Annotated in this window: 53 protein-coding genes and 2 tRNA genes (2 of these 55 running past the window's edge); 30 read left to right on the top strand and 25 right to left on the bottom strand. The window is 61.0% G+C overall.

Features of this window, described 5'->3' with window-relative positions; translation table 11 throughout:
- From ftsH to yedF, 18 genes are all read left to right on the top strand, one after another.
- Positions 1 to 557: the end of an ATP-dependent zinc metalloprotease FtsH gene (ftsH, locus tag ACJ8HB_RS12020; protein WP_004933529.1), read on the top strand. 1,375 nt of this gene lie to the left of the window's left edge; only the last 557 of its 1,932 coding nucleotides appear in the window; the start codon falls outside the window, past its left edge; its stop codon occupies positions 555 to 557.
- 91 nt (positions 558 to 648) lie between these two features.
- Entirely contained in the window at positions 649 to 1,485 is an 837-nt protein-coding gene (gene folP / locus ACJ8HB_RS12015) for a dihydropteroate synthase (protein WP_033648673.1), read from the top strand.
- Positions 1,486 to 1,489: 4 nt separating this feature from the next.
- Positions 1,490 to 2,827 carry a phosphoglucosamine mutase gene (gene glmM, locus ACJ8HB_RS12010; RefSeq protein ID WP_033636821.1) on the top strand — a complete coding sequence of 446 codons (1,338 nt, stop codon included), beginning with the start codon at positions 1,490 to 1,492 and terminating at the stop codon, positions 2,825 to 2,827.
- Between the two features lie 220 nt (positions 2,828 to 3,047).
- On the top strand, positions 3,048 to 3,383 hold the full coding sequence (gene secG / locus ACJ8HB_RS12005) for a preprotein translocase subunit SecG (RefSeq protein ID WP_004933519.1): 336 nt from the start codon (positions 3,048 to 3,050) through the stop codon (positions 3,381 to 3,383).
- A gap of 68 nt (positions 3,384 to 3,451) precedes the next feature.
- A tRNA-Leu gene (locus ACJ8HB_RS12000) sits at positions 3,452 to 3,538 on the top strand.
- A gap of 60 nt (positions 3,539 to 3,598) precedes the next feature.
- Positions 3,599 to 3,675 (top strand) — tRNA-Met (locus ACJ8HB_RS11995).
- 218 nt (positions 3,676 to 3,893) lie between these two features.
- Entirely contained in the window at positions 3,894 to 4,346 is a 453-nt protein-coding gene (gene rimP / locus ACJ8HB_RS11990) for a ribosome maturation factor RimP (protein WP_072021593.1), read from the top strand.
- A gap of 21 nt (positions 4,347 to 4,367) precedes the next feature.
- Positions 4,368 to 5,876 carry a transcription termination factor NusA gene (gene nusA, locus ACJ8HB_RS11985; protein ID WP_019453340.1) on the top strand — a complete coding sequence of 503 codons (1,509 nt, stop codon included), beginning with the start codon at positions 4,368 to 4,370 and terminating at the stop codon, positions 5,874 to 5,876.
- Positions 5,877 to 5,899: 23 nt separating this feature from the next.
- Entirely contained in the window at positions 5,900 to 8,587 is a 2,688-nt protein-coding gene (infB, locus tag ACJ8HB_RS11980) for a translation initiation factor IF-2 (protein ID WP_033652759.1), read from the top strand.
- A gap of 70 nt (positions 8,588 to 8,657) precedes the next feature.
- The gene (gene rbfA / locus ACJ8HB_RS11975) at positions 8,658 to 9,068 is read left to right on the top strand and encodes a 30S ribosome-binding factor RbfA (protein ID WP_004933508.1); all 411 of its coding nucleotides are present in this window, start codon (positions 8,658 to 8,660) and stop codon (positions 9,066 to 9,068) included.
- Complete coding sequence (gene truB / locus ACJ8HB_RS11970; RefSeq protein WP_047569620.1) at positions 9,068 to 10,012, top strand: tRNA pseudouridine(55) synthase TruB; 945 nt, start codon at positions 9,068 to 9,070, stop codon at positions 10,010 to 10,012. Before rbfA ends, truB begins: the two co-directional genes overlap by 1 nt.
- Positions 10,013 to 10,136: 124 nt before the next feature.
- Positions 10,137 to 10,406 carry a 30S ribosomal protein S15 gene (gene rpsO, locus ACJ8HB_RS11965; protein WP_004933502.1) on the top strand — a complete coding sequence of 90 codons (270 nt, stop codon included), beginning with the start codon at positions 10,137 to 10,139 and terminating at the stop codon, positions 10,404 to 10,406.
- Positions 10,407 to 10,662: 256 nt separating this feature from the next.
- On the top strand, positions 10,663 to 12,780 hold the full coding sequence (pnp, locus tag ACJ8HB_RS11960) for a polyribonucleotide nucleotidyltransferase (protein WP_033636825.1): 2,118 nt from the start codon (positions 10,663 to 10,665) through the stop codon (positions 12,778 to 12,780).
- A 128-nt stretch (positions 12,781 to 12,908) separates the two neighbouring features.
- Positions 12,909 to 13,793 (top strand): lipoprotein NlpI, encoded by an 885-nt coding sequence (gene nlpI, locus ACJ8HB_RS11955; protein ID WP_033636826.1) that lies wholly within the window; start codon positions 12,909 to 12,911, stop codon positions 13,791 to 13,793.
- A gap of 116 nt (positions 13,794 to 13,909) precedes the next feature.
- Positions 13,910 to 13,990: a protein YrbN gene (yrbN, locus tag ACJ8HB_RS11950; protein WP_099032700.1), complete on the top strand. Its 81-nt coding sequence runs from the start codon at positions 13,910 to 13,912 to the stop codon at positions 13,988 to 13,990.
- Entirely contained in the window at positions 13,980 to 15,902 is a 1,923-nt protein-coding gene (locus tag ACJ8HB_RS11945) for a DEAD/DEAH family ATP-dependent RNA helicase (protein WP_004933492.1), read from the top strand. Before yrbN ends, ACJ8HB_RS11945 begins: the two co-directional genes overlap by 11 nt.
- Positions 15,903 to 16,048: 146 nt before the next feature.
- Positions 16,049 to 17,263, top strand: coding sequence for a selenium metabolism membrane protein YedE/FdhT (yedE, locus tag ACJ8HB_RS11940; RefSeq protein WP_016929320.1), 1,215 nt, complete (start codon positions 16,049 to 16,051; stop codon positions 17,261 to 17,263).
- Positions 17,260 to 17,499, top strand: coding sequence for a sulfurtransferase-like selenium metabolism protein YedF (gene yedF / locus ACJ8HB_RS11935; RefSeq protein ID WP_004933486.1), 240 nt, complete (start codon positions 17,260 to 17,262; stop codon positions 17,497 to 17,499). The genes yedE and yedF overlap by 4 nt, the downstream gene beginning before the upstream one ends.
- A gap of 38 nt (positions 17,500 to 17,537) precedes the next feature.
- On the opposite strand, the gene ACJ8HB_RS11930 is transcribed toward yedF, so the two are convergent.
- Positions 17,538 to 18,551, bottom strand: coding sequence for a luciferase-like monooxygenase (locus tag ACJ8HB_RS11930; protein WP_049288409.1), 1,014 nt, complete (start codon positions 18,549 to 18,551; stop codon positions 17,538 to 17,540).
- Between the two features lie 230 nt (positions 18,552 to 18,781).
- Between ACJ8HB_RS11930 and ACJ8HB_RS11925 the strand changes: the two genes are divergently transcribed.
- Genes ACJ8HB_RS11925 through ACJ8HB_RS11915 form a run of 3 tightly spaced genes read left to right on the top strand, consistent with a single transcriptional unit; the run spans position 18,782 to position 22,025 of the window.
- Positions 18,782 to 19,753 carry an HlyD family secretion protein gene (locus ACJ8HB_RS11925; protein ID WP_047569616.1) on the top strand — a complete coding sequence of 324 codons (972 nt, stop codon included), beginning with the start codon at positions 18,782 to 18,784 and terminating at the stop codon, positions 19,751 to 19,753.
- Positions 19,735 to 20,889: an ABC transporter permease gene (locus ACJ8HB_RS11920; RefSeq protein ID WP_033636832.1), complete on the top strand. Its 1,155-nt coding sequence runs from the start codon at positions 19,735 to 19,737 to the stop codon at positions 20,887 to 20,889. The genes ACJ8HB_RS11925 and ACJ8HB_RS11920 overlap by 19 nt, the downstream gene beginning before the upstream one ends.
- Positions 20,886 to 22,025 carry an ABC transporter permease gene (locus ACJ8HB_RS11915; RefSeq protein WP_047569614.1) on the top strand — a complete coding sequence of 380 codons (1,140 nt, stop codon included), beginning with the start codon at positions 20,886 to 20,888 and terminating at the stop codon, positions 22,023 to 22,025. Before ACJ8HB_RS11920 ends, ACJ8HB_RS11915 begins: the two co-directional genes overlap by 4 nt.
- A gap of 691 nt (positions 22,026 to 22,716) precedes the next feature.
- Here the strand turns inward: ACJ8HB_RS11915 and ACJ8HB_RS11910 are convergent.
- Both ACJ8HB_RS11910 and ubiU read right to left on the bottom strand, forming a co-directional pair.
- Positions 22,717 to 23,595 carry a U32 family peptidase gene (locus ACJ8HB_RS11910; RefSeq protein ID WP_033636834.1) on the bottom strand — a complete coding sequence of 293 codons (879 nt, stop codon included), beginning with the start codon at positions 23,593 to 23,595 and terminating at the stop codon, positions 22,717 to 22,719.
- A gap of 11 nt (positions 23,596 to 23,606) precedes the next feature.
- Positions 23,607 to 24,602: a ubiquinone anaerobic biosynthesis protein UbiU gene (gene ubiU / locus ACJ8HB_RS11905; protein WP_047569612.1), complete on the bottom strand. Its 996-nt coding sequence runs from the start codon at positions 24,600 to 24,602 to the stop codon at positions 23,607 to 23,609.
- A 258-nt stretch (positions 24,603 to 24,860) separates the two neighbouring features.
- Between ubiU and ubiT the strand changes: the two genes are divergently transcribed.
- Together ubiT and ACJ8HB_RS11895 are read left to right on the top strand one after the other, a co-directional pair.
- Positions 24,861 to 25,382: a ubiquinone anaerobic biosynthesis accessory factor UbiT gene (gene ubiT / locus ACJ8HB_RS11900; RefSeq protein ID WP_039567957.1), complete on the top strand. Its 522-nt coding sequence runs from the start codon at positions 24,861 to 24,863 to the stop codon at positions 25,380 to 25,382.
- A complete protein-coding gene (locus tag ACJ8HB_RS11895; protein ID WP_047569609.1) occupies positions 25,376 to 25,879 on the top strand; it encodes a GNAT family N-acetyltransferase in 504 nt (167 codons plus the stop codon). The genes ubiT and ACJ8HB_RS11895 overlap by 7 nt, the downstream gene beginning before the upstream one ends.
- Here ACJ8HB_RS11895 and ACJ8HB_RS11890 read toward each other — a convergent pair.
- The 4 genes from ACJ8HB_RS11890 to speFL form a co-directional block, all read right to left on the bottom strand.
- Positions 25,866 to 26,171 (bottom strand): GIY-YIG nuclease family protein, encoded by a 306-nt coding sequence (locus ACJ8HB_RS11890; RefSeq protein WP_141240913.1) that lies wholly within the window; start codon positions 26,169 to 26,171, stop codon positions 25,866 to 25,868. The genes ACJ8HB_RS11895 and ACJ8HB_RS11890 overlap by 14 nt on opposite strands.
- Positions 26,172 to 26,265: 94 nt before the next feature.
- Positions 26,266 to 27,582 (bottom strand): putrescine-ornithine antiporter, encoded by a 1,317-nt coding sequence (potE, locus tag ACJ8HB_RS11885; protein WP_047571695.1) that lies wholly within the window; start codon positions 27,580 to 27,582, stop codon positions 26,266 to 26,268.
- Positions 27,583 to 27,644: 62 nt separating this feature from the next.
- A complete protein-coding gene (gene speF / locus ACJ8HB_RS11880; RefSeq protein WP_033648654.1) occupies positions 27,645 to 29,807 on the bottom strand; it encodes an ornithine decarboxylase SpeF in 2,163 nt (720 codons plus the stop codon).
- Between the two features lie 274 nt (positions 29,808 to 30,081).
- On the bottom strand, positions 30,082 to 30,186 hold the full coding sequence (speFL, locus tag ACJ8HB_RS11875) for a leader peptide SpeFL (RefSeq protein WP_004933443.1): 105 nt from the start codon (positions 30,184 to 30,186) through the stop codon (positions 30,082 to 30,084).
- 433 nt (positions 30,187 to 30,619) lie between these two features.
- Here speFL and ACJ8HB_RS11870 point away from each other — a divergent pair, with 433 nt between their 5' ends.
- Entirely contained in the window at positions 30,620 to 31,060 is a 441-nt protein-coding gene (locus ACJ8HB_RS11870; RefSeq protein WP_033652767.1) for a YhbP family protein, read from the top strand.
- Between the two features lie 30 nt (positions 31,061 to 31,090).
- A complete protein-coding gene (locus ACJ8HB_RS11865; protein ID WP_047569605.1) occupies positions 31,091 to 31,723 on the top strand; it encodes an NAD(P)H-binding protein in 633 nt (210 codons plus the stop codon).
- Here ACJ8HB_RS11865 and phnP read toward each other — a convergent pair.
- The 11 genes from phnP to phnF are packed head-to-tail and all read right to left on the bottom strand — an operon-like array spanning position 31,680 to position 39,983.
- Positions 31,680 to 32,462: a phosphonate metabolism protein PhnP gene (gene phnP, locus ACJ8HB_RS11860; RefSeq protein WP_047569604.1), complete on the bottom strand. Its 783-nt coding sequence runs from the start codon at positions 32,460 to 32,462 to the stop codon at positions 31,680 to 31,682. The genes ACJ8HB_RS11865 and phnP overlap by 44 nt on opposite strands.
- Before the next feature lie 12 nt (positions 32,463 to 32,474).
- Positions 32,475 to 33,077, bottom strand: coding sequence for a DapH/DapD/GlmU-related protein (locus ACJ8HB_RS11855; RefSeq protein WP_047569602.1), 603 nt, complete (start codon positions 33,075 to 33,077; stop codon positions 32,475 to 32,477).
- Positions 33,074 to 33,643 (bottom strand): ribose 1,5-bisphosphokinase, encoded by a 570-nt coding sequence (gene phnN, locus ACJ8HB_RS11850; protein WP_094859884.1) that lies wholly within the window; start codon positions 33,641 to 33,643, stop codon positions 33,074 to 33,076. The genes ACJ8HB_RS11855 and phnN overlap by 4 nt, the downstream gene beginning before the upstream one ends.
- Positions 33,643 to 34,779, bottom strand: a complete 1,137-nt coding sequence (phnM, locus tag ACJ8HB_RS11845) for an alpha-D-ribose 1-methylphosphonate 5-triphosphate diphosphatase (protein WP_004933428.1) — start codon at positions 34,777 to 34,779, stop codon at positions 33,643 to 33,645. Before phnM ends, phnN begins: the two co-directional genes overlap by 1 nt.
- Positions 34,779 to 35,483, bottom strand: coding sequence for a phosphonate C-P lyase system protein PhnL (gene phnL, locus ACJ8HB_RS11840; protein ID WP_047569598.1), 705 nt, complete (start codon positions 35,481 to 35,483; stop codon positions 34,779 to 34,781). The genes phnM and phnL overlap by 1 nt, the downstream gene beginning before the upstream one ends.
- A 16-nt stretch (positions 35,484 to 35,499) precedes the next feature.
- Positions 35,500 to 36,288, bottom strand: a complete 789-nt coding sequence (phnK, locus tag ACJ8HB_RS11835) for a phosphonate C-P lyase system protein PhnK (RefSeq protein WP_033636845.1) — start codon at positions 36,286 to 36,288, stop codon at positions 35,500 to 35,502.
- Complete coding sequence (locus ACJ8HB_RS11830) at positions 36,288 to 37,148, bottom strand: alpha-D-ribose 1-methylphosphonate 5-phosphate C-P-lyase PhnJ (protein WP_047569596.1); 861 nt, start codon at positions 37,146 to 37,148, stop codon at positions 36,288 to 36,290. The genes phnK and ACJ8HB_RS11830 overlap by 1 nt, the downstream gene beginning before the upstream one ends.
- Positions 37,141 to 38,226, bottom strand: coding sequence for a carbon-phosphorus lyase complex subunit PhnI (locus ACJ8HB_RS11825; protein WP_041037630.1), 1,086 nt, complete (start codon positions 38,224 to 38,226; stop codon positions 37,141 to 37,143). Before ACJ8HB_RS11825 ends, ACJ8HB_RS11830 begins: the two co-directional genes overlap by 8 nt.
- Positions 38,226 to 38,807: a phosphonate C-P lyase system protein PhnH gene (gene phnH / locus ACJ8HB_RS11820; protein WP_047569593.1), complete on the bottom strand. Its 582-nt coding sequence runs from the start codon at positions 38,805 to 38,807 to the stop codon at positions 38,226 to 38,228. Before phnH ends, ACJ8HB_RS11825 begins: the two co-directional genes overlap by 1 nt.
- A gap of 3 nt (positions 38,808 to 38,810) precedes the next feature.
- Positions 38,811 to 39,254 (bottom strand): phosphonate C-P lyase system protein PhnG, encoded by a 444-nt coding sequence (phnG, locus tag ACJ8HB_RS11815; protein WP_019453314.1) that lies wholly within the window; start codon positions 39,252 to 39,254, stop codon positions 38,811 to 38,813.
- Entirely contained in the window at positions 39,255 to 39,983 is a 729-nt protein-coding gene (gene phnF / locus ACJ8HB_RS11810) for a phosphonate metabolism transcriptional regulator PhnF (RefSeq protein ID WP_015376439.1), read from the bottom strand. It lies immediately after the preceding gene.
- Positions 39,984 to 40,210: 227 nt separating this feature from the next.
- Here phnF and ACJ8HB_RS11805 point away from each other — a divergent pair, with 227 nt between their 5' ends.
- Positions 40,211 to 41,266: a permease gene (locus ACJ8HB_RS11805; protein ID WP_094859883.1), complete on the top strand. Its 1,056-nt coding sequence runs from the start codon at positions 40,211 to 40,213 to the stop codon at positions 41,264 to 41,266.
- Positions 41,267 to 41,307: 41 nt separating this feature from the next.
- The gene (locus ACJ8HB_RS11800; protein WP_094859888.1) at positions 41,308 to 41,499 is read left to right on the top strand and encodes a hypothetical protein; all 192 of its coding nucleotides are present in this window, start codon (positions 41,308 to 41,310) and stop codon (positions 41,497 to 41,499) included.
- A 131-nt stretch (positions 41,500 to 41,630) separates the two neighbouring features.
- Here the strand turns inward: ACJ8HB_RS11800 and ACJ8HB_RS11795 are convergent, their stop codons facing one another.
- The 4 genes from ACJ8HB_RS11795 to ACJ8HB_RS11780 form a co-directional block, all read right to left on the bottom strand.
- On the bottom strand, positions 41,631 to 42,404 hold the full coding sequence (locus tag ACJ8HB_RS11795; RefSeq protein ID WP_033652779.1) for an LEM-3-like GIY-YIG domain-containing protein: 774 nt from the start codon (positions 42,402 to 42,404) through the stop codon (positions 41,631 to 41,633).
- Between the two features lie 215 nt (positions 42,405 to 42,619).
- The gene (gene nrdG, locus ACJ8HB_RS11790) at positions 42,620 to 43,084 is read right to left on the bottom strand and encodes an anaerobic ribonucleoside-triphosphate reductase-activating protein (RefSeq protein ID WP_060422977.1); all 465 of its coding nucleotides are present in this window, start codon (positions 43,082 to 43,084) and stop codon (positions 42,620 to 42,622) included.
- A gap of 168 nt (positions 43,085 to 43,252) precedes the next feature.
- Positions 43,253 to 45,391, bottom strand: coding sequence for an anaerobic ribonucleoside-triphosphate reductase (gene nrdD, locus ACJ8HB_RS11785; RefSeq protein WP_004933403.1), 2,139 nt, complete (start codon positions 45,389 to 45,391; stop codon positions 43,253 to 43,255).
- A gap of 244 nt (positions 45,392 to 45,635) precedes the next feature.
- A complete protein-coding gene (locus tag ACJ8HB_RS11780; protein ID WP_094859881.1) occupies positions 45,636 to 46,550 on the bottom strand; it encodes a LysR family transcriptional regulator in 915 nt (304 codons plus the stop codon).
- A 106-nt stretch (positions 46,551 to 46,656) separates the two neighbouring features.
- On the opposite strand from ACJ8HB_RS11780, the gene ACJ8HB_RS11775 reads away from it, so the two are divergent.
- Positions 46,657 to 47,181: an NAD(P)H-dependent oxidoreductase gene (locus tag ACJ8HB_RS11775; RefSeq protein WP_094859880.1), complete on the top strand. Its 525-nt coding sequence runs from the start codon at positions 46,657 to 46,659 to the stop codon at positions 47,179 to 47,181.
- A 29-nt stretch (positions 47,182 to 47,210) separates the two neighbouring features.
- Here ACJ8HB_RS11775 and treC read toward each other — a convergent pair whose 3' ends face one another.
- From treC to treR, 3 genes are all read right to left on the bottom strand, one after another.
- On the bottom strand, positions 47,211 to 48,875 hold the full coding sequence (gene treC, locus ACJ8HB_RS11770) for an alpha,alpha-phosphotrehalase (RefSeq protein ID WP_094859879.1): 1,665 nt from the start codon (positions 48,873 to 48,875) through the stop codon (positions 47,211 to 47,213).
- Between the two features lie 197 nt (positions 48,876 to 49,072).
- Positions 49,073 to 50,488: a PTS trehalose transporter subunit IIBC gene (gene treB / locus ACJ8HB_RS11765; protein ID WP_094859878.1), complete on the bottom strand. Its 1,416-nt coding sequence runs from the start codon at positions 50,486 to 50,488 to the stop codon at positions 49,073 to 49,075.
- A gap of 129 nt (positions 50,489 to 50,617) precedes the next feature.
- A complete protein-coding gene (treR, locus tag ACJ8HB_RS11760) occupies positions 50,618 to 51,565 on the bottom strand; it encodes a trehalose operon repressor TreR (RefSeq protein WP_033652784.1) in 948 nt (315 codons plus the stop codon).
- A gap of 423 nt (positions 51,566 to 51,988) precedes the next feature.
- Between treR and mgtA the strand changes: the two genes are divergently transcribed.
- A complete protein-coding gene (mgtA, locus tag ACJ8HB_RS11755; protein WP_094859877.1) occupies positions 51,989 to 54,697 on the top strand; it encodes a magnesium-translocating P-type ATPase in 2,709 nt (902 codons plus the stop codon).
- A gap of 211 nt (positions 54,698 to 54,908) precedes the next feature.
- On the top strand, positions 54,909 to 56,400 hold the 5' portion of the coding sequence (locus ACJ8HB_RS11750) for a beta-N-acetylhexosaminidase (RefSeq protein WP_094859876.1). It continues 899 nt past the right edge of the window; the window shows 1,492 of its 2,391 coding nt (coding positions 1-1,492); its start codon is at positions 54,909 to 54,911; its stop codon lies beyond the right edge, outside the window.

The raw sequence follows: 56,400 nt of genomic DNA, 5'->3' as shown, positions 1-56,400 counted from the left end.
GTCAGAAGCTGGAGAGCCAAATCTCTACCCTGTACGGCGGCCGTCTGGCGGAAGAGATCATCTACGGGCCGGAGAAAGTCTCTACCGGTGCGTCGAACGACATCAAAGTGGCGACCTCCATCGCCCGCAACATGGTGACCCAGTGGGGCTTCTCCGAGAAGCTGGGGCCGCTGCTGTATGCGGAAGAAGAGGGCGAAGTGTTCCTGGGCCGTTCCGTGGCCAAGGCGAAGCACATGTCGGATGAAACCGCGCGCATCATCGACCAGGAAGTGAAGTCGCTGATCGAGCGTAACTACACGCGTGCTCGCTCGCTGCTGATGGAAAACATGGACATCCTGCATTCGATGAAGGATGCGCTGATGAAGTATGAAACCATCGATGCGCCGCAGATCGACGATCTGATGAACCGCAAAGACGTGCGTCCGCCTGCGGGCTGGGACGATGCGAACAAAGGCAACAGCTCCGACAACGGCGGCACCCCGAAAGCCCCGACGCCGGTAGATGAGCCGCGCACCCCAACGCCGGGCAACACCATGTCCGAACAGCTCGACAAGTAATTGCGGCTGTGTAATAACATCAAACCCCGGCATGCCGGGGTTTTTTTTGCCCGGCGGGCAGTGAACCAGGCAACAGTAAGGTGGACCAACCATGCAGTTAACCGTGCGCGACATGACGCTCAATCTCTCCCATCCGCAGGTGATGGGCATCCTCAACGTGACGCCGGATTCATTTTCCGACGGCGGCCGCCACAACACCCTGAACCAGGCATTGCTGCACGCGCATGCGCTGATTTCGGCCGGCGCCACGATGATCGATATCGGCGGCGAGTCGACAAGGCCGGGGGCGGCAGAGGTGAGTGAAGAGGAAGAATTGGAACGGGTCGTGCCGGTGGTGGAAGCGCTGGCGCAGCGTTTTGAAGTCTTTATCTCTGTCGATACCTCGAAAGCGGGCGTGATCCGCGAATCGGCGCACGCCGGCGCACACCTGATCAACGACATTCGCTCACTTCAGGAGCCGGGTGCCCTGGCGGCGGCGGCGGAAAGCGGGCTGCCGGTCTGTCTGATGCATATGCAAGGGCAGCCGCGCACCATGCAGCAGGCGCCGCACTACGACGATCTGATCGCCGACGTTCAGGCGTTTTTCGAGCACCATATCCGGCGCTGTAACGAGGCGGGGATAACAAATCAGAAATTGCTGCTCGACCCAGGCTTCGGTTTCGGTAAAAATTTGGCGCACAACTATCAGCTTCTGGCGCGGTTGTCGGAGTTTCATCGTTTCGGTTTGCCGCTATTGGTCGGCATGTCGCGTAAATCGATGATTGGGCAACTGCTGAACGTGCCGCCGGATCAACGGGTGATCGGCAGCGTTGCCTGCGCGGTGATCGCGGCGATGCAGGGCGCGCAGATTGTCAGAGTGCATGACGTTAAAGAAACCGTCGAGGCGATGCGTGTCGTCGAGGCAACACTTTCAGCTAAGGGACAGTAGAGACATGAGCGAGCGCAAATATTTTGGCACCGACGGCATCCGTGGCAAGGTCGGGGACAGCCCCATCACGCCGGACTTCGTGCTGAAGCTCGGCTGGGCGGCCGGTAAAGTGCTGGCGCGTCACGGTTCCCGCAAGATCATCATCGGTAAGGATACGCGCATCTCCGGCTATATGCTGGAGTCCGCGCTGGAAGCCGGCCTGGCGGCCGCAGGGCTGTCCGCCTCCTTCACCGGGCCGATGCCCACCCCGGCGGTGGCCTATCTGACGCGCACCTTCCGCGCAGAAGCGGGCATCGTCATTTCCGCTTCTCATAACCCGTTCTATGACAACGGCATCAAGTTCTTCTCGATCGACGGCGCCAAGCTGCCGGACAACGTCGAAGAAGCTATCGAAGCCGAGATGGAAAAGCCGCTGACCTGCGTGGAGTCCGCCGAGCTGGGTAAAGCCAGCCGCATCATCGACGCCGCCGGCCGCTATATCGAATTCTGCAAAGGCACCTTCCCAAGCGAGCTGAGCCTGAAGGGGCTGAAAATCGTGGTTGACTGCGCCAACGGGGCGACCTACCACATCGCGCCGAGCGTGCTGCGCGAGCTGGGCGCCACGGTGATCGCCATCGGCGTTGAACCGGACGGCATGAACATCAACGAGAAGTGCGGCGCTACCGACGTGCGTCAACTGCAGGAGCGCGTGCTGCAGGAAAAAGCGCACGTAGGCCTGGCGTTTGACGGCGACGGCGACCGCGTGATGATGGTGGATCACCTGGGCAACAAGGTGGACGGCGATCAGATCTTGTACATCATCGCCCGCGAAGGCCTGCGTCAGGGCCAGCTGCGCGGTGGTGCGGTCGGCACCCTGATGAGCAATATGGGGCTGGAGCTGGCGCTGAAACAGCTGGGTATTCCGTTCGCTCGCGCCAAAGTGGGCGACCGCTACGTGCTGGAAAAACTGCAGGAACTGGGCTGGCGCATCGGTGCGGAAAACTCCGGCCATGTGATCCTGCTGGACAAAACCACCACCGGTGACGGCATCGTGGCCGGGCTGCAGGTGCTGACCGCCATGGTGCGCAACCACATGAGCCTGCATGACCTGTGCAGCGGCATGAAGCTGCTGCCGCAGATCCTGGTCAACGTGCGCTTCGCCGGCGATCACAATCCGCTGGAGTCCGACGCGGTGCGCAAGGTCACCGAGCAGGTAGAGGCCGAGTTGGCCGGCCGCGGCCGGGTGCTGCTGCGCAAATCGGGCACCGAGCCGCTGATCCGCGTAATGGTGGAAGGCGAGGACGAGCAGCAGGTGACCGCGCTGGCGCATCGCATTGCCGATGCGGTGAAATCCGCCGGTTAAAACAGACAGTTAGCCATCGGGCTCGGCACAGCTGAGCCCGAATAGGCGATTGTTGGCGTTTTTTTCCGCAAACGCGCCGGCGGCTGCAAATTGCCCTTGCGCGGGTTGGCGGCTTTGGTTAGTATTCACACCCGCTTCAGTAGGCAGTTTATAAAAACGCCTGCTTGATGAGTGTGAAGCATTTGGCATGCGGTGAGGCCGCAAGGATACGGGTACTACTATGTACGAAGCTCTTCTGGTAATTTTCCTGCTGATTTCAATCGGGCTGGTTGCTCTGATTATGTTGCAGCAAGGTAAAGGCGCTGATATGGGAGCCTCTTTCGGAGCAGGTGCATCAGGCACATTGTTCGGTTCGAGTGGTTCCGGTAACTTTATGACCCGCATGACTGCTGTGCTGGCGACGCTGTTCTTCGTCATCAGCCTGATTCTGGGCAACCTCAGCAGCAACCAAAGCAAGAAAGGCAGTGAGTGGGAAAACCTGGGTCAGCCAGTGAAAACTGAGCAGACAACCGCGCCGGCAGCACCTGCCAAGCCGAGCAGCGATATCCCGCAGTAAGCCGAAAAAGTTTGTAAACGGTGGTTGTGAACTCGAAAGAACAACGGCCGTTAGCAGTAAGAATCAGTACCGAGGTGGTGGAATTGGTAGACACGCTACCTTGAGGTGGTAGTGCCCTAACGGGCTTGTGGGTTCGAGTCCCATCCTCGGTACCAAATCCCAGAGATAACTTGCAATTTTGCGATTATCGGCGTAGTATTTGCCACGTTTTCGGACGCGGGGTGGAGCAGCCTGGTAGCTCGTCGGGCTCATAACCCGAAGGTCGTCGGTTCAAATCCGGCCCCCGCAACCACTTTCCTTTAAGTGTTTATTTTCAAATACACTTTTCGATTGAAATCCGCTTTTCTCGATCAACATTTGAAAATGACACTTGCTCGAAAGTTGTACCGAGGCCGCCTAGCGGCAAACAGGGTCCAGTTGCATAAAGCCCCGATTTTTTCGGGGTTTTTTGTTATTTGGCAACAGAATCACTGGGCTATTTAGCCCTTTTTTTATGTCTTGGGGGTGGGCTTGTCCACATTAGAGCAACAGTTAACAGAGATGCTTTCGGCACCCGTAGAAGCGTTGGGCTTTGAGCTTGTAGGCATCGAATTCATTCGTGCGCGCCAATCGACGCTCCGCATCTATATTGATAGTGATAACGGCATCAATGTTGATGATTGCGCTGATGTCAGCCACCAGGTCAGCGCTGTATTGGACGTCGAAGATCCAATCACGGTCGCTTACAACTTGGAAGTCTCCTCTCCTGGCCTTGATCGCCCGATGTTCACCGCAGAGCACTATACGCGTTTCCTCGGTGAAGAAGTCGGCCTGGTCCTGCGCATGGCGGTACAGAACCGTCGCAAGTGGCAGGGTATTATCAAGTCTGTCGAAGGCGAGATGATCACGGTTACTGTGGAAGGGAAAGATGAAGTGTTCGCGCTGAGCAACATCCAGAAAGCGAACCTGGTACCCCACTTTTAAAGTTTGGAAGAGGCAACTAGGATGAACAAAGAGATTCTGGCTGTTGTTGAAGCAGTTTCCAATGAAAAATCCCTTCCGCGCGAGAAGATTTTCGAAGCGCTGGAAACTGCATTAGCCACCGCAACCAAGAAAAAATACGAGCAGGAAATCGACGTGCGCGTCAGCATTGATCGCAGAACCGGCGATTTCGATACCTTCCGCCGTTGGGTCGCCGTAGACGAAGTGACGCAGCCAACGCGTGAAATCACGCTGGAAGCTGCTCAGTTTGAGGATCCGAGCATCGAGCTCGGCGGCTACGTCGAAGATCAGATCGAATCCGTGACCTTCGACCGTATCACCACCCAAACCGCCAAGCAGGTTATCGTGCAGAAAGTGCGTGAAGCCGAGCGTGCGATGGTGGTTGACGCTTTCCGTGAACACGAAGGTGAGATCGTCACCGGCGTGGTGAAGAAAGTGAACCGTGACAGCATCGCGCTGGATCTGGGCAACAACGCCGAAGCGGTGATTGGCCGTGAAGACATGCTGCCGCGCGAAAACTTCCGTCCGGGCGACCGCATTCGCGGCGTACTGTACGCCGTGCGTCCTGAAGCTCGCGGCGCGCAGCTGTTCGTCAGCCGTTCCAGCTCGGAAATGCTGAAAGAACTGTTCCGCATCGAAGTGCCGGAAATCGGCGAAGAAGTGATCGAAATTAAAGCGGCAGCCCGCGATCCAGGCTCCCGCGCGAAAATTGCAGTGAAAACCAACGACAAGCGCATCGACCCGGTCGGCGCCTGCGTAGGCATGCGCGGTGCGCGCGTTCAGGCCGTGTCGAGCGAGCTCGGCGGCGAACGCATCGACATCATCCTGTGGGATGATAACCCAGCGCAATTCGTCATCAACGCCATGGCGCCGGCCGACGTCGCGTCGATCGTGGTAGACGAAGATAACTGCACCATGGATATCGCCGTTGAAGCCAGCAACCTGGCGCAGGCGATCGGCCGTAACGGCCAAAACGTGCGTTTGGCTTCCCAACTGCTGAAACAACACCGCGGCGACGATCGTTGGGAACTGAACGTGATGACGGCGGACGACCTGCAGGCCAAGCACCAGGCCGAGGCTCATGCCGCTATTGATACCTTCACCAAGTATCTTGATATCGACGAAGATTTCGCCACCGTACTGGTTGAAGAAGGCTTCTCCACGCTGGAAGAGCTGGCCTACGTGCCGATCAAAGAGCTGTTGGAAATCGACGGTCTGGATGAAGATACGGTTGAAGCATTGCGCGAACGCGCCAAAGCTGCATTGACCACGCTGGCCCTGGCACAAGAAGAAAGCCTGGGCGACAACAAACCGGCCGACGATTTGCTCAACCTGCCGGGTCTTGAGCGCAGCATGGCCTTTAAACTGGCCGCGCGTGGGGTTTGTACGCTGGAAGATCTTGCCGAGCAGGGTGTTGACGATCTGGCTGATATTGAAGGGCTTAGCGATGAGCAAGCCGGTGAGCTGATCATGGCTGCACGCAATATCTGTTGGTTTGGCGACAACGCGTAATAACTGTAGCAGGAAGGAACAGCATGACGACAGATGTAACCGTAAAATCGCTGGCAGCAGAGATTCAGACTCCGGTTGATCGCCTGGTACAGCAGTTTGCTGATGCAGGGATCAACAAGTCCGAGTCGGACTCTGTTACCCAGCAAGAAAAAGAAACATTGCTGGCGCACCTGAACCGTGAACACGGCAGCGCGCCGGGTAAACTCACTTTGCAGCGCAAAACGCGCAGCACCTTGAATATCCCGAGCACCGGCGGTAAAAGTAAATCGGTGCAAATTGAGGTCCGCAAGAAACGCACTTATGTAAATCGCGATACGCAGGAAGCCCAGTTGGCTGAAGCGGCAGAGCAGGCACAGCGTGAAGCGGAAGAGCAGGCACGGCGCGAAGCGGAAGAGCTCGCAAAACGCGAAGCGGAAGCGAAGCGCGCAGCCGAAGAGCAAGCCAAACGTGAGGCCGCGGAGATTGCTAAGCGTAATTCAGCGGAAAAAGAAAAAGTGACCAATCAACATACCGACGAAATGACCAAGCCAGCTCAGGCGGAAAAAGCACGCCGTGAAGCCGAAGCCGCTGAACTGAAACGCAAAGCGGAAGAGGAAGTGCGCCGCAAGGTTGAAGAGGAAGCCAAGCGCGTGGCGGAAGAAGCCCGTCGCATGGCCGAAGAGAACGGCGAGAAGTGGGCCCAGGCAGACGCGGCAAGCGCCGCGGTTGAAAGCGCCGACTATCACGTGACCACCTCTCAGCACGCCCGCGCCGCGGAAGATGAAAACGACGCCAAAGTTGAAGGCGATCGTCGCAGCCGCACCCGCGGCGGCAAAGCCACCAAGCAGAAGAAAGGCAACAAGCTGTCCGAATCCAAAGCGGATCGTGAAGAGGCGCGTGCCGTTACCCGTGGCGGTAAAGGCAAACGCAAGCCTAGCGCTCTGCAGCAGGGCTTCAACAAGCCGGCGCAGGTGGTTAACCGTGACGTGGTGATTGGCGAAACCATCACCGTGGCCGAGCTGGCCAACAAGATGGCGGTAAAAGGTTCTCAGGTCATCAAAGTGATGATGAAGCTGGGCGCCATGGCCACCATCAACCAGGTTATCGACCAGGAAACCGCACAGCTGGTTGCCGAAGAGATGGGCCACAAAGTTATCCTGCGTCGTGAAAACGAGCTGGAAGAAGCGCTGATGAGCGACCGTGATACGGGCGCTGCGGCCGAGCCGCGCGCGCCGGTCGTGACCATCATGGGCCACGTTGACCACGGTAAAACCTCTCTGCTGGACTACATCCGCTCCACCAAAGTGGCGGCGGGCGAAGCCGGCGGCATTACCCAGCACATCGGTGCCTACCACGTAGAAACCGAGAACGGCATGATCACCTTCCTGGATACCCCGGGCCACGCCGCGTTTACCTCGATGCGTGCTCGCGGTGCTCAGGCAACTGACATCGTGGTGCTGGTAGTGGCGGCCGACGACGGCGTGATGCCACAGACCATCGAAGCTATCCAGCACGCGAAAGCGGCGCAGGTGCCGTTGGTGGTTGCGGTGAACAAAATCGACAAGCCGGAAGCCGATCCGGACCGCGTTAAGCAGGAGCTGTCTCAGTACGGCGTTATGCCGGAAGAGTGGGGCGGCGAAGCGCAGTTCGTCCACGTGTCCGCGAAAGCCGGTACCGGTATCGACGAGCTGCTGCAGGCTATCCTGCTGCAGGCCGAAGTTCTGGAACTGAAAGCAGTTCGCAGCGGCATGGCGAGCGGCGTGGTGATCGAGTCCTTCCTGGATAAAGGCCGTGGCCCTGTGGCTACCGTGCTGGTTCAGGAAGGTACGCTGAACAAGGGCGATATCGTCCTGTGCGGCTTCGAATACGGCCGTGTGCGTGCGATGCGCGACGAATTGGGCCGTGACGTGACCTCCGCCGGTCCGTCTATCCCTGTGGAAATCCTGGGTCTGTCCAGCGTGCCTGCAGCGGGTGACGAAGCAACCGTGGTGCGCGATGAGAAGAAAGCGCGTGAAGTGGCGCTGTACCGTCAGGGCAAGTTCCGCGAAGTCAAACTGGCGCGTCAGCAGAAGTCCAAGCTGGAAAACATGTTCGCCAACATGACCGACGGCGAAGTGTCCGAGCTGAACATCGTACTGAAGTCCGACGTACAGGGTTCTTGCGAAGCGATCAGCGACTCGCTGCTGAAACTCTCCACCGACGAAGTGAAGGTGAAGATTGTCGGCTCCGGCGTAGGTGGCATCACCGAAACCGACGCGACGCTGGCTGCGGCTTCCAACGCCATCATCCTGGGCTTCAACGTGCGTGCCGACGCTTCTGCGCGCCGCGTGATCGAAGCGGAGAGCCTGGATCTGCGTTACTACTCCGTGATCTATAACCTGATCGACGAAGTGAAGCAGGCGATGAGCGGTATGCTGGCGCCGGAATACAAGCAGCAGATCATCGGCCTGGCCGAAGTGCGTGACGTGTTCAAATCGCCTAAGTTCGGCGCTATCGCTGGCTGTATGGTTACCGAAGGGACCATCAAGCGTCACAACCCAATCCGCGTACTGCGCGACAACGTGGTTATCTATGAAGGCGAGCTGGAATCCCTGCGTCGCTTCAAAGATGACGTTAACGAAGTCCGTAACGGCATGGAATGTGGTATCGGCGTTAAGAACTATAACGACGTGCGCGTCGGCGACATGATCGAAGTGTTCGAAATCATTGAGATTCAACGCACCATCGCTTAACGATTGCACATCTGCTTATATCTGTTTACGGGGGGCCTTTGTGCCCCCCGATTTGTCTGGAGAATCCAAAATGGCAAAAGAATTCAGCCGCGGCCAACGCGTGGCGCAAGAGATGCAGAAAGAGATTGCGATCATTCTGCAGCGTGAAGTGAAAGATCCGCGCGTCGGCATGGCGACCGTTTCCGGCGTAGAAGTGTCCCGTGACCTGGCGTATGCCAAGGTTTACGTCACCTTTCTGAACGTACTGACCGAGAACCACGATCCGGATCTGGTCACCAACGGCATTAAAGCGTTGCAGGACGCTTCCGGTTATATCCGCACCCTGCTGGGCAAAGCGATGCGCCTGCGCGTGGTGCCGGAGCTGACCTTCGCTTACGACAACTCCCTGGTGGAAGGCATGCGCATGTCCAACCTGGTGACCAACGTGGTGAAGAACGACGCCGAGCGCCGTTCCGCCTCAGGCGATGACAAGGAGGATTAATGAGTCGCCCTCGTCGCCGCGGCCGTGATATCCACGGCGTGCTGTTGCTGGACAAGCCGCAGGGTTTGTCGTCCAACGATGCGCTGCAAAAAGTAAAACGCCTGTACAACGCCAACCGGGCGGGCCATACCGGCGCGCTCGATCCGCTGGCGACCGGCATGCTGCCTATCTGCCTGGGCGAAGCGACCAAGTTTTCGCAATATCTGCTCGATTCCGACAAGCGCTATCGGGTGATCGCCAAGCTGGGACAGCGTACCGATACCTCCGACGCCGACGGCCAGATCGTGCAGGAGCGCCCGGTGAACCTCACCCAGGCGCAGCTCGACGCGGCGCTGGACACCTTCCGCGGCGATATCCAGCAGGTGCCGTCGATGTATTCGGCGCTGAAATACCAGGGCAAGAAACTCTACGAGTATGCGCGCCAGGGCATTGAAGTGCCGCGCGAAGCGCGCAGCATAACGGTGTACGAGCTGCAGTTTATCCGTTGGGAAGGGGATGAGCTGGAGCTGGAGATCCACTGCTCGAAAGGCACCTACATCCGCACCATCACCGACGATCTCGGCGAGCTGCTGGGCTGCGGCGCGCACGTGATCTATCTGCGCCGCCTGCAGGTGGCGACTTACCCGATCGCGCGCATGGTGACGCTGGAACAGCTGAACGCCCTGCTGGAGCAAGCGCAGGAACAAGCGATTGCGCCCGGCGAGCTGCTCGATCCGCTGCTGATGCCGATGGACAGCCCGGTTGAGAACTATCCGGAAGTGAATTTGCTGCCGGTGGTGGCGGGCTACGTCAAGCAGGGGCAACCGGTGCAAGTGGCCGGCGCGCCAGCTTCTGGCCTGGTGCGCATCACCGAGGGTGAAGAGCGAAAATTCATCGGCGTTGGCGACATCGCCGAGGACGGTCGCGTGGCGCCGCGCCGCCTGGTGGTCGAGCATTTCGACTGACGGCGGGGCTCTGCGTCGCCTTGCGATCGCACTGCGCTAAGAGTAGAATGGCGCAGCTTATGCATTGGGTTGCTGAATTAGAGATCGGCGCCTGTTTTTATTATCTATAATCTGGAGTATTACAATGTCTCTAAGTGTTGAAGCTAAAGCTCAAATCGTAGCTGATTTCGGTCGTGGTACTAACGACAGCGGTTCTACCGAAGTTCAGGTTGCCCTGCTGACTGCGCAGATCAACCATCTGCAAGGCCACTTCTCCGAGCACAAAAAAGATCACCACAGCCGTCGTGGTCTGCTGCGTATGGTTTCTCAGCGTCGTAAGCTGCTGGACTACCTGAAGCGTAAAGATGTAGCACGTTACACCAGCCTGATCGAGCGTCTGGGTCTGCGTCGCTAATCTAGCAAGTTTCAGTGGAAAGGGGCCTATTTTGGCCCCTTTCTTCTAGGAAGCATAAGCAAATCAGGTTAATGTATTACTGATGTTTCCAAACAGGTTCTTCCGTTACAGAGGTTCGCGCGGCTAATGAGAGGCTTTATCTCCCGCCTGAGATAAGGATTGTCATTAGTCGCGAGGATGTAGTGAGAAGGCAAATCGAGTCACAGGCGTGTCGAGTCGTCAATGCGATTGCGCGCCGCTAATCAAGGATATAATTTTGCTGACACCGATCATTCGCAAATTCCAGTATGGCCAGCATACCGTCACCATCGAAACCGGTATGATGGCGCGTCAGGCCACCGCCGCCGTTATGGTGAGCATGGATGACACCGCCGTATTCGTTACCGTCGTTGGCCAGAAAAAAGCCAAGCCGGGCCAGAGCTTCTTCCCGCTGACCGTTAACTACCAAGAGCGTACCTACGCCGCCGGCCGCATCCCGGGTAGCTTCTTCCGTCGCGAAGGCCGTCCGAGCGAAGGCGAGACCCTGACTTCCCGTCTGATCGACCGTCCGATCCGTCCACTGTTCCCGGACAACTTCCTGAACGAAGTTCAGGTGATCGCGACCGTGGTTTCCGTTAACCCGCAGGTGAACCCGGACATCGTTGCGATGATCGGTGCTTCCGCAGCCCTGAGCCTGTCCGGTATTCCGTTCAACGGCCCAATCGGCGCCGCGCGCGTGGGTTACATCAACGATCAGTACGTGCTGAACCCGACGACCGATGAGCTGAAAGAAAGCCGTCTGGATCTGGTGGTTGCCGGTACCGCCGGCGCAGTGCTGATGGTGGAATCCGAAGCGGACGTGCTGAGCGAAGATCAGATGCTGGGCGCCGTGGTGTTCGGCCACGACCAGCAGCAAGTGGTTATCGAAAACATCAACGCGCTGGTTGCCGAAGCCGGCAAACCGAAGTGGGATTGGCAGGCGCCTGCGGTCAACGAAGCGCTGCAAGCGCGCGTGGCTGAACTGGCCGAAGCTCGCCTGGGCGACGCTTACCACATCACTGAAAAACAAGAGCGTTACGCTCAGGTTGACGCGATCAAAGACAGCGTTGTTGAAACCCTGCTGGCGCAGGACGAAACGCTGGACGCCGGCGAAATCCAGGACATCCTGGGCAACCTGGAGAAAAACGTGGTGCGCAGCCGCGTACTGCGTGGCGAGCCGCGTATCGACGGCCGTGAAAAAGACATGATCCGTGGCCTGGACGTGCGCACCGGCGTACTGCCGCGCACCCACGGTTCCGCGCTGTTCACCCGTGGCGAAACTCAGGCGCTGGTTACCGCGACCCTGGGCACCGCGCGCGACGCACAGAACCTGGACGAGCTGATGGGCGAGAAGACCGACAGCTTCCTGTTCCACTACAACTTCCCTCCGTACTCCGTGGGCGAAACCGGCATGGTCGGTTCTCCTAAGCGTCGTGAAATCGGTCACGGTCGCCTGGCGAAACGCGGCGTATTGGCTATGATGCCTAAACCGGAAGATTTCCCGTACACCGTTCGCGTGGTGTCTGAAATCACCGAATCCAACGGTTCTTCTTCCATGGCTTCCGTGTGCGGCGCGTCTCTGGCGCTGATGGACGCCGGTGTGCCAATCAAGGCTGCCGTTGCGGGTATCGCGATGGGTCTGGTGAAAGAAGCCGATAACTTTGTGGTTCTGTCCGACATTCTGGGTGACGAAGATCACCTGGGCGACATGGACTTCAAAGTGGCCGGTAGCCGCGACGGTATCACCGCGCTGCAGATGGACATCAAAATCGAAGGCATCACCCGCGAAATCATGCAGGTGGCTCTGAACCAGGCCAAGGGCGCGCGTCTGCACATCCTGGGCGTGATGGAACAGGCTATCAGCACCCCGCGCGGCGATATCTCCGAATTCGCACCGCGTATTCATACTATCCGCATCAACCCGGATAAAATCAAAGACGTGATCGGTAAGGGCGGTTCCGTTATCCGCGCGCTGACCGAAGAGACTGGCACTACCATCGAAATCGAAGATGATGGTACAGTTAAAATCGCTGCGACCGACGGGGAGAAGGCGAAATTCGCTATCCGTCGTATCGAAGAGATCACGGCAGAGATCGAAGTGGGCCGTATCTACCAGGGTAAAGTGACCCGTATCGTTGATTTCGGCGCATTCGTCGCTATCGGCGGTGGTAAAGAAGGTCTGGTACACATTTCTCAGATCGCCGACAAGCGCGTCGAGAAAGTGACCGACTATCTGCAGATGGGTCAGGAAGTGCCGGTTAAGGTACTGGAAGTTGACCGTCAGGGCCGCGTGCGTCTGAGCATCAAAGAAGCGATGGCGCCGGAAGCGGGTTCACCTGCGCCTGAAGCAGAATAACTGTATAGATAGTTTTACAGCTCCCCGCCACGGGGTTGGGAGCTGTTCGTATCGCGCGGGTAGGATGCCCGCGTTTTAGCAAACGGAGGACAGGACGTTCATCCAATGTTTGTCTTCGGGAGTGGGAAATGAAGCCTTTCTTGCGCTGGTGTTACGTTGCGACAGCACTCATGCTGGCAGGATGCAGCAACCATGATTGGCGTAAAGACGAAGTTTTGGCAATCCCGTTGCAGCCAACGTTGCAGCAGGAAGTGATCCTGGCGCGCATGGAACAAATTCTTGCCAGCCGGGCACTGACGGATGACGAACGCGCACAGCTTTTATATGAGCGCGGTGTGCTGTATGATAGCCTCGGGTTACGTGCATTAGCGCGCAATGATTTCTCGCAGGCGCTGGCGATACGTCCCGACATGCCGGAAGTTTTCAACTACCTGGGCATTTACTTAACGCAGGCAGGCAATTTTGATGCTGCCTATGAAGCGTTTGATTCTGTACTAGAGCTTGATCCAACTTACAATTACGCGCGTTTAAACCGGGGCATCGCACTGTATTATGGCGGCCGCTTCCCGTTGGCGCAGGATGATCTGCAGGCGTTTTATCAAGACGACCCAAACGATCCCTTCCGTTCGTTATGGCTGTATCTGGTGGAGCGAGAAATCGATCCCAAGAAGGCCGAGGTAGCGCTTCAGCAGCGCTATGACAAAGCGGACAGAGGGCAATGGGGATGGAATATTGTCGAATTCTACCTGGGCAAGATCAGCGAAAAAACGCTGATGGAACGCCTCAAGGCAGATGCAACGGATAACACTTCGCTCGCTGAGCATCTCAGTGAAACTGACTTCTATTTGGGTAAACACTACCTGAGTCTGGGGGACAAGGACACCGCTTCGGCGCTGTTCAAACTGACGGTGGCTAACAACGTTCACAACTTCGTTGAGCACCGCTATGCATTGTTGGAATTGGCGCTTTTGGGCCAAGAGCAAGACGACCTATCGGAATCGGACCAGCAATAGCTGACGAACACCTATCAGCCTGATGAACATTGGTTTTTAACCAAAGTTATCGCCTTCACGGGCGAGGGCTTTTTTGTTCGTTTTATAATCTAATTTGAGCCGGTTCACACTTTTCAATGAAAATGACTGAAAATTTTCTCGACGAGTTATGTAGACTGGCTGCCATTATTAATGAGGCACGTGTACATGACGACTGAGTTTGAAACCTCTTTTGCTGATCTGGGGCTGTCTGCTCCAATCATTTCCGCCCTGAACGATCTGGGCTATGAAAAACCATCTCCGATCCAGGCTGAGTGTATTCCTCACCTGTTGAACGGCCGCGACGTGCTGGGCATGGCACAGACCGGTAGTGGTAAAACTGCAGCGTTCTCGCTGCCGCTGCTGCACAACCTGCAGGCAGACCTGAAAGCACCTCAGATCCTGGTGCTGGCACCGACCCGCGAACTGGCGGTTCAGGTTGCCGAAGCGATGACCGATTTCTCCAAACACATGAACGGCGTCAACGTGGTAGCCCTGTACGGCGGCCAGCGTTACGACGTGCAGCTGCGCGCTCTGCGCCAGGGCCCGCAAATCGTTGTGGGTACCCCAGGCCGCCTGCTGGACCACCTGAAGCGCGGTACCCTGAACCTCTCCAACCTGAGCGGTCTGGTGCTGGATGAAGCCGACGAAATGCTGCGCATGGGCTTTATCGAAGACGTAGAAACCATCATGGCTGAGATCCCGGCTGAACATCAGACCGCGCTGTTCTCCGCCACCATGCCGGAAGCGATCCGTCGCATCACCCGCCGCTTTATGAAAGAGCCGCAGGAAGTGCGCATCCAGTCCAGCGTGACCACCCGTCCGGACATCAGCCAGAGCTACTGGTCGGTGTACGGCATGCGTAAAAACGAAGCGCTGGTGCGTTTCCTGGAAGCCGAAGACTTTGACGCGGCGATCATCTTCGTGCGCACCAAGAACGCGACCCTGGAAGTGGCCGAAGCGCTGGAGCGCAGCGGTTACAGCAGCGCCGCGCTGAACGGCGACATGAACCAGGCGCTGCGTGAGCAGACCCTGGAGCGCCTGAAAGACGGTCGTCTGGATATCCTGATCGCGACCGACGTTGCGGCCCGCGGCCTGGACGTTGAGCGCATCAGCCTGGTTGTCAACTACGACATCCCGATGGACTCCGAGTCTTACGTTCACCGTATCGGCCGTACCGGTCGTGCGGGCCGCGCCGGCCGCGCGCTGCTGTTCGTGGAAAACCGCGAACGCCGCCTGCTGCGCAACATTGAACGCACCATGAAGCTGACCATCCCGGAAGTGGAACTGCCGAACGCAGAACTGCTGGGCGAGCGTCGTCTGGCCAAGTTCGCGGCGAAAGTTCAGCAGCAGCTGGAAAGCAGCGATCTGGATCTGTACCGCGCACTGCTGACCAAACTGCAGCCGGAAGAAGAGCTGGATATGGAAACCCTGGCCGCAGCGCTGCTGAAAATGGCACAGGGCGAACGTCCGCTGATCCTGCCGCCGGATCCGGTCTTCAAGCCGCGTCAGCGCCGCGAATTCAACGACCGTGACGATCGTCGCGGTGACCGTGGCGATCGCCGCGACAGCCGTGACGGCGATCGTCCGCGTCGCGAACGTCGTGACGTTGGCGAAATGCAGCTGTACCGCATCGAAGTGGGCCGTGACGATGGCGTAGAAGTGCGTCACATCGTTGGCGCTATCGCTAACGAAGGCGACATCAGCAGCCGTTACATCGGTAACATCAAGCTGTTCGCGTCCCACTCCACCATCGAGCTGCCAAAAGGCATGCCGGGCGAGATCCTGAATCACTTCACTCGCACCCGCATCCTGAACAAGCCGATGAACATGCAGCTGCTGGGCGATGCACAGCCGTTCGAACGCCGCGAGCGTCGTGACGGTGGCAACGGCGGCGAGCGTCGCGGCAACGGGCGTCCGTTCAACGGCGAACGTCGCGAAGGCGGCCCACGTCGTTCCTTCGGTGAACGTCGTGAAGGCGGCAACGGCGGCGAGCGTCGTGGCGGTAACTACAACCGTGACGGCAAACCGGCCCCACGCCGTGATGATGGCGCACCTGCTGCACCACGTCGTCGTTTCGGCGACGCGTAATCGCTGATTCATCGCTCGCGGTGAAATGCTCTGAAAAACCAGCCTGCGGGCTGGTTTTTTTATGCCTGAAAGTTGCCGTCAAACGTCCCCGAATGGCGTATCATTCATAAGGTTTTTTCTTACGGATGATATGCACGGGAGATGCCATGAGTTGGCAGCAGTTCAAATCTCAATACCTGGTGCGCTTTTGGGCGCCGCTGCCGGCGGTGATCGCCGCCGGGATCCTTTCTACCTACTACTTTGGCATGACCGGCACCTTCTGGGCGGTGACCGGCGAGTTCACCCGCTGGGGCGGCCATGTGCTGCAGTGGTTCGGCCTGCACCCCGAGCAGTGGGGCTATTTCAAGGTTATCGGCCTGCAGGGCACGCCGCTGGAGCGCATCGACGGGCGCATGATCATCGGCATGTTCGCCGGCTGCATCGCCGCCGCGCTGTGGGCCAACAACATCAAGCTGCGCCAGCCGCAGCACCGCATTCGCATCGTGCAGGCGCTGCTGGGCGGCATTATCGCCGGCTTCGGCGCGCGCCTGGCGATGGGTTGCAACCTGGCGGCATTCTTCACCGGCATTCCGCAGTTTTCGCTGCACGCCTGGTTCTTCGCGCTGGCGACCGCCGCAGGTTCGTACTTCGGCGCCAAATTCACGCTGCTGCCGATGTTCCGCATTCCGGTCAAATTGCAAAAGGTGAAGGCCGCCGCGCCGCTGACGCAGAAGCCTGAGCAGGCGCGCCGCCGCTTCCGGCTGGGCATGGCGGTCTTCGGCCTGGCGGTGGCCTGGTCGCTGTGGACGCTGTTCGATGCGCCGAAGCTCGGCATCGCCATGTTGTTCGGCATCGGCTTCGGTCTGCTGATCGAACGCGCGCAGATCTGCTTCACCTCGGCGTTCCGCGATCTGTGGATCACCGGCCGCACCCACATGGCGAAAGCCATCATCATCGGCATGGCGGTGAGCGCCATCGGCATCTTCAGCTACGTGCAGCTCGGCGTGGCGCCGAAAATCATGTGGGCCGGCCCGAATGCGGTGCTGGGCGGCTTGCTGTTCGGCTTCGGCATCGTGCTGGCCGGCGGTTGCGAGACCGGCTGGATGTACCGCGCGGTGGAAGGGCAGGTGCACTACTGGTGGGTGGGGCTGGGCAACATCATCGGCGCCACGCTGCTGGCCTATTACTGGGACGATCTGGCGCCGGCGCTGGCGACCGACTACGACAAGATCAACCTGCTCGACACCTTCGGCCCGATCGGCGGCCTGCTGGTGACCTACCTGCTGCTGGCGCTGGCCTTCGCCGCCATGCTGTGGTGGGAGAAACGCTTTTTCCGCGCCCGGCCTGAGGCGCAGGTGGTGAATTTGAGGAGCATGCCATGAAAGAGACGACGATAGTGCCGGACTACCGGCTGGACATGCTGGGCGAGCCTTGCCCGTACCCGGCGGTGGCGACGCTGGAGGCGATGCCGCAGCTGAAGCCGGGGGAAATCCTGGAGGTGATCAGCGATTGCCCGCAGTCGATCAACAACATTCCGCTCGACGCGCGCAACCACGGCTACAAGGTGCTGGATATCCAGCAGGACGGGCCGACCATCCGCTATCTGATCCAGCGTTAACGCCGAGGCGGTGGGGTTCCCCACCGCCTTTTCGCGTTTTATCCCTTCACGACGTCGCCTTTCACTCCGGCAACAATCTCGAACGAACGCAGCCGCGCCTGGTGATCGAAGATCTGGCCGTTGACCATGATCTCGTCGGCATCGGTTTCACGCAGCAGCGTTTGCAGCCCGTGGCGCACGGTTTTTTCATCGCCGACGATCGACATCCGCAGCGCCTGCTCGACGCCGTATTGCTCACCGGCGGTCCACAGCGCGTGGATGTTATCCACCGGCGGCGGCAGCGGGCCGGGCGACCCGCGGCGCAGGTTGATGAATTGTTGCTGCATCGAGCTGAACAGGAAGCGCGCATCGCTATCGCTGTCGGCGGCGATCACGTTGACGCACACCATGGCGTGCGGTTGCGCCAGCTGTTTGGACGGTTTGAAGTTTTCGCGGTACAGCTGCAGCGCCTGGAACAGCATATCCGGGGCGAAGTGCGAGGCGAAGGCGAACGGCAGGCCAAGCTGCGCCGCCAACTGCGCGCTGTAGAGGCTGGAGCCGAGCAGCCAGAGCGGCACGTGCAGCCCCTGGCCCGGCACCGCCTGCACCGGCTGGCCGGGCTGCGCGTCGCAGAAGTAGTTTTGCAGCTCCTGCACGTCGCGCGGGAAGGTATCCACATCGCCGGACAGGTGGCGGCGCAGCGCCATCATGGTGCGCTGATCGGTGCCGGGCGCGCGGCCCAGCCCCAGATCGATGCGGCCGGGGTAGAGCGACTCCAGCGTGCCGAACTGCTCGGCGATCACCAGCGGCGCATGGTTCGGCAGCATCACGCCGCCGGAGCCGAGGCGAATGCTCTGGGTGCCGGCGGCCAGATAGCCCAGCAGCACCGAGGTGGCGGCGCTGCCGATGCCGGTCATGTTGTGGTGCTCGGCCAGCCAGTAGCGCCGGTAGCCCCAGCGTTCGGCGTGCTGCGCCAGATCCAGCGAACAGTGGAAAGCGTCGCGCGCTTTGGCCCCTTGCGGGATTGGCGATAAATCCAGTACCGACAGCGGTACCGCAGTGTTTTCAGTCATGACATCGTCCATCAGAGAGTGGATCGCTTAAAGGGCGATTGCAGGAGTCTGCATACCAAAAAGCCGAAAATGATGCTTTTTAGTGTTAAAAGCATAATCCAATTTATAGTTATAAAAGAGGAGATATGTGCTTGTGATATCCTCATGAGAGCAATGGTGTTTTTTGGAGCAATTTGAGATATGGAAATGATGATCCCCGCCCGCCGCTTACCGTTCCGGGAGCCAATATAATGAAAAAAAAGACGCTGTTTACCCTGTTGCTGATGATGGTGGCGATCGCATTGGCGATCCTGTTCCGCGCGCACAATCAGGATCTGTTACTGCAGGGTGAAGTGGACGCTCCCGAAGTGATCGTCGCTTCCAAGGCGAAAGGCCGGGTGGTTGAACGCCTGATCGAACGCGGCGACGACGTGAAAAGCGGCCAGCTGATTATCCAGCTCGACAGCCCCGAACTGATGGCGCAACTGCGTTCCGCGCAGGCCACGCGCGACGAGGCCAAGGCGCAGCTCGATCAGTCGCTGCACGGCACCCGTGAAGAGAGCATCCGCAACCTGCGCGCCAATCTGGCGCAGGCCGAAGCGCAGTACCGCAATGCGCAAAACGACTACAACCGCAACCTGAGCGTGGCCGGCAAGGGCTATATCTCGAAGTCCGAGCTGGACGCTTCGCGCCGGGCGCGCGACACCGCCTTCCAGCAGGTGCAGGCGGCCAAGGCCAACCTGGACGAAGGCATCAACGGCGACCGCGTCGAGCTGCGGCAACAATACGCGGCGGCGCTGCGGGCGGCGGAAGAGAACCTGCTGCAGATCCAGGCGCAGAGCGACGATCTGCAGGTGAAAGCGCCGGTGGACGGCGAAGTGGGGCCGATCCCGGCCGAAGTGGGCGAGCTGCTGAACGCCGGTAGCCCGCTGGTGACGCTGATCCGGGTGCCGGACGCCTACTTCGTGTTTAACCTGCGCGAAGACATCCTGGCCCACGTGCGCAAAGGCGACAAGGTCAAGCTGCGGGTGCCGGCGCTGAAGGACAAAATGATCGACACCGAAGTGCGCTACATCGCGCCGCTGGGGGATTACGCCACCAAACGCGCCACCCGCGCCACCGGCGACTTCGACCTGAAAACCTTCGAAGTGCGCCTGTATCCGTCACAGCCGGTGGACGGCCTGCGTCCGGGGATGAGCACCTTATGGCAATGGAAAGAGTAAGGGCCGGCTGGCGCTGCTTCAGTCACGCGTTCGACAAAGAGTGTCGCGTCGCCTTTCGCAGCCCGGTGGTGCACTGGCTGAGCTGGATCTTTCCGCTGATCCTGTTTGGGCTGATCAGCAGCAACTTCTCCGAAGGCACGCTGCTCGATCTGCCGGTCTCGGTGGTGGACAGCGATCACAGCCCGCTGTCCAAATCGCTGACCCGGCGGCTGGACGCCGGGTCGCACGCCCACGTCGAGGCCTACGGCGGCGGGCTGCCGGAGTCGCTGAGCCGCCTGCGCAGCGCGCAGGATTACGCGTTGCTTTACATCCCGCCGGACTTTGAGGCCAACGCGCTGTCGGGCAAACAGCCTAGCGTGGTGATGTACTACAACGCGCTGTTCTACGGCGCCGGGCTGTACTCCACCCAGGACTTTGGCGGCCTGATGAACGAAATCAACGCCAGCACCCGCAGCATCATCGCCACCGAGATGGGCAAGTCGCTGCCGCCGCTGGCGGATGTGACGCTCTCTTACGGCAGCCTGTTCAACGCCAGCGGCAGCTATATCTATTACCAGCAGTTCGCCGCCACCATTCACCTGCTGCAGCTGTTCGCGGTGACCTGCATGATCTACGTGCTGGCGCGCAGCAAGTCGCTGCTGCAGGCCAAGCCGTTCAGCCTGGCGCTGCTCGGCAAGCTGGCGCCTTACACGCTGTGTTTCACCACCCTGCTGATGGTGGAGATCGCGGCGCTGGTGGGCATCTTTGACGCCCGCGTCAGCGGCAATCCGCTGTTTATGCTGATGATCGGCCTGTTTTACGTGATGGCAGCGCAGAGCATCGGCCTGCTGCTGTACACCTTTACCGGCAGCACCATCACCGCCTACAGCCTGATCGGTATTTTGGTCAGTATCGCGATGACCTTCTCCGGCATGGCGGTGCCTGAGCTGTCGATGCCGCTGCCGGCGCGCATCATTTCCAACATCGAGCCGCTGACCCACGCGCTGTACGCGATGTTCGACGTGTTCCTGCGGCAGGTGCACGCCAGCGCCATTTTCAGCGTGTGTGCGCTGCTGGCGGTCTACCCGCTGGTGGCCGCGCTGCTGGTGCGCAATCGCCTGCCGGCGCGGCTGGCAAAAGAGGGGAACGCCGGATGAAGCTCTATTGGCAAACCTTCGTTAAGGTGCTGCTCGGCATGCTGGAGCGGCCGGTGTGGCTGATGCTGATCCTGTCGCTGTGCATTATGAGCATGGTGTACGCCAACCGCACGGTGTGGGATCTGCCGGTGGGGGTGGTCGATCAGGATCACAGCACCGCCAGCCGCCAGCTGATCCGCCAGCTGGACGCCACCTCCAAGATCGCGATTGAAACCTACGACAGCCTGGAGCAGGCGCAGCGCGATCTCGGCTGGCGCAAGCTGTTTGCGGTGATCATCATGCCGGTGGATCTGGAGAAGAAGATCCTCAGCGGGCAGAACATCGTGGTGCCGGTGTACGGCGACGCCACCAACCGCCTGGCCAACGGCCAGATCCAACAGGACGTGGTGGCGGCCTACCAGCAGCTGCTGACGGAGTACAACAACGGGCTGCTGCTGCGCAGCGGCTTCAGCGAACGGCAGGCGCAGATACTGCTGACGCCGATACTGGGGCAAACGCTGGACGTGTTTAACCCCGGCATCAGCTTCGCGGCGATCATCTTCCCCGGCCTGCTGGTGATGCTGTTGCAGCACTCGCTGCTGATCGCCTGTATCCGCGTCAACATCGCCATGAAGAGCATGCCCGGCGGCAAGGCGCCGCTGGCGGCGCACCTCGGCGGGCTGACGGCGCTGCTGCCGATCTGGCTGTTCCTGTCGATCGTGCTGTTCGTGCTGTGGCCGTGGGTATTGGGCTATCGGCAGACGGCGAACATCGCCGAACTGCTGCTGCTGACCTTCCCGTTCCTGCTGGCGGTATTGGGGCTGGGCAAGCTGGTGACCGAGTGCCTGCGCAGCGTCGAGATGATCTACCTGACGCTGGCGTTCATCACCACGCCGATCTTCTACCTGTCCGGCACCATCTGGCCGCTGCAGTCGATGCCGGCCTGGGTGCGCGCCATCTCCTACAGCATTCCCTCCACCTGGGGTACCAAGGCGATCGCCGGCGTCAACCAGATGGGGTTGTCGCTGAACGAAGTGTGGGGCGACGTGATGATGATGCTGGTGCTCGGCGTGGTCTACACCCTGCTGGGCTTCGGCGTCGGCTTCTTGCGCAACAGCGTGGCGCTGCGCGGGATGTTCAGGAAACGGCGGGCGTAGGGAACCAATAAAGGCGCCATATTCGGCGCCTTTATTATTTCGTATTATCGATATGTTTAAGGTTGTTTATTTAGCGGGATTTCTATTGTTATTTTGATTTAATTTCTTATATTGACTTTGGTAATTGTCATTGTCGACCTGTTTAGGGAAATAATGGTTGGCGTTAGTTTTATCTATAACGTGTTATTTAAAGGATAATATAAATATGTCAACAATAAGAGAGCTTACTTCTGATGAGATGAAACTGATTGGCGGTTGCCGGTGGCTTGATGGGGGCGGTCTCTTGCGCCGATAACAGCCCCGCGGGGAATAATAAGAATAACGGTGGTGCCTTGGGTGGCAATAAAAACGCCAATAGCGCTTATGGGCAGTGTCGATGGTGATGAGAACATCGCTTTTACCGTTTCAACAATAGAGGGTGGGTTATGGCCAATAGACGTATTTTAGACCCGCTTTGTAATATGATGGCGCTAACGTTGAGCATGTTACTTGTCTCGTTCTCCTCGCTAAGTATTATTTCATACGGAGAACATTTGGTAGATGCGGTCATCGCGGTTTTTACTTATTTTGGTATCAGAAGCTGCTGCCAGATGTGTGTAAGTTTATTCCATTGGTTCCACGGCGGAAATAACCGTATTCATCTTGATAAATAAACAATGCCGGCGGCAGTGCGCCGCCGGCGCTTACCTCGCTAAGACACCAACTCCAATCCCGCCACGCGGCGCCAGTAGCCGTTGCAGTCGGCGTGATCGGTCAAGGCCAAGGGCTTTTCGCCGCGTTCGTTGGCGCGGAAGGCATCGATTTGCGCCAGCGTCTCTGCGCCCTGCGGCGACAGCCGCACGATGTCCACCAGCCCCTGCATGCTCGGCAGCTCGTTGCCGAGGTTGTAGCAGTAGCCGCTCATGGTCTGGATGCCGTTGAGCACGAACACCTGTTGTTGCTCCTGCGAACGCATCATGCGGCCCTGCGGATACTTGATGCAGCAGGTTTCGCACTCGTCCTTGCCGCGGTTCTCCGAGCGAGCGGTGAAGCAGCGCGCCGAATAGGCCAGCGGCAGGTGGCCGTAGCTCAGCACCTCCACCTCGAAATCATGGCGGAAGCCCAGCTCGTCGCACTGCGTCAGCAGGTTGGCCAGCCAGTCGCGCGACAGCTCGACCGGCATGCACCAGCGCATCATGCCCTGGCGGCGCAGCAGGCGCAGGGTATAGGCGTTGTAGCAGTTCAGCGCGTGGCCGGCGACGAACGGCAAGCCGCGCTCCGCCGCCATGTTCACCGCGCCCAGATCGTTGGCTTCAAACAGGAACTCGCCGTTCTCCACATAGCGTTTCAGCTCATTCAGCTCGGACGGCGCCTGCAGCAGCGCCAGCGTGGAGATCACCACCTGCTTGCCGCTGCGGGCGATTTCGCGCGCCAGCGCCAGCCAATCGCCGACCTTCATCTCGCGCCGCTTGGTGCAGACGCTCTCGCCGAGGTAAATGATGTCGGCGCTGCTCTCCGTCGCCTGCTGATAGAACGCCGCGATGTCGTTTTTCGGCCAGTAGTAGAGTACCGGCCCCAGTGCGTATTTCATGTTTCCTCCGGCTACTGCCATTTGCGGTGATAGGCGCCCAGCGTGGTTTGGGTACCCTCGGACATCGCGCCCAGCGTCTCCATCCAGGCGGCGTCGGCGCGGTAGGCGGCCGGATCGGCCTGGCATCGGTCGATCGCCTGGCGCCAGACGCGCGCCACCTGGCTGACGTAAGCCGGGCTGCGCTGGCGGCCTTCGATCTTCACCGAGGCGATGTTGGCGGCCAGCAGCTCCGGCAGCAGCTCCAGCGTATTGAGGCTGGTGGGCTCTTCCAGCGCGTGGTAGCGCACGTCGTCCACCAGATAGCGGCCCTTGCACAGCGTCGGGTAGCCGGCGTTTTCATGGTCCTGGTAGCGGTCGATCAGCACGTCGTTCAGGCGCGACTCCATGCCCTGCGGGGTTTGCTGCCAGCGCACGAACCGCGCCGGCGAACAGGCGCCGACGGTGTTCGGCGATTCGCCGGTCAGGTAGGAAGAGAGATAGCAGCGCCCCTCGGCCATGATGCACAGGCTGCCGAAGGCGAACACTTCCAGCGGCACCGGGCTGGTGCGGGCCAGCTGTTTCACCTGATGCATCGACAGTACGCGCGGCAGCACCACCCGGCCTACCTCGAAGTTACGCTGGTAGAAACGGATCGCCTCCTCGTTGGTGGCGGAGGCCTGCACCGAAACGTGGCGCTCCAGCTGCGGGTAGCGCTGGGCGGCGTATTCCAGCATCGCCAGATCTGCCAGAATCAGCGCGTCGGCGCCCAGCTGGGCCGACATATCCACCGCGCGCTGCCAGCGGGCGTAGCCGTCGGGATGGGCGAAGGTGTTGATGGCGATATGCAGCTTGCGGCCGTGGCGATGCACGTAATCGACCGCTTCCTGCAGCTTTTTCTCGGTGAAGTTGAGGCCGGCGAAGTGGCGCGCGTTGGTATCGTCTTTCAGGCCGATGTAAACGGCGTCGGCGCCGTTATCCACCGCGGCCTTCAGGGCCGGCAGGTTGCCGGCGGGACAAAGCAGCTCCATAGATTTATCCTGGCTTAGCCGTGCGCCCGGCCGGGCGCACGCTGTCTTTAAAGGTTGCCGACGGCGGTGTTCCGCCGGCAAATGCGAATCGGGGAGGCCATTTTAGGCAAAGGGGCGTACACAGGTTTTGATTTGGGGCAGCTTATGGCGTATTGATAAACATGGCGGTGAAATGCACTATTTGTTGATATAGACCGCTGAAGCCGCGCGCCAGTGTGGCAAAATAGCGGTAGTCCGTATTGAAAGGAGTGGATGACCGTGTTGGAACAACTACGAGCACGCCTTGTGCGCCAGGGGCCGTCGCTGCTGCGCATCCCGCTGAAATTCACGCCGTTCGCCCTGCAGCGCCAGCTGCTGCAACAGGTGCTGAGCTGGCAGTTCCGCCAGGCGTTGGCGGATGGCGATCTGGAATTTCTCGAATCGCGCTGGCTGAAGATCGAAGTTCGCGATCTGGCGCTACAATGGTTTATGACGGTAGAAAACGACAAACTGGTGGTCAGCCAGCACGCCGAAGCGGACGTCAGTTTCAGCGGCGACGCCAACGATCTGATCCTGATCGCGGCGCGCAAGCAAGATCCGGATACGCTGTTCTTTCAGCGTCGGCTGCAGATTGAAGGGGATACCGAATTGGGCCTGTATGTGAAAAATTTGATGGACGCCATCGAGCTGGAAAGCATGCCCGCGCCGCTGCGCATGGGGCTGTTGCAGTTGGCTGATTTTGTCGAAGCAGGGTTGCAGGAGGGCACGGCGTCGGCTTCCCGTGTGGCGGTATCATGCTGATCCGCGTAGAGATCCCGGTAGACGCGGCGGGCATAGACGCCTTGCTGCGCCGCGCCTTTGGCCGCGACGACGAAGCCGATCTGGTGCAGCAGCTGCGCGAAGATGGCCTGCTGACGCTGGGCGTGGTCGCCACTGACGACGAAGGCGGGGTGGTGGGTTACGCCGCGTTCAGCCCGGTAGACGTGGCCGGCGAAGATCGCCAATGGGTGGCGCTGGCGCCGCTGGCGGTAGATGAAAGCCTGCGCCGTCAGGGGCTGGCTGAAAAGCTGGTGTACGAAGGCTTGGATTCGCTGAACGAATTCAGCTACGCCGCGGTGGTGGTGCTGGGCGATCCGGCCTACTACGGCCGCTTCGGTTTTAAACCGGCCGCCGCCTATGGCCTGAACTGCCGCTGGCTGGACACGGAAAGCGCGTTCCAGGTGTATCCGCTGGCGGAAGACGCCCTGAACGGCGTCAGCGGCGAAGTGGCTTTTTCGGCGCCGTTTAATCGCTTTTAACGACCGGCAATAGATACGCCAACGACAGCGGCGGGTGATTCACCAGCCGCTCTTTTTGTATTTTGCTCAGCTGTTTGACGCGGTATTCCAGCTTCAGCGCCGTTGAGCGATCCCCCACCTGGCAGTGAAATGCCAGCGTCAGTTCCCCTTTTCCGCGCAGCGCCTTGGCGCCTTTGCCGGCTTGATGCTGCGCCAGGCGGCGCGCCACGTCGGTGGTGATGCCGGTATACAGCATGCCGCTCGGTAAACGCAGCATGTAGAGGTGCCAGAGAGTGGGGAAAGTGTCGGTCATCGTACGCCGTTTCGGTGGCCAGGGTCGGCGTATGATGGCATGTTCGCCATCACAATCCCATCCCCGGCCGCCGCTGCCTTACCGCTTTACCCCTTTACCCCTTTTTTCCCGCCAGCTCGAAGCGCGGCGAGACGATGCCGTACAGCGTCCAGCCGAGGAAGGTGGCGATGGCGCCCCACATCATCGCTTCCTCACCGGAACTGTAGAGCGCATAGAAGCTGTACAGCGCGCCGATGCCGGCGATGATATTGGCGATGCGCGCCTTGTTGTCCGGCACCTTCGCCACTTTCTGAATAATGACCAGCGCCGCCATCGACAGGATGTAAGGGATGATGTTGGTCACCACCGCCAGGTTCACCAGCACGTTGAACTGCTTGTTCAGCGACGGGCTGATGGTCATCAGCGACAGGCCGCTCTGGATGACGACGATGGTCAGCATGCCTTTAACCGGCGCGTCGGCCTTGCTCAGCTTAGAGAAGATTTTCGGGAAGAAGCCGCTGTCGGCGGAGGATTTGAACACCTGAGCGATGGTGAACTGCCAGCCGAGCAGCGAGCCGACGCAGGACATGACCATCAACGCCATGATGATCTTGCCGACCGTTGGGTTGAACATGTGGGAGAACGCCAGCCCGAACGGGGCGGTGGAGTTGGCCAGATCCATGTTCGGCACGATGCCGGCGATCACGTTGGTCGAAATGATATAGATCACCGCCGCGCTGAGGGTGCCGCCCAGTACGGCGATCGGCACGTTGCGCTCCGGATTTTCCACCACGTCGGTGTTGGCGCAGGCGGATTCCAGCCCCAGAAACGCCCACAGGGTCATCGAGATCGAGGCGCCGATGGCTTCGAAGGTCGGCACCTGATGCGGGTTCCAGGCGGCGACGTAGGCGCTGCCGCTGAACCAGTACCAGCCGATGACCGAGATGCCCACCACCGGAATGATCACGCCCCAGACGGTGATGCCGCTGATTTTGCCGGTGATGCGCGCACCGCCGAAGTTGGCGACGGTCGCCAGCCACAGCACGCCGATGGTGGCGATACAGATCCCGAGCGGGCTGAGCGTAGCGCCAAACAGCTCGGTGCCGTAGCCGACGGCGGAAATGGCGATGGCGATGTTGGCGATCAGCAGCGAAACGCCGTAGGTGTAGTTCGCCATAAAGTTGCCTGATTTGCCGAAGGCGTATTCGGCGTAGCCGCCCATGCCGCCGGATTTACGGCTGAACATGCCGCATTTGGCGAAGGCGTAGGCCAGCGCCATCGAGCCGACGGCGGTCACCAGCCAGGAAACGATCGAAATCGTGCCCACTTCGGCCAGCTTGGTCGGCAGCATAATTATGCCGGAACCCATCATATTCACGGCGGTCAGGATCGTTAATTGCACGACCCCCATTTTATTATTGGACTTACTCATGATCATTTTCTCTTTTAGGATGCGATCCGGGCGGCGAGAATCATCGCCGCCCCGTAAGGTGATTAATTTTTCATGACGTAGCCGTAAGCGCGGTTCCAGCCGTCCTCATCCTGTTGGATATAAACGCCCTGCAATTCTGGCGCGAATCCCGGCAATAAGTTGATGCCTTCTTCCAGTGCCAGGAAATAACGCTGCGCGGCGCCACCCCAAATTTCACCGGGAACCACGCACAGCACGCCAGGAGGATAAGGCAGGGCGCCTTCGGCGGCGATGCGGCCCTCGGCTTTAGCCAGCGAGACCAATTCCACATTGCCGCGCACGAACTCGGTATTGGCGTCCTGCGGATTCATCACCACGCGCGGGAAATAACTTTTGCGGAACATCTCTTTTTGCAGTTCTTTAACGTCGTAGCTGACGTAAAGGTCGTGCATTTCCTGGCACAGCTGGCGGATGGTGTAGTTTTTGTAGCGCTGCTGGTGGTTTTTATAGACCGCAGGCAGCACCTCGCTGAGCAGGGAGTTTTGCTCGATGTGCTGCTCGAAGCGGGCGATCAGGGCCACCAGATGCTGCATCTTGGCGATGTCTTCCGCCGGCGTCAGCAGGAACAGGATCGAGTTGAGATCGCATTTTTCCGGCACGATGCCGTTTTCACGCAGGTAGTTGGCCAGAATGGTCGCCGGGATGCCGAACTCGCTGTAGCTGCCGGTGGCGGTATCGATGCCCGGCGTGGTGAGCAGCAGTTTGCACGGATCGACGAAGTACTGCGATTCGGCATAGCCCTCAAAGGCGTGCCATTTCTCGCCGGGCACGAAGTTGAAGAAGCGCAGATCGTTGGCCATCGCCGCGGTGTCATAGGCCTGCCACGGCTTGCCGTCGATCTGATCCGGCACGAACGGTTTGATCATCGTACAGGTGTCCAGCAGCATTTTGCGCGCTTCGATCCCCACGCGCACGCACTCCTGCCACAGACGCTGGCCGCTCTTGCCCTCGTGCATCTTGGCGTTGACGTCCAGCGCGGCAAACAGCGGATAGAACGGGCTGGTGGAGGCGTGCAGCATGAAGGCGTTGTTGAAGCGCTTGTGGTTGCAGTAGCGGCTCTGTCCCTTGATGTGCTTATCTTTTTTATGGATCTGCGAGGTTTGCGAGAAGCCGGCCTGCTGTTTATGCACCGACTGGGTGACGATGATGCCGGGATCGTTCTCGTTCAGCTCCAGCAGCAGCGGCGAGCAGTCTTTCATCATCGGAATGAACTGCTCATAGCCCACCCAGGCGGAGTCGAACAGGATGTAGTCGCACAGGTGGCCAATCTTGTCGACCACCTGGCGGGCGTTGTAGATGGTGCCGTCGTAGGTGCCGAGCTGGATGATCGCCAGGCGGAACGGGCGGGCTTCATTGGCGCGTTCCGGCGCCACTTCGCGGATCTGTTGGCGCAGGTAGCGTTCGTCAAAGCAGTGCGCGTCGATGCCGCCGATAAAGCCGAACGGGTTGCGGGCGGTTTCCAGATAGACCGGCGTGGCGCCGGCCTGGATCAACGCGCCGTGGTGGTTGGATTTATGGTTGTTGCGGTCGAACAGCACCAGGTCGCCGCGCGTCAGCAGGGCGTTGGTCGCCACCTTGTTCGAGGCCGAGGTGCCGTTGAGCACGAAGTAGGTCTTGTCGGCGTTGAACACCTTGGCGGCGTGCTGCTGCGCAGCGCAAGGCGCGCCTTCGTGGATCAACAGGTCGCCCAGTTTGACGTCGGCATTGCACATGTCGGAGCGGAAAAGCGTTTCGCCGTAGAAGTCGAAGAACTGGCGGCCCGCCGGATGTTTACGGAAGAACTCGCCGCCCTGGTGGCCGGGGCAGGCGAAGGTGGCGTTGCCCATTTCCACGTACTGCGTCAGCGTGTTGAAGAACGGCGGCAGCAGCTCGCTCTCATATTTGGCGGCGGCGGCCTCCAGCTGTTTGCCGTAGAACTGGGTATTCTTGCCGCACAGCTCAAACACGCCATGTAGCGCCGGCAATACGGCGTTATCCAGCTCTTCTTCGCAGCAGACGGCGACGAACAGCGGAATGTTCAGGCCGTGCTCTTCAATGCGCGCCACCATGCCGTGCGTGACGTCGTCTACCGACAGCACGATGGCGGCGACGTCATTGAAATCGCTGTGATGCACATCGACGATGTCGCGTTCAGTTTCAAAGCAGCCGAGGGTTTGGGTGTTGGCGGCAATTTTTAATTTTTTCATTTTTCTCATTCTTCAGGCAAAGGCAGTCCGTCGGCAAATAATTCCATTTGCCGCGAACGCCTTCACGAAAATAAAGGTGTGCGAGAACCCAGTGATGCCGAAAGGCATTAACTGTGTTCGTTGTTTTATTTAGCTTGGATGCGCTTGGCCGAAATTAAGAATGAATTGCGTGTCCTTCCCGGTTAGCGAGAAAGCGATATTATCACCGGCGTGCGGAGAATAAATAAAAACGCAATGACACTCTTATCAACGGCGTAAGAGCGAGGGGAGAGGGTTATCTGTAGTTGAAGAATGCGAAGCTAAAGCAGCTGCGATGAGCCATCATCATAATATGGGTTGTGCGCCTGATATGCGCCATTTTGCGGTTATTGTTTTCCATTTTCTAATCCACCTTGCTGAGTGAAAAGATGGCGCTATTTTAACGCAAGGTGGGCTAAAAATCGTGATGAAAGTCACATAAATGTCGGTGTTTATAAATAACTATTCATCGGTTATGCAGTGAATTGCATAAACCGCCCTCAGGCAGGCAAATGAGCATGTAAATAAATTGCTAATCGACTCCGGGCGGGTGCGCTAAATTTGCGTGTCGTCAGGATGGGAATAAAAGAACCGGTCGAATAACCGGTTGCATAACGATCAAATAAATCCGTCTTGTATTTTTTATGTTATAAATCCGCTTCGGGCTTAAATTAATAAAAATGCATTTATTGTGTTTTTATATTCACTTTTAGTTTTTGATGATTATCGTTATTTGTGACTCGCCTCAACAACGCAGGGTAAGATGAAGTGAGTGAACAGGGAGGCGAGTAACCTTGAATACCCCAGAACAACGGCAGCAGATTGCGGATTTCATCGGCAAACAACACGTCTTGACGCTATGCGCCGGCGACGGCCTCGACATGTGGTGCGCCAACTGTTTTTACGTGTTCGACGCCGCGGCGATGGCGCTGTGGCTGATGACCGAACCGCACACCCGCCACGGCGGGCTGATGCTGAACAACGGCCGGGTGGTCGGCACCATCGCGCCGAAGCCGAAAAGCATCGCGCTGATCCGCGGCGTGCAGTATCGCGCCGAGGCGGTGCTGCTGAGCGGCGAAGAGGCCGACGCGGCGCGCGCGCGTTACTGCAAGCGCTTCCCGATCGCCAGGGCGATGAAGGCCTCGGTTTGGCGGCTGGATCTGCACGAGGTGAAGATGACCGACAACACCCTCGGCTTCGGCAAGAAGCTGCATTGGGCGCGGTCTATACTTTAAGTCGACGTATTGATTACAACGGGAGATTGCATGGCGCGAGCACTGTTAGTCGGCGCAACCGGGCTGGTGGGGCGCGAGTTGCTGCAGCTGTTGCAAAGCGATCCGCAGATAACGGCCATCGTGGCGCCGACGCGCACGCCGCTGCCGCCGCACGGCAAGCTGACCAATCCGGTCGGCGATGCGCTGTTCGAGCTGCTGAGCGGCCTGCAGCAGCCGGTCGATCTGGTGTTCTGCTGCCTGGGCACCACCCGCCGGGCGGCGGGCAGCGCCGATGCCTTCCGCTACGTCGATTATCAACTGGTGGTGGAGAGCGCGCTGACCGGCCGCCGCTTGGGGGCGCAGCACTGCTTGGTGGTGAGCGCGCTGGGCGCCAACGCGGATTCCACCTTCCTGTATAACCGCACCAAAGGCGAGATGGAGCAGGCGCTGCGCGAACAGCACTGGCCGCGCCTGACGCTGGTGCGGCCTTCCATGCTGGTGGGGGATCGCCCCGCGCCGCGCCTGATGGAGCGCCTTACGCTGCCGCTGTTCAGGCTGCTGCCCGGCAAATGGCGCGCCGTCTCCGCCAAAGACGTGGCGCAAACGCTGCTGCAGCAGGCGTTCACGCCGGGCGAAGGGGTCAGGGTGCTGGAGTCGGATCGGCTGCACTGCTACCGAGGCTGACGCTGAGGTGGTCGAACGCCAGCTCCAGCCCGGCGGGCAGTTCGTTGTCCAGCAGCCACAGATCGAGATGATGGCTGATGTGCGTCAGCAGCGTGCGTTTGGGCTGCAGCAACCGCTGCGTCTCCTGCGCGCGGGTCAGGTCGTTGTGGTTGCGCGGCGCCTGCGGCTGCGGCGGCAGGCTGCAATCGAGCACCAGCAGATCCAGCGCCACGTTCTGCAGATAGTCGGCGGTGGCCGGCGGCAGGCCGACGGTGTCGGTCAGGTAGGCCAGCGCAGCGCCCGCCGCCTGGATCAGATAACCGTGGGTCAGTTTGGAGTGTTGCAGCGGCAGCGGGGTGATGCGCATGCCGCCCAGTTCGACGGTGGCGAAGGGCGCCAGCGGCGGCTGAAACGCCAGAATGCCCGGGTGTTTGAACAGGTCGTCGCAGCCTTGTGCATCCGGCGGGCCATACACCGGAATGGAATTTCCGCACCCCCAACGCAAAGGAAATAACCCCTGAACGTGATCCATGTGGTAATGTGTCAGTAAAAAACGTTGAATTTGCCCCGCCGAAAATCGCCGCTCCAAAGCCGGCAATCCCGCATCCAATAAGGTCGTTTCCCCCTGATAGTTAAGCATGGCGCTGCACGCTCGCCGCCGAAATGCCGGCTCTCGCCGCGCCCGTTGGCAGATCAGGCAGTCGCAGCCGAACACCGGCACCTGCTGCGCGCCGCCGGTGCCGAGAAAGGTCAGTTGCATCGCTCCCCTCCGTTAAAGGTACTTCTGCGCAAAGCGGTTGATGTCGCGAAAATCCGCCAGCCGCGCCTGCAGCGTGGCGTGATCCCAGTGCCACCACTGGCTGCGTTCGATGCGTTCTATCAGCGCGTCGTCAAAGCGCATGCCGATCTTCTTGGCCGCCACGCCGGCGACGATGCTGTAAGGCTCCACGTCCTTGGTGACCACCGCCGCGCTGCCGATCACCGCGCCGTTGCCGACGCTGACGCCCGGCATCAGGATGGCGTTATGGCCGATCCACACGTCGTGGCCGACGGTGACGTGGTGCTCGCGCCGCCAGTCGAAGAACGCCGCGTCGTCTTCCCCCAGCCCGTATTCGGAGGCGCGGTAGGTAAAGTGGTGCTGCGCGATGCGCTGGTAGGTCGGGTGGTTGCCGGGATTAATGCGCGCATAGGAGGCGATGGAGACGAACTTGCCGATAGTGGCGTAAAAGATCTGGTTGTGCCCGGCGGTGTAGGAGTAGTTCCCCATCTCCACTTCTTCCAGGATCGCATCGTCGGCCAGATGCACATATTGGCCGAGCCGGGTGCGGTTAAGGGTCACGTTGTCGCCGATTTTCGGCTGGGCAAAGTCGTTCATGACGTCGCGTCCTGAGCTTGTCGGGTGGCGGTAGGCAGCAGCGCCAGCAGCGCCGCCAGGGTGTCGTCGAGTGGGCCATCGTTGTGCAGAACCCGGCAGCCGGCGGGCAGACTCTGCTGATATTCCGCCGCCCGCGCCAGCCGCTGCTCGATCTGTTCGGCGCTTTCTCGCCCGCGATCCTGCAGGCGCCGGCGCAGGATCCCGGCGCTGACCTGGAGGCACACCGGCAGCAGCTGCGCACCATAGCGCTGCTGCGCCTGCGGCAGGTGGGCGCGCGAACCGTTGACCGCCACGTCGATCCCCTGCAGCAGCCAAAGATCCACCTCGATCCCGAACGCGTAGCGCTGCTGGTGGGCCTGCCAGTCGAGCGCGAACAGCCCCTTGGCGCGGCGGCGCAGAAATTCCGGTTCGCTCAGCGCGATATGATTCTCGCAGCCGGCGTCCGCCGGCCGGGTGATGTAACGGTGCGCCACCAACGGCGCACTGTCGGCGTCGGCCCGCAGCGCGGCCAGCAGGCTGTCCTTGCCTGCGCCGGAAGGCCCCATCAGGTAGATGAGCCGCGCCATCAGAACACCTGCCTGCCCTGGCGCCACACGTTCTGCACATAAACGTGCTCGCCGTGCGGCCGCGCCAGCACCAGATCCGCCCGCAATCCTTCGGCGATGGTGCCGCGATCCTGCAGATCCAGCGCCCGCGCCGGGTTGCGGGTGATCATGCGCACCGCCTGGGGCAGGTCGTAGGCGTTGCGTTCGTCCGCCGCGAGGCGAAACGCCGCGTCCAGCAGGCTGGCCGGGTAATAATCGGAAGAGAGAATATCCAACACCCCCAGCGCCGCCAGATGGTGTGCCGCCACGTTGCCGGAGTGGGAGCCGCCGCGCACGATGTTCGGCGCGCCCATCAGCACCTGCAGGCCCTGTTGGTGCGAGGCGCGGGCGGCCGCCTCGGTGGTGGGGAACTCGGCGATGGCGCTGCCCAGCGCGCAGGATTCGGCCACGTGCGCGGCGGTGGCGTCGTCATGGCTGGCCAGCGAGATGCGGCGCGCGCGGCAGTGGGCGGCGATCGCCTCGCGGTTCGGCGCGGCCCAGCGGGCGGACAGGGCGACCTGCTGCTCCTCGTACTCGCTCATCTGCTGGTCGTTGAGGTGGTATTTGCCCTGATAATATTCGCGGTACTTTTCGCGCGAGGCGAACTGGCGCTGGCCCGGCGAGTGGTCCATCAGCGACACCAGCGACACGCCCGGCTTGTCCATCAGCTGTTCGAACAGCGGCAGCGTGCTCTCGTGCGGCAGCTCGCAGCGCAGGTGCAGCCGGTGCTCGGCGCGGTTCACCCCGGCGCGCTGGCTGTGGATCACCGCGTCGATCATCTTCTGCAGGTTTTCCAGCCGGTGGCCGCCGTCGCGCACGTCGCCGATCGCTACCGCGTCCAGCACGGTGGTGATGCCGTTGGCCACCATCAGCGCGTCGTGGCTGCTCATCGCCGAATGGGCCGGCCAGTCGACGTTCGGGCGCGGGGTGAAGAACTTGTCCAGGTTGTCGGTATGCAGCTCGATCAGCCCCGGCAGCAGCCAGCCGCCGTCGCCGTCCAGCGCCTGCGGCAGCCGGCTCGGGCCGTCGGCGAAGCTGCGGATCACGCCGTCCTGCATCTCCAGCGAGCCTTGCACCACCTGGTCATCCAGCACCAGCTTAACGTTATTGACGATCATCAGAGGGCCTCCAGCGCCTGCGGCGCCTGCATGTCATAAAGCCGGTCGGCGACCTGTTGGCGGACGCCTTCATCGTGAAAAATGCCGACGATCGCCGCGCCGCGCGCCTTGGCGCGTTCGATAAGCTGCACCACCGCCGCGCTGTTGCGGCTGTCGAGCGAGGCGGTCGGTTCGTCCAGCAGCAGAATGGGGTAATCGACGATAAAGCCGCGCGCGATGTTCACCCGCTGCTGTTCGCCGCCGGAGAAGGTGGACGGCGCCAGCGGCCACAGGCGCTGCGGCACGTTGAGCGCAGCGAGCAGCGCCTCAGCGCGGTCACGGCACTCGGCGCGCTCGACGCCCTGTTCCAGCAGCGGCTGCATCACCACCTCCAGCGCGCTGATGCGCGGGATCACCCGCAGGAACTGGCTGACCCAGCCCAGCGTATGGCGGCGCACCGCCAGAATTTGGCGCGCATCGGCGCTGACCATGTCCAGCCAGTCGCCCTGGTGGTTGATCCAGATATGGCCGCTGTCCGGCAGGTAGTTGGCGTACAGCGAGCGCAGCAGGGTGGATTTGCCGCTGCCGGAGTGGCCGTGCAGCACCACGCATTCGCCGCTGCCGACCGTCAGGTTGGCGTCGTGCAGCACCGGCAGGCGGGTGCCGTACTGCTGATGCAGCACGAAGGTTTTACTGAGATGTTCAACTCGGATTTGCATAGTCATCTGTTATCGCCTTGGGTTACGACAGCACCGAAGAAACCAGCAGCTGGGTGTAAGGATGGTGCGGATCGTCCAGCACCCGGTCGGTCAGGCCGCTCTCCACCACTTCACCCTGTTTCATCACCAGCAGGCGGTGGGCCAGCAGCCGCGCCACGCCGAGATCGTGGGTGACGATCACCGCCGCCAGCTGCATTTCCACCACCAGGTTGCGCAGCAGATCGAGCAGGCGCGCCTGCACCGACACGTCCAGCCCGCCGGTCGGCTCATCCATAAACACCAGCTTGGGGTGGGTGACCAGGTTGCGGGCGATCTGCAGCCGCTGCTGCATGCCGCCGGAGAAGGTGGTCGGCAGATCGTCGAGGCGCGACAGCGGGATTTCGACGTCTTCCAGCCACTGACCGGCCTGGCGGCGAATGTCGCCATAATGGCGCTGGCCGATGGCCATCAGCCGTTCGCCGATGTTGCCGCCGGCGGAGACCTGCGGCCGCAGGCCGTCGAGCGGGTGCTGGTGCACCACGCCCCAGTCGGTGCGCAGCAGGCGGCGGCGATCGCTCTCCGCCATGGCGTACAGGTCGTGTTCCTGGCCCGCCTGTGGGCGGTAAAGGATCTGCCCGCGCTGCGGCGCCAGCCGCGCCGAGATCGATTTCAGCAGCGTGGTTTTGCCGGAGCCGGATTCGCCGACGATGCCCAGCACTTCACCGGGGTAGATGTCGAACGACACGTCGCTGAAGCCCTTGCCGGGGGCGTACAGGTGGGTGAGCCGGTTCACCGACAGCAGCGGAGTGGTGCTCAAAGGGGTGGAAGTCATCAGTGCTGCGCCTCTTGCGAAGATTGCGCCAGCTGCTGCCGGCAGTAGTCGGTGTCCGAACAGACGAACATGCGGCTGCCCCGATCGTCGAGCACCACCTCGTCCAGGTAGCTGTGGCGCGAACCGCACAGCGCGCAGGGTTCGTCCCACTGCTGCACGCTGAACGGGTGGTCGTCGAAGTCCAGGCTCTCCACCTTGGTGAACGGCGGCAGGGCGTAGATGCGTTTCTCGCGCCCGGCGCCGAACAGCTGCAGCGCCGGCATCATGTGCATTTTCGGGTTGTCGAATTTCGGGATCGGCGACGGATCCATCACGTAGCGATCGTTGACCTTCACCGGGTAGGCGTAGGTGGTGGCGATATGGCCGTAGCGCGCGATGTCTTCATACAGCTTCACCTGCATCACGCCGTACTCCTCCAGCGCGTGCATCTTGCGGGTCTCGGTTTCGCGCGGTTCGATAAAGCGCAGCGGCTCCGGGATCGGCACCTGATAGATCAGGATCTGGTCTTCGCGCAGCGCCGTTTCCGGAATGCGGTGACGGGTTTGGATCAGCGTGGCCTCCGGCGTGCGTTCGGTGGTGGCCACCCCGGCGACGCGCTGGAAGAAGCGGCGGATCGACACCGCGTTGGTGGTGTCGTCGGCGCCCTGGTCGATCACCTTCAGCACGTCGGCGCGGCCGATAACGCTGGCGGTGAGCTGAATGCCGCCGGTGCCCCAGCCGTAGGGCATCGGCATCTCGCGGCCGCCGAACGGCACCTGATAGCCGGGGATCGCCACCGCCTTCAGGATAGCGCGGCGGATCATGCGCTTGGTCTGCTCGTCCAGATAGCCGAGGTTATAGCCGGTCAATATTTCACTCATCGCGGGCCTCCTGACGCTCGCTGTATTCCTGTCGTAGCCGCTTGAGCAGCTCCAGTTCGGCCTGGAAGTCGACGTAGTGCGGCAGCTTGAGATGGGAGACGAAGCCGGCGGCCTCGACGTTGTCGGCGTGGGCCAGCACGAACTCTTCGTCCTGCGCCGGGCCGGCGACGCCTTCGCCGTAGTCGGGGCTCTGCAATGCGCGGTCCACCAAGGCCATCGCCATCGCCTTGCGTTCGGCGCGGCCGAACACCAGCCCGTAACCGCGGGTGAAGTGCGGCGGGTGGTCCTTGGGATCGACGAAGCCGTTGACCATTTCGCACTCGGTCAGCAGGATTTCGCCGATATCGATGGCGAAACCGAGTTCTTCAGGCACGATCTCCACCGAAACGTGGCCGGTGCGGATCTCGCCGGCGAACGGGTGGTTGCGGCCGTAGCCGCGCTGGGTGGCGTAGCCGAGCGCCAGCAGAAAACCTTCGTCGCCGCGCACCAGCTGCTGCAGGCGCGCCGAGCGCGAGCAGGGGTAAACCGGCGGGTTGCGGGTGATGTCGTCCGGCGTGCTGCCGTCGTCCTGTTCCTCCCGCGCCAGCTGCTGGCGACACAACAGATCGAACACGTGGCTGCAGTTGTCCGGCAGCGGTTCGTCGGCCTGCGGCGCACGCGGCGCCTCGCCTTCCGCCAGCAGCGCGAAGTCCAGCAGCCGGTGGGTGTAGTCGTAGGTCGGCCCCAGCACCTGCCCGCCGGGCAAGTCCTTGTAAACCGCCGAAATACGCCGCTCCAGCCGCATGTTTTCGCTGGCCAGCGGCTCGCTGACCGCTAGGCGCGGCAGGGTGGTGCGATAGGCGCGCAGCAGGAAGATCGCCTCCACCAGATCGCCGCTGGCCTGTTTGATGGCCAGCGCCGCCAGCTCGCGATCGTAGATGCCGCCTTCGGTCATCACCCGATCCACCGCCAGGCCCAGCTGCTGTTCGATTTGTTCCGCGCCGATCGCCGGCAGCGCGTCGTCGCCGCGCCGCAGCTGTTCCTGCAGCTGATGGGCGGCCTCAATGGCTTTTTCGCCCCCTTTTACCGCTACGTACATCAGCACACCTCCACGCGGGTGGTCCGCGGGATCGCCAGCAGGCGATCGCCGCAGGTCAGTAAGATATCCAGCCCCAGCGGGAAGCGCTGCGGGCGGTTGATCAGGTAATCCAGCAGCGCCGGCGGCAGGCGCGGCGCTATCAGACGATGATTCTCGATGCCGGGGCCGGTCAGGCGCAGCGCGGCGCCGTTCTCCAGCTCACCGAGCTGCACGATGACCGTGGCGCTAAACTCCGGCGAGATTTCCGTGCCGTGCGGTAACGCCTGCAGATCGGCGGCCTGCAGCTGCTCATCGAACAGGGCAAAACAGACCTCCTGCGCCGTGGCGGCCAGCGGCGCACCGCTGTGAAAACGAATGTTTGTTAGCACTTGCTCACTTTTAAGCGCCGCGCACAGCTGCAGTGGCGTTTCCTGATCGGCCAGCGTCAGCAGCGCGGCGGTGCTGGCGGCGTTCAGCGGCGCCCAGGCCGGGCCGTTCGGCAGCGTCACCCGGTGGCCCGGTTCGCTCAAGGCTTTAAGAATCAAACGGAAAGCGTGCTGCGATTGGTCTATCGGTTGCTCAAAACCGGTCAATAAACTCATGGCTTAATCCCCTCGCACCAGCGTAAAGAAGTCCACCCGGCTGGCGGCGATCGCCCGGGCGCGCAGCTGGCGCTGTTCGTGCTGCAGCGCGGCCAGCGGCGCGATCAGCTGTTGTTGCAGGCGTTCGCCGTGTTCCGGCTGTTGCAGCAGCGCATCGGCCAGCGCGCACAGCTCGGCATGCGCCTTGTCGCGCCCGGCGATATAGCTGTAGCCGTAGCCGCCGTTGTCCAGCTGCACCACCGCGCGGGTGACCGTCATGTCCCCCAGCACGAAGCGGCGGCCGGTGGCGCCCATGCGCCCCTGCAGTTGGGCCAGGCCGATCTCCGGCGCGCGGATGCTGCGGTAACCCGGGCTGAGGTTCAGCGCCTGCCAGTGGCTGCGCAGCTGCTCGGGCCGGCTGTGCGCCAGCACCGACATCCAGCGTTGTCTCGACTCTAAGGCTTGCATTCAGTGCTCCATCGTCAGTTCAATCATGTCGGCGCGGGCCAGGCTGACGGAGTATTCCGCCACGTCTTCGCCGCCGCTGCGGACGTTAAGGGTGCGCACGCACAGCAGCGGCGCGTGGGTGGCGATCTCAAGCAGCCGGCTCTCTTTGGCCTGCGCGCGGCGCGCGCTGATGCGCGTCTGGCGGCGGGTCAGCGGCTGCTGCAGGTGCTGTTCGATAAACTGGTGCAGCGAACCGCTGTGGAACTGCTGCAGCGCCGGCCACCAGTCCAGATCGGGCAGATAGTGGTCAATCACGCTCATCGGCACGCCGTTGACTCGGCGCAGGGTGCGCAGGTGGATCACCATTTCGCCTTCTTCACGCGAGAGTGCGCTGGCGACATGCCCATTACACGGGCGCAAGACAGCGAGTAAGCGCTCACTGGTGGGGTGACTGCCCTGTTCGAACAGGTTCTGGCTGAAGCGGGTATTGGCGTGCAGCGGGTAGTCGTAAGGCCGCATCAGCACCAGAATGCCGACGCCGTGGCGGCGCTGCAGCCAGCCGCGCTCTACCAGCTGATCCACCGCGCGGCGCAGGGTGTGGCGATTGACCTGGTAACGTTCGGCCAGTTGCTGTTCCGAAGGCAGGTAGTCGCCGCAGCGGTACTGCGTGCGCAGCTCCTGTTCCAGCTGCGCGGCGATCTGCTGATAGCGGGTGGGGTAAGTGGTCGGATGTCTAGATAACTCCATCATAATAAAAACCTCGTCATACCGATGGCTGTGCGATGAAGGCGAAAGCGGTGCGTTTCATCGTGCGTCTACCCTGTGGTTTTCAAGTTGGCATCATGGTGCCGGGCGCAGATGACAATCGCGTTACGCGTCGGTGGCGAACAGATGAACTATTTTGGACAGCACGGGCGTGCACGGGCGGCGGCGGCGCGCTATGCTGGCGCCACTGTTGACTGACTCTGGCCGCTACCATGCCGCAATCTCTGAACGCCCCTGAACACGCCCCACGCGCCTGGCCGCTGTGGAAACCGATCCTGTTTCTGCTGGTGGTGGCCGTCGGCCTCTACTACGTCAAATGGCAGCCTTACTACGGCAAGGCCTTCGTGGCGGCGGACAGCCACTCGATCGGCAAATCGATCCTGGCCGACGGCGCCGCGAACCCCTGGCTGGCGGCCTGGCAGTACGCGCTGGTCTACTTCAGCGCGGTATGGAAGGCGGCGCTGCTCGGGGTGCTGTTAGGTTCGCTGGTGCAGGTGCTGATCCCGCGTGACTGGCTGGCGCGCACGCTCGGCCACCGGCGTTTTTCCGGCACCGTGCTGGGGGCGCTGATCGCGCTGCCGGGCATGATGTGCACCTGCTGTGCCGCGCCGGTTGCCGCCGGCATGCGCCGCCAGTCGGTGTCCAGCGGCGCCGCGCTGGCCTTTTGGCTCGCCAACCCGGTATTGAACCCGGCGACGCTGGTGTTTATGGGATTTGTGCTCGGTTGGCCGTTCGCCGCCATCCGCCTGGTGGCGGGCGTGGTGATGGTGCTGGGCATCGCCTGGCTGGTGCAGCGCGTGACCGCCAACGATCCACAGCCCGCCGCGCCGCAACCGCTGGTGATGACGGCGCAGAACGACGAGCAGCCGTTCCTCGCCCGCTGGGGCAAAGCGCTGTGGGCGCTGTTTTGGTCGACCATCCCGATCTACGTGCTGGCGGTGCTGGCGCTGGGGGCGGCGCGGGTCTGGCTGTTCCCGCACGCCGACGGCGCCGTCGACAATAGCCTGCTGTGGATCGTTGCGCTGGCGATCGTCGGCTGCCTGTTCGTTATCCCCACCGCGGCGGAGATCCCGATCGTGCAGACCATGATGCTGGCGGGCATGGGCGCAGGCCCGGCGCTGGCGCTGCTGATGACCCTGCCGGCGGTCAGCCTGCCTTCGCTGCTGATGCTCAACAAAGCTTTCTCCTCCCGGGCACTGTGCCTGACGGCGGCGCTGGTGGCGCTGTGCGGCGTGCTGACCGGCGTGGTGGGGATGGGGTTGGTGTAACGGATTCGTGACTTGACGCTATCTCGATGGAGGAGATGGAAATGGAACAGCGGAATAAACCTGAAATGGACGTAGAGGCGATGTTGCTGGAGCAAGCGTTGCGTGAAAGGGTAGATGCCGCCCTTGATCGCTTAAGAAACGGCACCGCGGTTTATTTCAGCCATTCGGAGGTAGAAAAACGAATGGCTATATTTAAAGCAAAAATCATGGCGCGCTATCGGCGGGGGTGTTGAGGGGGATTCGTTTAGAGTTGGGCTGGCAGTGTCTACGGATAGAACTGCCAGGCGGCTTTGAGCGAGGAGCGGAAGTTGGTACTTTTCCCAAAAGGTGATTACAGAATTAGTAGCTATTCACCATTCCGAAATCAAAAACCTGGAGAATATTTCACAGGAGACATAGCACCTTTCTTTCTTAGAATATCCGGAATCTTTTTACCAAGATAAATCTTCGTTATCTCTGGGGGGGCGACTCTTCCTCGGAACCCAAAGCGGGATTTTTGAGTAGATTCAAACTCATCGTCTGCATCCCATGAAGGCATCTCTGGAAAATTCTCACGAGTAGATTTGAGCCACTCATCAGCGATATAAACCCCTCTTACGATCCCCCTCACTGTAGCAAGTATGACCTCAGCTTTACAGGCACGCTCAATGCTGACACGCCAGCTAAAACGTACGGCATCATAGAGGTCTACATCCTTTGAACTTCTATTAACTGATATCATCAGAACTTTATGCTGGAACACAACTGTTTCAGGTTGGTATGTAGCGATTAACTCTTTGATGTGCGCAGCACCATATTCATTGCTGCCAGCACCGTTCATGATGTTAGTTAAACCAGGATAGGCGTCTATAAGTGCGGCTTCAACCTCGTAAGCAGTCTTTTCATCAGCCATTCCGTGCCGATGGATAACATGGATGACTTCGAGACCTGCTAGTCTTATCTCTCTAAGTTGCTTGAGTTTGTTACTAAGCAGTTCATTATCATCAGCTATTGCGACCTCACCGCGCATATGAGCAAATACACGATTACCTTTTCCCTTCCCCACATAGAAAGTACTTCCATCCCTTGGATCAATCAATCGGTATACATACCAACCAAGATGTTCCATAACTCCCGGTGGAAACTCATTAATATCCATGTCAAAACACCTATCACTCGATTTATAAAACATATTTTAAACATAGTACTGTCGATTAATGACTAATAGTACCCAATAATTTTTCCCTGTGATTGATACAGCGGGGAATTAGCAAAATATGCTTCTGGCACAAATACGCCCGTCAGATTGGCTCCATGCTGCAGATGTGTCAGATCGAATCTGGATGAATACCTATTGAAACGTGTGTTGATAGCTCATCGTAACCTATGCACCACCTGGTTGCTGCTGCCGCGCCAAATCAGCGCCGGGTCTTTCAAATCCTGCACGAACTTGCCGTCGATCAGCACGTTGATCCTGTCCACCACCTGCATTTGCTGTGCGTCCAGCTCCGCCAGCCGGTAGCCGGTCCACAGCCAGATATCCTTGCCGGGGCACTCGGCGCGCACCCGTTTCACCAGCTTTAAGATGCTTGGCACGTTGGCCGGATGCAGCGGATCGCCGCCGGAGAGCGACAGCCCCTGGCGCGGCACGCGCGTATCGTTCAGATCGGCGATGATGCGGTCTTCCAGCGCCGCGGTAAACGGCTGGCCGGAGTTGAGCCGCCAGGTGCTTTTGTTGTAGCAGCCGGGGCACTGGTGCACGCAGCCGGCGACAAACAGCGTGCAGCGGGTGCCGGGGCCGTTGACCACGTCGATCGGGTAATACTGGTGATAATTCATGTGAGGCCTGCCCATCAGGCTATTTTACTGGCCATTTTGCCTCCGGGCAGTGCTCCCAATCCTTACGTACTGCGTGTACGCTGCGGTTGGTGCGCGCTGGCCGAAGGCAAACTGGCTGCGACAATCACGCCTGATGAACAGGCTTCTGCATAGGCTGCGCGGCGTTTCTCAGCCGAGCTGCCCGTTGCCGAGGTGTTTCACCCGGCGTTTCACCTCTTCCTGCTTGCCGGCGTTGAACGGCCGGGCATCGGGGCTGCCGAGGTAGCCGCACACCCGGCGGGTGACCGAGACCTTGGCCGAGTCGTGGTTGCCGCATTTCGGGCAGGTGAAGCCCTTGCTGGTGCAGGAGAATTCACCGGTGAAGCCGCATTCGTAGCACTCGTCGATCGGCGTGTTGGTGCCGTAGTAAGGCACCCGGCTGTAGCTGTAGTCCCACACGTCTTCCAGCGCCTTCAGATTGTGCTGCAGGTTCGGGTATTCGCCGTAGCAGATGAAGCCGCCGCTGGCCAACGGCGGGTAGGGCGCTTCGAAGTCCAGCTTGTCATACGGATTGACCTTCTTCTCCACGTCGAGGTGGAAGCTGTTGGTGTAATAGCCCTTATCGGTGACGCCCGGCACCACGCCGAAATCGGCGGTGTCCAGCCGGCAGAAGCGATCGCACAGGTTCTCGCTCGGCGTGCTGTAGAGGCTGAAGCCGTAGCCGGTCTCGTCTTTCCAGGCGTCGACGGCGGCGCGCAGGCGCGCGACGATCGCCACCGCTTTGGCGCGCAGCGCTTCGTCGTCATACACGTGGTTTTCGCCGCCGAACAGCGCGTTGATGGTCTCGTGCAGGCCGATATAGCCCAGCGAAATCGAGGCGCGGCCGTTCTTGAAGATATCGGCGATGTTGTCGTCGGCCTTCAGCCGCACGCCGCAGGCGCCTTCCATGTACAAGATTGGCGCCACCCGCGCCTTGATGCCTTCCAGCCGGGCGATGCGCGTCATCAGGGCCTTTTTCGCCAGCTGCAGGCGCTGATCCAGCAGCGCCCAGAAGCGCGACTCATCGCCCATCGCCTCCAGCGCGATGCGCGGCAGGTTGAGGCTGATGACGCCGATGTTGTTGCGGCCGTCGTGCACCAGTTCGCCGTCCTGCTCGTAGGTGCCGAGGAAACTGCGGCAGCCCATCGGCGTTTTGAACGAGCCGGTGACTTTCACCACCTGATCGTAGTTGAGGATATCCGGGTACATGCGCTTGCTGGCGCACTCCAGCGCCAGCTGCTTGATGTCGTAGTTCGGATCGCCGTACTGGTGGTTGAGGCCGTCGCGGATGGCGAACACCAGTTTGGGGAACACGGCGGTCTTGCGGTTTTTGCCCAGCCCGGCGATGCGGTTTTTCAGGATCGAGCGCTGGATCAGGCGCGACTCCCAGCTGGTGCCGAGGCCGAAGCCGAAGGTGACGAACGGCGTCTGGCCGTTGGCGGTGTGCAGGGTGTTGACCTCGTACTCCAGCGACTGGAAGGCGTCGTAACACTCTTTCTCGGTGCGCGCCATGGCATAGCCTTTGGCGTCCGGGATTTGCCATTCCTCCGCCACCTGCAGGTGTTTGCGGAAGCTCTCGTCGACGAACGGCGCCAGAATTTCATCGATGCGGTTGATGGTGGTGCCGCCATAGATATGGCTGGCGACCTGGGCAATGATCTGCGCGGTCACGGCGGTGGCGGTGGAGATCGACTTCGGTGGTTCAATCTCGGCGTTGCCCATCTTGAAGCCGTTGGTCAGCATGCCTTTCAGATCGATCAGCATGCAGTTGAACATCGGGAAAAACGGCGAGTAGTCGAGATCGTGGTAGTGAATTTCGCCGCGTTCATGGGCCAGCACCACGTCGCGCGGCAGGATATGCTGCTTGGCGTAGTGTTTGGCGACGATGCCTGCCAGCAGGTCGCGCTGGGTGGGGATCACCTTGCTGTCCTTGTTGGCGTTCTCGTTCAGCAGCGCGCGGTTGCTCTGCTCGACCAGGCCGCGAATTTCCTGGTTCAGGCGGCCGCGCAGCTCGCGCGCCACGTCGCGATCGTGGCGGTATTCGATATAGGCGCGCGCCAGCTGTTTGTACTCGCCGGCCATCAGCTGGTTTTCCACCGCCTGCTGGATCTCGTGGATATCGACGCGCGGCTGCTGCTCCATGCGCTGAGCGACCACGCGGGCGACGGTGGCGCAGTAGTCGGCGTCGACCACGCCCACCGCCAGCGCGGCGCGCTCGATGGCCTGCGCGATGCGCGCTTCGTCAAAAGGTACCTGGCAACCGTCCCGCTTAATCACTACTGGTTTCACGTTGTACTCCTTGTTCCCCGAGGGAGCGTTCATACCCGCCTGGCGTGGCGAGCAACCGTCAAATTTCGCTTATCCACAGGGCAAAGCCGCAGCGCGCAAGGGCTGTGGCGGCGTGTGGATTATTTTGTGGATAACTACTATATATAGGTGTTCGCAATTCTTAATGCACTATATATAGATATTGGCGAGATTCTTTTGATGTAGAACAAGGAAAACGGAAGAGCGTGCGCAAGCTGAACAGTCGTCAATCGCTCACTGGCCGATCGCGAAAATGCGCCAGCAGAAAGTCGACCCAGACGCGCACCCGCGGCGGCAGATCCGCCGAGGCGTAATAGAGCCACAGCTGCACCGGGCGCGGCCAGCACTCCGCCAGCACCGGCCGCAGCGTGCCCTGTTCGAAGTGCTTGTCGAGGTACCAGCGCGCCAGGTTGACGATGCCCAACCCGGCCAGCGCCGCATCCAGCAACATCTCGGGGCGGCTGACCACCAGCCGGCCGTTCAGATCCAGCGCCAGCGTTTCGCCCTGATGGCGCAGCTGCCATTTGACGTGGCGGCCGTTGCTGGGGTTGCGGTGCAGCAGGCAGTCGTGCCGCAGCAGATCGTGCGGCGTTTGCGGTTCACCGCGCCGCGCCAGATAGTCGGGCGACGCTGCCAGCACCATATGCATCGGGTAGAGCGGGCGCGCCACCAGCCGGCTGTCGGGATCGACCCGGCTGCCGATGCCGACGTCGAAACCTTCGCCCACCAGATTCACCACCCGGGCATCCAGCGACAGATCGAGATCGATCTGCGGGTAGCGCGCCAGAAATTGCGGGATCAACGGCATCAGCATCTGGCGGCCAAAGCCGGGGATCATCGTGACGCGCACCACCCCGGCCGGCGCCTGCCGTTCGCCGCCGGCGCTTTCCAGCGTCGCCGCCAACGCCTGCCACAGCGGCGCCACCTGCGCCAGCAGCGCTTTGCCCTCGTCGGTCAGCAGCACGTTGTGGGTGTTGCGCTGAAACAGCCGCAGCGCCAGCTTCTCTTCCAGCGCGCGGATATTTTTGCTGACCGCTGCCGGCGTGACGCCCAGCTGGCGGGCGGCGGCGGAGAAATTTTGCGCCTGCGCGGCGGCGAGGAAGGCCGGCAGCAGGCGGTGCACGTCAAAGGGCAGCGACATAGTGGTTGATACTTTCGGTTGAAATTGAAGTGACCTTGAACAGCCTACACCCGAAGCGGCAGAAATGGAAAAATGCCTCATCTTCTTTACGTTCAAGGAATCATTTATGTCACGCATTTTAGTGTTAACCGCCCACCGCACCCCCGACGAGTCGCGCATCAACCAGGCGCTGATCGAGGCGGTGCGCCCGCTGCCTAACGTGACCGTGCACGAGCTGATCCGCGCTTACCCGGATTACCGCATCGACGTGGCGCGCGAACAGGCACTGCTGGCAAGCCACGATGCGGTGGTAATGATGTTCCCGTTTTTCTGGTACAGCTCGCCGGCGATCCTGCGCGAATGGCAGGACGCGGTATTAACTTATGGTTTCGCCTACGGCAGCGAGGGCACCAAACTGCACGGCAAGCCGCTGCAATTGGTGGTGAGCACCGGCGGCAACGCGCAGGCCTACACGCCGGCAGGCTACAACCGCTATCCGGTGCAGGATCTGCTGCTGCCGTTCCACGCGCTGGCTAACCTGACCGGCATGGATTATCTGCCGCCGCATCTGGTGCAGGGCGTGAGCGACATGAGCGATGAGCAGTTGGCGCAAGCGGCCGCCGGGGTGGTGGCGCTGATGGGGACATTGTAGGGCGCAGTTCATCGCTGCGCCCTGCGGGGTCAGTCTTCGAGCAGCCACCACACCGCTTCGAACGGCCGCAGCGTCAGCGCCTGCGGCTGGTCTGCCGAGTCGCTGTAGTTGCTCATCAGCGGGCGCCATTGGGCGGAGGCTTCCACGCCTTCCGCCGCCCAGGCCAGCGGTTCGCGGCTCAGGTTGGCCACCACCAGCAGGCGCTGGCCGTTCCAGCTGCGCTGATAGCACCACAGCGCCGGGTGATCCGGCGCCAGATCCTGATAGTCGCCGTGGATCAGCAGCGGATACTGCTTGCGCAGGGTGATCAGCTGGCGGTAGGCGTAAAACACCGAGTCGAGGTCGGCCAGCGCCGCGTCGGCGTTGATCTGCGGGTAATTCTCGGCGCAGCCGATCCACGGCGTGCCGGTGGTGAAACCGGCGTGCGGCGCGGCGCTCCACTGCATCGGCGTGCGGCCGTTGTCGCGCGATTTGTCCGCCAGGATCGCCAGCAGTTCGGCGTCGCTGCGGCCCTGGGCGCTCAGCTCGGCGTACATGTTCAGGCTTTCCACGTCGCGATACTGCTCGATGGCGCGGAAGCCGGGGTTGGTCATGCCGATCTCTTCACCCTGGTAGATATAAGGCGTGCCCTGCATGCCGTGCAGCACCATCGCCAGCATTTTGGCGGCCGGCACCCGCAGTGCGCCTTCATCACCGAAGCGCGACACGATGCGCGGCTGATCGTGGTTGCACCAGAACAGCGCGTTCCAGGCGCGGTTATGCATCCCCTGCTGCCAGTGGCGGAAGATCTGCTTCAGTTCCACATAATCCGGCGCCGCCCGCGTCCATTTTTCACCGCCGGCGTAGTCTACCTTCAGGTGGTGGAAGTTGAAGGTCATCGACAGCTCTCCGCCGCTCTGCGCCGCGTACTGCTGGCAATGCTCAAGCGTGGTGGAGGACATCTCGCCCACCGTCATCAGGCCGCGTGGCTGGAACACGTCGCGGCTCATTTCCTGCAGGAACTCGTGAATGCGCGGGCCGTCGGTGTAGAAGCGGCGGCCGTAGCCCTGGCTGTCGGACGGGAAGTCCTGCTGTTTGGACACCAGGTTGATCACGTCGAGGCGCAGGCCGTCGACGCCTTTGTCCGCCCAGAACTGACACACTTTCTTCAGCTCTTCGCGCACCGGCGGGTGTTCCCAGTTGAGATCCGCCTGCTCGACGGCGAACAGGTGCAGATAGTACTGGCCGCTGTCGGCGTGCCACTGCCAGGCGTTGCCGCCGAACTTGGAGCGCCAGTTGTTCGGCGGCGTATCCCCCTCGCCGTCGCGCCAGACGTAAAACTGGCGATACGGGCTGTGGCGATCCTGCGCGGCCTTGAACCACGGGTGCTCGGTCGAGGTGTGGTTGAACACCATGTCCATCACGATGCGGATGCCGCGCCGGTGGGCAGCGGCGATCAGCTGCTCGAAGTCCGCCATGGTGCCGTAAGCCGGATCGATGGCGCAGTAGTCCGCCACGTCATAGCCGTTGTCCACCTGCGGCGACACGTAGACCGGCGTCAGCCAGATGGCGTCGACGCCCAGCTCCTGCAGATAGTCCAGCCGCCGGGTCACGCCGGCCAAATCGCCGTAGCCGTTGCCGGTGCTGTCCTGAAAACTCTTCGGATAAATTTGGTAGATGACGCCGTTCTGCCACCAGGGGGTTGGGTTGCTCATAGCTGTATACCTTTGAATCGTGACAACGGGCCTGTACCCTTCATCTTTCAAACTGCAGCGTTGTTGGCTGCCGGCGCTGCACCCCAGTCACTTACTTGAGTAAGCTCCTGGGGATTTGCACCCTTGCCGCCTAGCTGCAGCTCGAAAGCTATAGGGTATTTCCAGCCCCTACATTCATGTTGCGTATTTTGCGTCAATTAAACCGGCAGCTCGCCGCGGGCGGCCTTGCGTTTGTAGACCATGATGGTCAGCACCAGCGGGATGACGATCGCCACCAGAATCGCCAGCGAGTAAATCAGCCAGAACTGCGGCTTGATAGACAGGATGCCCGGCAGGCCGCCGACGCCGATGCCGTTGGCCATCACGCCGTCCAGGCCGCAGAAAAGGCCCGCGATCGCGGAGCCGATCATCGCGCACAGCATCGGGAAGCGATATTTGAGGTTGATGCCGTACATCGCCGGTTCGGTCACGCCGAGATAGGCGGAGATCGCCGCCGGCACCGAGATTTCACGCTCGTTGGCCTTGCGGCTGATGATGATGATGCCGAGCACCGCCGAGGCCTGCGCGATGTTGGACAGCGCAATCAGCGGCCACACCGGGGTGCCGCCCATGCTCTGGATCATCTGCATGTCGATGGCCAGCGTGGTCTGGTGCACGCCGGTGATCACCAGCGGTGCATACAGGAAGCCGAACAGCGCGGCGCCCACCGGGGCGAAGCTGCCGGTCATCACCGCTTTCACCGCCCAGGCAACCCCGTCGCCGATCATGCGGCCGAACGGCCCGATCAGCGCGTGCGCCAGGAACACCGCCAGCAGCAGCGAAACTACCGGCACCACCACCAGATAGAGGTAGTCGGGGACGATCTTTTTCAGCCGGGTTTCGATCCAGCCCAGCGCCATGCCCGCCAGGATCGACGGGATCACCTGCGCCTGATAGCCGACTTTCTGGATCACGAACCAGCCGAAGTTCCACACTTCCGGCGTTTGCTGGCCGAGCAGGTAGGAGTTCATCAGCTGCGGCGACACCAGGGTGACGCCCAGCACGATGCCGAGCACCGGGGTGCCGCCCATCTTTTTCACCGTCGACCAGCAGATGGCCACCGGCAGGAACATGAAGATCGCTTCACCGAGCAGCCACAGGAAGTCGTAAATGGTTTTCCACGCCGGGTGCATCTGCGCCAGCGTTTGGCCGCCGGACATCGGGATATCGCCGATCACGTTGCGGAAGCCAAGGATCAGACCGCCGCTGATCAGCGCCGGCAGCAGCGGGAAGAAGATCTCGGCGAAGTGGGAGATGGTGCGCTCGGTCCAGGTCATGTTCTGGCGCGCGGCCACCTTGGCCTGCTCCTTGTCGGCCTCGTTGACGCCGGTGCTGGCGATCAGCGCCTGATAGTAGTCGCCGACGTCGGTGCCGATCACCACCTGGAACTGCCCGGCGTTGGTGAAGCAGCCTTTGACCATCGGCAGCTCTTCGATTTCCTTGGGGCTGGCCTTGCTGGGGTCGTTGAGGACGAAACGCAACCGGGTAATGCAATGGCTGACGGTGGCGATGTTTTCGCGGCCGCCGACCAAAACAATCAGGCGATCAATATCCTGCTGTTTTACTTTGCTCATTATGGGATACCTGCAGAGGTGTTGGCTGAGTAATGATCAAAGCTTAGTCACTCGGATTTTTTTATGGAATGGGAACGTTCCCGGTTTGGGGCGAGGATCACAAAATGACAAAAAATGGTCGTCTTTTAATCAGGAAAGTTTGCTGGGCACCACCAGGCGGCGGATCCCCTGTTCACCGTTGAGCTGCGCCAGCAGCTGTTGCGCCGCCAGCAGGCCGGCGCTGCCGTAGCCGAACTCCACCGACAGGGTGTCGGGGAACAGAAAGCTGAGCAGCGGGGTGTTGCCGATGGCGCACACCTGGATGGCGTGCGTCGGCTGCTGCTGCAGGTATTTGATCGCCCCCAGGGCGATGCTGTCGGAGGCGCAGATCAGCGCGCTGGTGTGCGGGTCGATCACCTCGGCGGCGTGTTGGAAACCGCTCTGGTAGCTCAGCTCGCCCAGCGTGGCGCGCGGCGTGAGCTTGAGGCGCTCGCAGGCGTCGAGATAGGCCTGGTAGCGGCGCTGGCCGGTGGTGGCGTCGCTGAGCTGCACCCCCAGATAGCCGATGTGCCGGTGCCCTTGCCGATACAGGCGATCCATCAGCAGGTTCACCGCGCCGGCGTCGTCGTAGCAGACGGACGAAAAGCCGTCGTATTCGCGCACCATCACCACCATTTTTTCCTGCCACGGTTTGAGCATCGCCGCGGTCAGCCCGGTAAAGCCGAACAGGATCACGCCGTCGACGTTGCGCTGGCGCAGCACGTGCAGGTGCTCCTGCACCAGGCGGGTTTCGAACTGGCTCTCCATCACGATAGGATCGAAACCCTGCTGATACAGCAGCGGCAGCATGGTGCGCACCGCCTGGTTTTCCGACGGCGAATCGAGACGGGAAACGATGATGCCCACCACTTTGTCGCTCTGGCCGCGCATGGCGCGCGCCGACTTGGAGGGGGTAAACCCTTGCTGACGGATCACCGCTTCCACCCGTTCGCGGGTCTGCGGGCTCACGCTGCCTTCGTTGTTCAGCACCCGTGAGACGGTGGATTTGCCTACGCCGCTCAGGCGTGCGATGTCCTTGATGGTCAGCCGGTTTTGCATGGTTTACTTTTCGTTGAGGTGGACAGGCGTAACATAATGGCCTGTAAAACAATGCCCGTCAGCATAGCTCATTTTCCCACGCGGATCTTGAGGCAATACGGGATTGTTGCACTGCGCTGAACGGCCGCTCCTGCCGCTCTGTTTTTCCCTTTACCGGAGGTGATTCCCCATATGGACCCCGACCCGACCGCTTTAGACACTCACTCGGTTCACCGGTAAAACCTTTCCGCCTGGCGCTGCTGTTTTACCGGTGAAGTACATCACGGTAACCGGTGGCGCGCGCTTCGTCGTTCGCTCCTGCTGCTGAAAAAAGAATAAGGATCTGCGTTGGCAGAGGCTTTTTGGCGCACCCGCCATCCGCCCGGCCGATGACGATCCCCGTTTACCCGCTGCCGTGAGGCACCGGGCGACGAGGTGCGAACCATGAAACTGAAAAAACTCCCCCGTCAGCTGCTGGGCCTGTTCGCCCGCGGCCTTCCGCGCCGTTTGGTGCGCCGCGACAGCCTGCTGGACAGCGTCGGCGGCGCTGCGCACGATATGCCGGCCGGCCTGGCGCAACAGCGGCTGGAATGCGCCACCGCAGAGACGATGCAGCTGTTTGAGCGTTTCCACAGCCACCCGGAAGGCATCACCGCCCATGAGGCGGAACAGGTGCGCCGGCGCTGCGGCGAGAACGTCATCGACGATCAGCAGAAAGAGGCCTGGTGGCAGCACCTCTGGCACTGTTACCGCAACCCGTTCAACCTGCTGCTGACTGCGCTCGGCATGATTTCTTATGCCACCGAGGATCTGACCGGCGCGCTGGTGATCGCGCTGATGGTGCTGATCTCCACGCTGCTGAACTTCATCCAGGAGGCGCGCTCCAACCGGGCGGCCGATGCGCTGAAAGCGATGGTGAGCAACACCGCCACGGTGATCCGCAGCGATGCGCTCACCGGCAAGAGCGAACACGTGGAGCTGCCGATCGCGCAATTGGTGCCGGGCGATATCGTCAAGCTGGCGGCCGGCGACATGATCCCGGCGGATCTGCGCCTGTTGTCGGCCAAGGATCTGTTCATCAGCCAGGCGGCGCTGACCGGCGAATCGCTGCCGGTGGAAAAATCCGCGGCGCCGCAGGCGCTGGCGGCCGATCCGCTCGACTGCCAGAACCTGTGCTTCATGGGCACCAACGTGGTCAGCGGCACCGCGCTGGCGATGGTGATCGGCACCGGCGGCGGCACCTATTTCGGCCAGCTGGCGCAGCGCGTCACCAGCCAGGAGCAGCAGCCGAACGCCTTCCAGAGCGGCATCAGCAAGGTCAGCTGGCTGCTGATCCGCTTTATGCTGGTGATGACGCCGATCGTGCTGCTGATCAACGGCTACACCAAGGGCGACTGGTGGGAAGCGGCGCTGTTCGCGCTGTCGGTGGCGGTCGGGCTGACGCCAGAAATGCTGCCGATGATCGTCACCTCAACGCTGGCCAAAGGGGCGGTGAAGCTGTCGCGCCAGAAGGTGATCGTCAAACGCCTGGACGCCATCCAGAACTTCGGCGCCATGGACATTCTGTGCACCGACAAGACCGGCACCCTGACCCAGGACAAGATCGTGCTGGAGCGCCACACCGATGCGTTCGGCGCCAGCAGCGAGCGGGTGCTGCGCTACGCCTGGCTGAACAGCTTCTACCAGACCGGGTTGAAAAACCTGCTCGACGTGGCGGTGCTGAGCTGCGCGGAGCAAAATCAGCAGCCGGAAGCGCTGCAGCACTACCGCAAGGTGGATGAGATCCCGTTCGACTTCGTGCGCCGCCGCATGTCGGTGGTGGTAGCCAAGGACAACGAGTATCACGAGCTGGTGTGCAAGGGCGCGTTGGAAGAGATGCTGGCGATTTGCAGCCACGTGCGCCACGAAGACGAGGTGATCCCGCTCAGCGAGGCGCTGCTGACGCGTATTCGCCGCATCACCGACGATCTCAACCAGCAGGGGCTGCGGGTGGTGGCGGTGGCCAACAAGATCCTGCCGGCGCAAACCCATGAATACGGCGTGGCGGACGAGTCGGATCTGATCCTCGAAGGCTACGTCGCCTTCCTCGATCCGCCGAAGGAGAGCACCGCGCCGGCGCTGGCGGCGCTGAAACAGAACGGCGTCACGGTGAAGATCCTCACCGGCGACAACGAGCTGGTGGCCGCCAAAGTGTGCCGGGACGTCGGGCTGGCGGCCGAGCACCTGCTGCGCGGCAGCGAGATCGAGCAGATGGACGACGAGCAGCTGGCGCAGGCGGCGGCGCGCACCACGGTGTTCGCCAAGCTGACGCCGCTGCACAAAGAGCGCATCGTCAAACTGCTGCGCCGCCAGGGGCACGTGGTGGGCTTTATGGGCGACGGCATCAACGACGCGCCGGCGCTGCGCGCGGCCGATATCGGCATCTCCGTCGATTCAGCGGTGGACATCGCCAAGGAAGCGGCGGACATCATCCTGCTGGAAAAAAGCCTGATGGTGCTGGAGCAGGGGGTGATCGAAGGGCGCCGTACCTTCGCCAACATGCTGAAATACATCAAGATGACCGCCAGCTCCAACTTCGGTAACGTGTTCAGCGTGCTGATCGCCAGCGCCTTCCTGCCGTTCCTGCCGATGTTGCCGCTGCATCTGTTGATTCAGAACCTGATGTACGACATCTCGCAGATCGCCATCCCGTTCGATAACGTCGACGACGATCAGATCACCCAGCCGCAGCGCTGGAATTCCGCCGATCTGGGGCGATTTATGGTGTTCTTCGGGCCGATCAGCTCGATCTTCGACGTGCTGACCTTCAGCCTGATGTGGTGGGTATTCAAGGCCAATACGCCGGAAATGCAGACGCTGTTCCAGTCCGGCTGGTTCGTGGAAGGGCTGCTGTCGCAAACGTTGATCGTCCACATGATCCGCACGCGCAAAATTCCGTTTATCCAGAGCCGCCCGTCCTGGCCGCTGTGCATCATGACGCTGGCGGTGATCGCCACCGGCATCGGCCTGGTGTTCTCGCCGCTGGCCGGCTTCCTGCAGCTGCAGGCGCTGCCGCTCGGCTACTTCCCGTGGCTGGTGCTGATCCTCGTCGGTTACATGGTGCTGACCCAGTGCGTGAAAGGCTGGTTCGTGCGCCGCTACGGCTGGCAATAACCCGCTCGCCCCCTCCGGCCGGGAGGGGGCAACTGTGATCCCGTCCGCTTTTTCACCGCAACGGTTGGACATCTGTTCTGGGCTGAGTCTTTATCTACAGCGTTGGCTGTTTTCCCCTGCGCCTTTCAAGCCACCGCGTTGTTGTTTATCGCCTAGCGGTGGTTTGAAATTCATTGGGGATATTTTGTTTTTTTCCTCTGAGGAATTTCCGATGCACAGACCTTTCCGTTATACGCTACTGGCTTCATCGTTATGGTTTTCTTGCGGCGCGCTGGCGCAGCCGGCCGGCGATCTGCCGCTGATGCCCTGGCCGCAGCAGGTGGAAGTGACGCAACCGGCGGGCAAGCTGGCGCTGGATCACCGTTTGTCTCTGACGCTGCAGGGCGACGATCTGGGCGACGCGCTGCCGCGCTGGCGCCAGCGCATCGAACTGCAGACCGGCTGGACGCTGGCGCCGATGGAAGAAGCGAACGGCGCGGCGATCAAGGTGGTGATCAAGGACCGGGTGGCGGCGCAGCCGCTGCCGGGCAGCGATGAGAGTTACCGGCTGGCGGTCACGCCGCAGGGCGCCACGCTGACCGCCAACACGCGTTTCGGCGCGCTGCGCGGCATGGAGACCCTACTGCAGCTGCTGCAGACCGACGGGCAAAATACCTTCCTGCCGCTGGTGGATATCCGCGACGTGCCGCGCTTCCCGTGGCGCGGCGTCTTGTTGGATTCGGCGCGTCATTTCCTGCCGCTGCCGGACATTCTGCGCCAGCTCGACGGCATGGCGGCGGCCAAGCTTAACGTGTTCCACTGGCACCTGACCGACGATCAGGGCTGGCGCTTTGCCTCCGAGCATTATCCCAAGCTGCAACAGCAGGCCAGCGACGGCCAGTTCTACACCCGCGAGCAGATGCGGCAGGTGGTGGCTTACGCCACGGCGCGCGGCATTCGCGTGGTGCCGGAGATCGACATGCCGGGGCATGCCTCCAGTATTGCGGTGGCCTATCCCGACCTGATGAGCGCGCCGGGGCCGTATCGGATGGAGCGCGAGTGGGGCGTGCATAAGCCGACGCTCGATCCGACCCGCGACGAGGTGTATCAGTTTGTCGACACGATCGTCGGCGAGCTGGCGGCGATCTTCCCCGATCCTTATCTGCACATCGGCGGCGACGAGGTGGACGCCAGCCAGTGGCGGGCGTCGCCGTCGATTCAGGCGTTTATGCAGAAGAACGGGCTGGCGGATACCCATGCGCTGCAGGCCTACTTCAACCAGAAGCTGGAAAAGATCCTCGAGAAGCACCAGCGGCAGATGGTCGGCTGGGACGAGATCTATCATCCGTCGCTGCCGCGCTCGATCGTCATTCAGTCCTGGCAGGGGCAAGACTCGCTGGGCGCCAGCGCGCAGGACGGCTATCAGGGCATCCTCTCCACCGGTTTCTACCTCGATCAGCCGCAAAGCACCGCCTATCACTACCGCAATGAAATTCTGCCGCAGCCGCTGGGGGTCGAGACGGCGGTGCAAGCCGGCGAGCAGGCGCAAAGCTGGGGCTTCAGCATGCCGCGCCTGAAGGGCAGCGCGGTGGAGGGCAGCTTCACGCTGATCGAGGGCAAACAGGGCTGGCGCGGCTTTATCGATTTCAACGGCAAGTCGCGCCGCGCGGTGCACGACATCGTCTGGCGCACGCCGCAGCAGGTGACGTTCCGCGTTGATACCT

Origin of the sequence: Serratia sp. CY27727, assembly GCF_052169275.1 — a bacterium.
GTDB classification, from domain to species: Bacteria; Pseudomonadota; Gammaproteobacteria; order Enterobacterales; family Enterobacteriaceae; genus Serratia; species Serratia sarumanii.
This window is presented reverse-complemented; position numbering and strand designations above follow the sequence as displayed.

Coding starts and splice junctions, on each gene's coding strand:
- folP (WP_033648673.1), top strand. CDS start 649: ATGCAGTTAACCGTGCGCGACATGACGCTCAATCTCTCCCATCCGCAG.
- glmM (WP_033636821.1), top strand. CDS start 1,490: ATGAGCGAGCGCAAATATTTTGGCACCGACGGCATCCGTGGCAAGGTC.
- secG (WP_004933519.1), top strand. CDS start 3,048: ATGTACGAAGCTCTTCTGGTAATTTTCCTGCTGATTTCAATCGGGCTG.
- nusA (WP_019453340.1), top strand. CDS start 4,368: ATGAACAAAGAGATTCTGGCTGTTGTTGAAGCAGTTTCCAATGAAAAA.
- infB (WP_033652759.1), top strand. CDS start 5,900: ATGACGACAGATGTAACCGTAAAATCGCTGGCAGCAGAGATTCAGACT.
- rbfA (WP_004933508.1), top strand. CDS start 8,658: ATGGCAAAAGAATTCAGCCGCGGCCAACGCGTGGCGCAAGAGATGCAG.
- truB (WP_047569620.1), top strand. CDS start 9,068: ATGAGTCGCCCTCGTCGCCGCGGCCGTGATATCCACGGCGTGCTGTTG.
- rpsO (WP_004933502.1), top strand. CDS start 10,137: ATGTCTCTAAGTGTTGAAGCTAAAGCTCAAATCGTAGCTGATTTCGGT.
- nlpI (WP_033636826.1), top strand. CDS start 12,909: ATGAAGCCTTTCTTGCGCTGGTGTTACGTTGCGACAGCACTCATGCTG.
- yrbN (WP_099032700.1), top strand. CDS start 13,910: ATGAAAATGACTGAAAATTTTCTCGACGAGTTATGTAGACTGGCTGCC.
- ACJ8HB_RS11945 (WP_004933492.1), top strand. CDS start 13,980: ATGACGACTGAGTTTGAAACCTCTTTTGCTGATCTGGGGCTGTCTGCT.
- yedE (WP_016929320.1), top strand. CDS start 16,049: ATGAGTTGGCAGCAGTTCAAATCTCAATACCTGGTGCGCTTTTGGGCG.
- yedF (WP_004933486.1), top strand. CDS start 17,260: ATGAAAGAGACGACGATAGTGCCGGACTACCGGCTGGACATGCTGGGC.
- ACJ8HB_RS11930 (WP_049288409.1), bottom strand. CDS start 18,551: ATGACTGAAAACACTGCGGTACCGCTGTCGGTACTGGATTTATCGCCA.
- ACJ8HB_RS11925 (WP_047569616.1), top strand. CDS start 18,782: ATGAAAAAAAAGACGCTGTTTACCCTGTTGCTGATGATGGTGGCGATC.
- ACJ8HB_RS11920 (WP_033636832.1), top strand. CDS start 19,735: ATGGCAATGGAAAGAGTAAGGGCCGGCTGGCGCTGCTTCAGTCACGCG.
- ACJ8HB_RS11915 (WP_047569614.1), top strand. CDS start 20,886: ATGAAGCTCTATTGGCAAACCTTCGTTAAGGTGCTGCTCGGCATGCTG.
- ACJ8HB_RS11910 (WP_033636834.1), bottom strand. CDS start 23,595: ATGAAATACGCACTGGGGCCGGTACTCTACTACTGGCCGAAAAACGAC.
- ubiU (WP_047569612.1), bottom strand. CDS start 24,602: ATGGAGCTGCTTTGTCCCGCCGGCAACCTGCCGGCCCTGAAGGCCGCG.
- ACJ8HB_RS11895 (WP_047569609.1), top strand. CDS start 25,376: ATGCTGATCCGCGTAGAGATCCCGGTAGACGCGGCGGGCATAGACGCC.
- ACJ8HB_RS11890 (WP_141240913.1), bottom strand. CDS start 26,171: ATGACCGACACTTTCCCCACTCTCTGGCACCTCTACATGCTGCGTTTA.
- potE (WP_047571695.1), bottom strand. CDS start 27,582: ATGAGTAAGTCCAATAATAAAATGGGGGTCGTGCAATTAACGATCCTG.
- speF (WP_033648654.1), bottom strand. CDS start 29,807: ATGAAAAAATTAAAAATTGCCGCCAACACCCAAACCCTCGGCTGCTTT.
- speFL (WP_004933443.1), bottom strand. CDS start 30,186: ATGGAAAACAATAACCGCAAAATGGCGCATATCAGGCGCACAACCCAT.
- ACJ8HB_RS11865 (WP_047569605.1), top strand. CDS start 31,091: ATGGCGCGAGCACTGTTAGTCGGCGCAACCGGGCTGGTGGGGCGCGAG.
- phnP (WP_047569604.1), bottom strand. CDS start 32,462: ATGCAACTGACCTTTCTCGGCACCGGCGGCGCGCAGCAGGTGCCGGTG.
- ACJ8HB_RS11855 (WP_047569602.1), bottom strand. CDS start 33,077: ATGAACGACTTTGCCCAGCCGAAAATCGGCGACAACGTGACCCTTAAC.
- phnN (WP_094859884.1), bottom strand. CDS start 33,643: ATGGCGCGGCTCATCTACCTGATGGGGCCTTCCGGCGCAGGCAAGGAC.
- phnM (WP_004933428.1), bottom strand. CDS start 34,779: ATGATCGTCAATAACGTTAAGCTGGTGCTGGATGACCAGGTGGTGCAA.
- phnL (WP_047569598.1), bottom strand. CDS start 35,483: ATGACTATGCAAATCCGAGTTGAACATCTCAGTAAAACCTTCGTGCTG.
- phnK (WP_033636845.1), bottom strand. CDS start 36,288: ATGACTTCCACCCCTTTGAGCACCACTCCGCTGCTGTCGGTGAACCGG.
- ACJ8HB_RS11830 (WP_047569596.1), bottom strand. CDS start 37,148: ATGAGTGAAATATTGACCGGCTATAACCTCGGCTATCTGGACGAGCAG.
- ACJ8HB_RS11825 (WP_041037630.1), bottom strand. CDS start 38,226: ATGTACGTAGCGGTAAAAGGGGGCGAAAAAGCCATTGAGGCCGCCCAT.
- phnH (WP_047569593.1), bottom strand. CDS start 38,807: ATGAGTTTATTGACCGGTTTTGAGCAACCGATAGACCAATCGCAGCAC.
- phnG (WP_019453314.1), bottom strand. CDS start 39,254: ATGCAAGCCTTAGAGTCGAGACAACGCTGGATGTCGGTGCTGGCGCAC.
- phnF (WP_015376439.1), bottom strand. CDS start 39,983: ATGATGGAGTTATCTAGACATCCGACCACTTACCCCACCCGCTATCAG.
- ACJ8HB_RS11805 (WP_094859883.1), top strand. CDS start 40,211: ATGCCGCAATCTCTGAACGCCCCTGAACACGCCCCACGCGCCTGGCCG.
- ACJ8HB_RS11800 (WP_094859888.1), top strand. CDS start 41,308: ATGGAACAGCGGAATAAACCTGAAATGGACGTAGAGGCGATGTTGCTG.
- ACJ8HB_RS11795 (WP_033652779.1), bottom strand. CDS start 42,404: ATGGATATTAATGAGTTTCCACCGGGAGTTATGGAACATCTTGGTTGG.
- nrdG (WP_060422977.1), bottom strand. CDS start 43,084: ATGAATTATCACCAGTATTACCCGATCGACGTGGTCAACGGCCCCGGC.
- ACJ8HB_RS11780 (WP_094859881.1), bottom strand. CDS start 46,550: ATGTCGCTGCCCTTTGACGTGCACCGCCTGCTGCCGGCCTTCCTCGCC.
- ACJ8HB_RS11775 (WP_094859880.1), top strand. CDS start 46,657: ATGTCACGCATTTTAGTGTTAACCGCCCACCGCACCCCCGACGAGTCG.
- treC (WP_094859879.1), bottom strand. CDS start 48,875: ATGAGCAACCCAACCCCCTGGTGGCAGAACGGCGTCATCTACCAAATT.
- treB (WP_094859878.1), bottom strand. CDS start 50,488: ATGAGCAAAGTAAAACAGCAGGATATTGATCGCCTGATTGTTTTGGTC.
- treR (WP_033652784.1), bottom strand. CDS start 51,565: ATGCAAAACCGGCTGACCATCAAGGACATCGCACGCCTGAGCGGCGTA.
- mgtA (WP_094859877.1), top strand. CDS start 51,989: ATGAAACTGAAAAAACTCCCCCGTCAGCTGCTGGGCCTGTTCGCCCGC.